This is a genomic window from Nocardia sp. GTS18, assembly GCF_013839555.1.
GTDB classification, from domain to species: Bacteria; Actinomycetota; Actinomycetes; order Mycobacteriales; family Mycobacteriaceae; genus Nocardia; species Nocardia rosealba.
The window spans coordinates 1-55,741 of record NZ_JACBIU010000007.1 but is presented as its reverse complement, the minus strand read 5'-3'; the positions used below and the strand labels follow the sequence as shown (position 1 = coordinate 55,741).

The 55,741-nt window shown below is 67.9% G+C and carries 59 protein-coding genes and 1 tRNA gene (1 of these 60 cut by a window edge); 24 read left to right on the top strand and 36 right to left on the bottom strand.

Going from position 1 to position 55,741, the window contains the following annotated elements:
- The 4 genes from HYG95_RS09795 to HYG95_RS09780 form a co-directional block, all read right to left on the bottom strand.
- On the bottom strand, positions 1–562 hold the 5' portion of the coding sequence (locus HYG95_RS09795; protein WP_067498077.1) for a branched-chain amino acid ABC transporter permease. Its footprint begins 476 nt before the window's first position; 562 of the gene's 1,038 nt are visible here — the first part of the coding sequence; its start codon is at positions 560–562; its stop codon lies beyond the left edge, outside the window.
- Between the two features lie 73 nt (positions 563–635).
- Positions 636–1,793, bottom strand: coding sequence for a branched-chain amino acid ABC transporter substrate-binding protein (locus HYG95_RS09790; protein WP_225282507.1), 1,158 nt, complete (start codon positions 1,791–1,793; stop codon positions 636–638).
- Positions 1,794–2,068: 275 nt separating this feature from the next.
- Positions 2,069–2,686 carry an ANTAR domain-containing response regulator gene (locus HYG95_RS09785; protein ID WP_067498083.1) on the bottom strand — a complete coding sequence of 206 codons (618 nt, stop codon included), beginning with the start codon at positions 2,684–2,686 and terminating at the stop codon, positions 2,069–2,071.
- A gap of 167 nt (positions 2,687–2,853) precedes the next feature.
- Positions 2,854–2,940: transfer RNA gene (locus HYG95_RS09780), tRNA-Leu, on the bottom strand.
- Between the two features lie 334 nt (positions 2,941–3,274).
- On the opposite strand from HYG95_RS09780, the gene HYG95_RS09775 reads away from it, so the two are divergent.
- Together HYG95_RS09775 and HYG95_RS09770 are read left to right on the top strand one after the other, a co-directional pair.
- A complete protein-coding gene (locus tag HYG95_RS09775) occupies positions 3,275–3,892 on the top strand; it encodes a protein tyrosine phosphatase (RefSeq protein ID WP_067498086.1) in 618 nt (205 codons plus the stop codon).
- 89 nt (positions 3,893–3,981) lie between these two features.
- Positions 3,982–4,386: a hypothetical protein gene (locus tag HYG95_RS09770; RefSeq protein WP_181697669.1), complete on the top strand. Its 405-nt coding sequence runs from the start codon at positions 3,982–3,984 to the stop codon at positions 4,384–4,386.
- A 9-nt stretch (positions 4,387–4,395) separates the two neighbouring features.
- Here HYG95_RS09770 and HYG95_RS09765 read toward each other — a convergent pair whose 3' ends face one another.
- The 10 genes from HYG95_RS09765 to HYG95_RS09720 form a co-directional block, all read right to left on the bottom strand.
- Complete coding sequence (locus tag HYG95_RS09765; RefSeq protein ID WP_181697782.1) at positions 4,396–5,277, bottom strand: acyl-CoA thioesterase II; 882 nt, start codon at positions 5,275–5,277, stop codon at positions 4,396–4,398.
- A 23-nt stretch (positions 5,278–5,300) separates the two neighbouring features.
- Positions 5,301–6,719, bottom strand: a complete 1,419-nt coding sequence (pyk, locus tag HYG95_RS09760) for a pyruvate kinase (RefSeq protein WP_181697668.1) — start codon at positions 6,717–6,719, stop codon at positions 5,301–5,303.
- An 89-nt stretch (positions 6,720–6,808) separates the two neighbouring features.
- Positions 6,809–7,480: an amino acid ABC transporter permease gene (locus tag HYG95_RS09755; protein ID WP_181697667.1), complete on the bottom strand. Its 672-nt coding sequence runs from the start codon at positions 7,478–7,480 to the stop codon at positions 6,809–6,811.
- A 3-nt stretch (positions 7,481–7,483) separates the two neighbouring features.
- Complete coding sequence (locus tag HYG95_RS09750) at positions 7,484–8,242, bottom strand: amino acid ABC transporter substrate-binding protein (protein WP_220139262.1); 759 nt, start codon at positions 8,240–8,242, stop codon at positions 7,484–7,486.
- Positions 8,243–8,402: 160 nt separating this feature from the next.
- The gene (locus HYG95_RS25045) at positions 8,403–8,924 is read right to left on the bottom strand and encodes a TM2 domain-containing protein (protein ID WP_181697666.1); all 522 of its coding nucleotides are present in this window, start codon (positions 8,922–8,924) and stop codon (positions 8,403–8,405) included.
- A gap of 226 nt (positions 8,925–9,150) precedes the next feature.
- Positions 9,151–10,242 (bottom strand): prolipoprotein diacylglyceryl transferase, encoded by a 1,092-nt coding sequence (gene lgt / locus HYG95_RS09740; protein WP_181697665.1) that lies wholly within the window; start codon positions 10,240–10,242, stop codon positions 9,151–9,153.
- 79 nt (positions 10,243–10,321) lie between these two features.
- Complete coding sequence (locus tag HYG95_RS09735; protein WP_181697664.1) at positions 10,322–10,672, bottom strand: hypothetical protein; 351 nt, start codon at positions 10,670–10,672, stop codon at positions 10,322–10,324.
- A gap of 10 nt (positions 10,673–10,682) precedes the next feature.
- Positions 10,683–12,101, bottom strand: coding sequence for a hypothetical protein (locus HYG95_RS24505; RefSeq protein ID WP_220139261.1), 1,419 nt, complete (start codon positions 12,099–12,101; stop codon positions 10,683–10,685).
- 4 nt (positions 12,102–12,105) lie between these two features.
- Positions 12,106–12,408 carry a WXG100 family type VII secretion target gene (locus HYG95_RS09725; protein ID WP_181697663.1) on the bottom strand — a complete coding sequence of 101 codons (303 nt, stop codon included), beginning with the start codon at positions 12,406–12,408 and terminating at the stop codon, positions 12,106–12,108.
- Positions 12,408–12,746 carry a WXG100 family type VII secretion target gene (locus HYG95_RS09720; protein ID WP_181697662.1) on the bottom strand — a complete coding sequence of 113 codons (339 nt, stop codon included), beginning with the start codon at positions 12,744–12,746 and terminating at the stop codon, positions 12,408–12,410. The genes HYG95_RS09725 and HYG95_RS09720 overlap by 1 nt, the downstream gene beginning before the upstream one ends.
- A 64-nt stretch (positions 12,747–12,810) precedes the next feature.
- On the opposite strand from HYG95_RS09720, the gene HYG95_RS25140 reads away from it, so the two are divergent.
- On the top strand, positions 12,811–12,999 hold the full coding sequence (locus tag HYG95_RS25140; protein ID WP_181697661.1) for a transposase: 189 nt from the start codon (positions 12,811–12,813) through the stop codon (positions 12,997–12,999).
- Positions 13,000–13,158: 159 nt separating this feature from the next.
- On the opposite strand, the gene trpA is transcribed toward HYG95_RS25140, so the two are convergent.
- The 5 genes from trpA to HYG95_RS09690 all read right to left on the bottom strand — a co-directional run bounded on the left by trpA (position 13,159) and on the right by HYG95_RS09690 (position 18,607).
- Complete coding sequence (trpA, locus tag HYG95_RS09710; RefSeq protein WP_181697660.1) at positions 13,159–13,959, bottom strand: tryptophan synthase subunit alpha; 801 nt, start codon at positions 13,957–13,959, stop codon at positions 13,159–13,161.
- Positions 13,956–15,215: a tryptophan synthase subunit beta gene (gene trpB, locus HYG95_RS09705; RefSeq protein WP_181697659.1), complete on the bottom strand. Its 1,260-nt coding sequence runs from the start codon at positions 15,213–15,215 to the stop codon at positions 13,956–13,958. The genes trpA and trpB overlap by 4 nt, the downstream gene beginning before the upstream one ends.
- Positions 15,212–16,033, bottom strand: coding sequence for an indole-3-glycerol phosphate synthase TrpC (trpC, locus tag HYG95_RS09700; protein ID WP_067988162.1), 822 nt, complete (start codon positions 16,031–16,033; stop codon positions 15,212–15,214). The genes trpB and trpC overlap by 4 nt, the downstream gene beginning before the upstream one ends.
- Positions 16,034–16,169: 136 nt before the next feature.
- On the bottom strand, positions 16,170–17,072 hold the full coding sequence (locus HYG95_RS09695) for a TIGR02234 family membrane protein (RefSeq protein WP_370465739.1): 903 nt from the start codon (positions 17,070–17,072) through the stop codon (positions 16,170–16,172).
- Positions 17,069–18,607, bottom strand: coding sequence for an anthranilate synthase component I (locus tag HYG95_RS09690; RefSeq protein WP_181697658.1), 1,539 nt, complete (start codon positions 18,605–18,607; stop codon positions 17,069–17,071). Before HYG95_RS09690 ends, HYG95_RS09695 begins: the two co-directional genes overlap by 4 nt.
- Positions 18,608–18,764: 157 nt before the next feature.
- On the opposite strand from HYG95_RS09690, the gene HYG95_RS09685 reads away from it, so the two are divergent.
- From HYG95_RS09685 to HYG95_RS09670, 4 genes are all read left to right on the top strand, one after another.
- Positions 18,765–19,043: a hypothetical protein gene (locus HYG95_RS09685; protein ID WP_181697657.1), complete on the top strand. Its 279-nt coding sequence runs from the start codon at positions 18,765–18,767 to the stop codon at positions 19,041–19,043.
- 91 nt (positions 19,044–19,134) lie between these two features.
- Entirely contained in the window at positions 19,135–19,605 is a 471-nt protein-coding gene (locus tag HYG95_RS09680; protein ID WP_181697656.1) for a peroxiredoxin, read from the top strand.
- Between the two features lie 64 nt (positions 19,606–19,669).
- Positions 19,670–20,236 carry a permease gene (locus HYG95_RS09675; RefSeq protein ID WP_181697655.1) on the top strand — a complete coding sequence of 189 codons (567 nt, stop codon included), beginning with the start codon at positions 19,670–19,672 and terminating at the stop codon, positions 20,234–20,236.
- Positions 20,237–20,379: 143 nt separating this feature from the next.
- The gene (locus HYG95_RS09670) at positions 20,380–20,847 is read left to right on the top strand and encodes a MarR family winged helix-turn-helix transcriptional regulator (RefSeq protein ID WP_181697654.1); all 468 of its coding nucleotides are present in this window, start codon (positions 20,380–20,382) and stop codon (positions 20,845–20,847) included.
- Positions 20,848–20,861: 14 nt separating this feature from the next.
- Here the strand turns inward: HYG95_RS09670 and HYG95_RS09665 are convergent, their stop codons facing one another.
- The gene (locus HYG95_RS09665) at positions 20,862–21,800 is read right to left on the bottom strand and encodes a GlxA family transcriptional regulator (protein ID WP_181697653.1); all 939 of its coding nucleotides are present in this window, start codon (positions 21,798–21,800) and stop codon (positions 20,862–20,864) included.
- A 124-nt stretch (positions 21,801–21,924) separates the two neighbouring features.
- Between HYG95_RS09665 and HYG95_RS09660 the strand changes: the two genes are divergently transcribed.
- Together HYG95_RS09660 and HYG95_RS09655 are read left to right on the top strand one after the other, a co-directional pair.
- Entirely contained in the window at positions 21,925–22,614 is a 690-nt protein-coding gene (locus HYG95_RS09660) for a DJ-1/PfpI family protein (protein WP_181697652.1), read from the top strand.
- A 41-nt stretch (positions 22,615–22,655) separates the two neighbouring features.
- Entirely contained in the window at positions 22,656–22,955 is a 300-nt protein-coding gene (locus HYG95_RS09655) for a hypothetical protein (RefSeq protein WP_181697651.1), read from the top strand.
- Positions 22,956–22,958: 3 nt separating this feature from the next.
- On the opposite strand, the gene HYG95_RS09650 is transcribed toward HYG95_RS09655, so the two are convergent.
- The 3 genes from HYG95_RS09650 to HYG95_RS09640 are packed head-to-tail and all read right to left on the bottom strand — an operon-like array spanning position 22,959 to position 25,240.
- Positions 22,959–23,618 carry a DNA alkylation repair protein gene (locus tag HYG95_RS09650; RefSeq protein ID WP_255495133.1) on the bottom strand — a complete coding sequence of 220 codons (660 nt, stop codon included), beginning with the start codon at positions 23,616–23,618 and terminating at the stop codon, positions 22,959–22,961.
- A 1-nt stretch (position 23,619) separates the two neighbouring features.
- Positions 23,620–23,970, bottom strand: a complete 351-nt coding sequence (gene hisI, locus HYG95_RS09645; RefSeq protein WP_181697649.1) for a phosphoribosyl-AMP cyclohydrolase — start codon at positions 23,968–23,970, stop codon at positions 23,620–23,622.
- A gap of 7 nt (positions 23,971–23,977) precedes the next feature.
- Positions 23,978–25,240, bottom strand: a complete 1,263-nt coding sequence (locus HYG95_RS09640; protein WP_181697648.1) for a CdaR family transcriptional regulator — start codon at positions 25,238–25,240, stop codon at positions 23,978–23,980.
- A gap of 132 nt (positions 25,241–25,372) precedes the next feature.
- Between HYG95_RS09640 and HYG95_RS09635 the strand changes: the two genes are divergently transcribed.
- The 7 genes from HYG95_RS09635 (at position 25,373) to HYG95_RS09605 (ending at position 32,044) form a co-directional block, all read left to right on the top strand.
- Positions 25,373–26,131: an ABC transporter ATP-binding protein gene (locus tag HYG95_RS09635; RefSeq protein ID WP_181697647.1), complete on the top strand. Its 759-nt coding sequence runs from the start codon at positions 25,373–25,375 to the stop codon at positions 26,129–26,131.
- On the top strand, positions 26,128–26,853 hold the full coding sequence (locus tag HYG95_RS09630; protein WP_181697646.1) for an ABC transporter ATP-binding protein: 726 nt from the start codon (positions 26,128–26,130) through the stop codon (positions 26,851–26,853). Before HYG95_RS09635 ends, HYG95_RS09630 begins: the two co-directional genes overlap by 4 nt.
- Positions 26,850–27,728, top strand: a complete 879-nt coding sequence (locus tag HYG95_RS09625; protein ID WP_181697645.1) for a branched-chain amino acid ABC transporter permease — start codon at positions 26,850–26,852, stop codon at positions 27,726–27,728. The genes HYG95_RS09630 and HYG95_RS09625 overlap by 4 nt, the downstream gene beginning before the upstream one ends.
- The gene (locus HYG95_RS09620; protein ID WP_181697644.1) at positions 27,725–28,765 is read left to right on the top strand and encodes a branched-chain amino acid ABC transporter permease; all 1,041 of its coding nucleotides are present in this window, start codon (positions 27,725–27,727) and stop codon (positions 28,763–28,765) included. The genes HYG95_RS09625 and HYG95_RS09620 overlap by 4 nt, the downstream gene beginning before the upstream one ends.
- Positions 28,755–30,005 carry an ABC transporter substrate-binding protein gene (locus tag HYG95_RS09615; protein WP_181697643.1) on the top strand — a complete coding sequence of 417 codons (1,251 nt, stop codon included), beginning with the start codon at positions 28,755–28,757 and terminating at the stop codon, positions 30,003–30,005. The genes HYG95_RS09620 and HYG95_RS09615 overlap by 11 nt, the downstream gene beginning before the upstream one ends.
- A 54-nt stretch (positions 30,006–30,059) precedes the next feature.
- On the top strand, positions 30,060–30,800 hold the full coding sequence (locus HYG95_RS09610) for a hypothetical protein (protein ID WP_181697642.1): 741 nt from the start codon (positions 30,060–30,062) through the stop codon (positions 30,798–30,800).
- 86 nt (positions 30,801–30,886) lie between these two features.
- On the top strand, positions 30,887–32,044 hold the full coding sequence (locus HYG95_RS09605; protein ID WP_181697641.1) for an acyl-CoA dehydrogenase family protein: 1,158 nt from the start codon (positions 30,887–30,889) through the stop codon (positions 32,042–32,044).
- 46 nt (positions 32,045–32,090) lie between these two features.
- Here HYG95_RS09605 and hisF read toward each other — a convergent pair whose 3' ends face one another.
- The 3 genes from hisF to priA are packed head-to-tail and all read right to left on the bottom strand — an operon-like array spanning position 32,091 to position 34,451.
- Positions 32,091–32,885, bottom strand: a complete 795-nt coding sequence (gene hisF, locus HYG95_RS09600) for an imidazole glycerol phosphate synthase subunit HisF (protein WP_181697640.1) — start codon at positions 32,883–32,885, stop codon at positions 32,091–32,093.
- 5 nt (positions 32,886–32,890) lie between these two features.
- Complete coding sequence (locus tag HYG95_RS09595) at positions 32,891–33,712, bottom strand: inositol monophosphatase family protein (protein ID WP_181697639.1); 822 nt, start codon at positions 33,710–33,712, stop codon at positions 32,891–32,893.
- Between the two features lie 7 nt (positions 33,713–33,719).
- Positions 33,720–34,451: a bifunctional 1-(5-phosphoribosyl)-5-((5-phosphoribosylamino)methylideneamino)imidazole-4-carboxamide isomerase/phosphoribosylanthranilate isomerase PriA gene (gene priA, locus HYG95_RS09590; protein WP_181697638.1), complete on the bottom strand. Its 732-nt coding sequence runs from the start codon at positions 34,449–34,451 to the stop codon at positions 33,720–33,722.
- A gap of 382 nt (positions 34,452–34,833) precedes the next feature.
- Between priA and HYG95_RS09585 the strand changes: the two genes are divergently transcribed.
- The 7 genes from HYG95_RS09585 to HYG95_RS09555 all read left to right on the top strand — a co-directional run bounded on the left by HYG95_RS09585 (position 34,834) and on the right by HYG95_RS09555 (position 40,926).
- Positions 34,834–35,256, top strand: a complete 423-nt coding sequence (locus tag HYG95_RS09585) for a hypothetical protein (protein WP_067644751.1) — start codon at positions 34,834–34,836, stop codon at positions 35,254–35,256.
- Positions 35,257–35,582: 326 nt separating this feature from the next.
- On the top strand, positions 35,583–36,473 hold the full coding sequence (locus tag HYG95_RS09580) for a LysR family transcriptional regulator (RefSeq protein WP_181697637.1): 891 nt from the start codon (positions 35,583–35,585) through the stop codon (positions 36,471–36,473).
- Positions 36,470–37,399 (top strand): LysR family transcriptional regulator, encoded by a 930-nt coding sequence (locus tag HYG95_RS09575; protein WP_181697636.1) that lies wholly within the window; start codon positions 36,470–36,472, stop codon positions 37,397–37,399. Before HYG95_RS09580 ends, HYG95_RS09575 begins: the two co-directional genes overlap by 4 nt.
- An 83-nt stretch (positions 37,400–37,482) precedes the next feature.
- Positions 37,483–38,634 carry a DUF2786 domain-containing protein gene (locus HYG95_RS09570; RefSeq protein WP_181697635.1) on the top strand — a complete coding sequence of 384 codons (1,152 nt, stop codon included), beginning with the start codon at positions 37,483–37,485 and terminating at the stop codon, positions 38,632–38,634.
- A 76-nt stretch (positions 38,635–38,710) separates the two neighbouring features.
- A complete protein-coding gene (locus HYG95_RS09565) occupies positions 38,711–39,499 on the top strand; it encodes an AraC family transcriptional regulator (protein ID WP_181697634.1) in 789 nt (262 codons plus the stop codon).
- 83 nt (positions 39,500–39,582) lie between these two features.
- On the top strand, positions 39,583–40,545 hold the full coding sequence (locus HYG95_RS09560) for an alpha/beta fold hydrolase (protein ID WP_181697633.1): 963 nt from the start codon (positions 39,583–39,585) through the stop codon (positions 40,543–40,545).
- 27 nt (positions 40,546–40,572) lie between these two features.
- Positions 40,573–40,926, top strand: coding sequence for a cupin domain-containing protein (locus HYG95_RS09555; RefSeq protein WP_181697632.1), 354 nt, complete (start codon positions 40,573–40,575; stop codon positions 40,924–40,926).
- Position 40,927: 1 nt separating this feature from the next.
- On the opposite strand, the gene hisH is transcribed toward HYG95_RS09555, so the two are convergent.
- The 10 genes from hisH to HYG95_RS09505 form a co-directional block, all read right to left on the bottom strand.
- The gene (hisH, locus tag HYG95_RS09550) at positions 40,928–41,557 is read right to left on the bottom strand and encodes an imidazole glycerol phosphate synthase subunit HisH (RefSeq protein ID WP_067644773.1); all 630 of its coding nucleotides are present in this window, start codon (positions 41,555–41,557) and stop codon (positions 40,928–40,930) included.
- Positions 41,554–42,168 (bottom strand): imidazoleglycerol-phosphate dehydratase HisB, encoded by a 615-nt coding sequence (gene hisB, locus HYG95_RS09545; protein WP_157105161.1) that lies wholly within the window; start codon positions 42,166–42,168, stop codon positions 41,554–41,556. The genes hisH and hisB overlap by 4 nt, the downstream gene beginning before the upstream one ends.
- A 19-nt stretch (positions 42,169–42,187) precedes the next feature.
- Positions 42,188–43,315: a histidinol-phosphate transaminase gene (locus HYG95_RS09540; RefSeq protein WP_181697631.1), complete on the bottom strand. Its 1,128-nt coding sequence runs from the start codon at positions 43,313–43,315 to the stop codon at positions 42,188–42,190.
- Entirely contained in the window at positions 43,312–44,649 is a 1,338-nt protein-coding gene (gene hisD / locus HYG95_RS09535; protein WP_181697630.1) for a histidinol dehydrogenase, read from the bottom strand. The genes HYG95_RS09540 and hisD overlap by 4 nt, the downstream gene beginning before the upstream one ends.
- Positions 44,650–44,792: 143 nt before the next feature.
- Entirely contained in the window at positions 44,793–46,394 is a 1,602-nt protein-coding gene (locus HYG95_RS09530) for a serine/threonine-protein kinase (RefSeq protein ID WP_181697629.1), read from the bottom strand.
- 88 nt (positions 46,395–46,482) lie between these two features.
- Entirely contained in the window at positions 46,483–48,222 is a 1,740-nt protein-coding gene (locus HYG95_RS09525; protein WP_181697628.1) for a penicillin-binding transpeptidase domain-containing protein, read from the bottom strand.
- A gap of 46 nt (positions 48,223–48,268) precedes the next feature.
- Positions 48,269–50,344, bottom strand: coding sequence for an acyltransferase family protein (locus HYG95_RS09520; RefSeq protein ID WP_370465738.1), 2,076 nt, complete (start codon positions 50,342–50,344; stop codon positions 48,269–48,271).
- Between the two features lie 128 nt (positions 50,345–50,472).
- Entirely contained in the window at positions 50,473–51,330 is an 858-nt protein-coding gene (locus HYG95_RS09515) for an arylamine N-acetyltransferase (protein ID WP_181697627.1), read from the bottom strand.
- Positions 51,331–51,482: 152 nt separating this feature from the next.
- Entirely contained in the window at positions 51,483–52,472 is a 990-nt protein-coding gene (locus HYG95_RS09510) for a TAXI family TRAP transporter solute-binding subunit (protein ID WP_181697626.1), read from the bottom strand.
- A 41-nt stretch (positions 52,473–52,513) separates the two neighbouring features.
- Positions 52,514–54,727: a TRAP transporter fused permease subunit gene (locus tag HYG95_RS09505; protein ID WP_181697625.1), complete on the bottom strand. Its 2,214-nt coding sequence runs from the start codon at positions 54,725–54,727 to the stop codon at positions 52,514–52,516.
- 120 nt (positions 54,728–54,847) lie between these two features.
- Between HYG95_RS09505 and HYG95_RS09500 the strand changes: the two genes are divergently transcribed.
- Positions 54,848–55,723: a winged helix DNA-binding domain-containing protein gene (locus HYG95_RS09500; protein WP_181697624.1), complete on the top strand. Its 876-nt coding sequence runs from the start codon at positions 54,848–54,850 to the stop codon at positions 55,721–55,723.
- Positions 55,724–55,741: the final 18 nt, after the last annotated feature.

Sequence of the window (55,741 nt, the reverse complement as noted above, 5' to 3'; positions counted from 1 at the left end):
CCTGCGCGCCGAGGAAGGTGAACTGCACCTTCGGCTCGACCAGCCGGATGCCGGTCTGGGCGTTGGAACCGCCGAGACCCGGCTTGATCTTGGGCAGGATGTAGTGCACGAATTCCTGGATCACGAACGACATACCGATCGCGGTGATGAGGAAGGCGAGTGGTTTGGCGCCGCGCCTGCGCAGTGGCCGATAGGCGACGCGTTCCAGGCCGACGGCGGCGATGCCCGAGACCAGCATGCCGAACAGCATCGCCAGGCCGAGATAGGTGATCGTCAGGACGACACCCTGGGAATACACATTGCCGCTCGGGGCGAAGCCGAGCAGCTCCAACCCCACGTACGTACCGAACATACCGAGCATGAAGATCTCGGAGTGGGCGAAGTTGATCAGTCGCAGCACGCCGTAGACCAGCGTATAGCCGACGGCGACCAGCGCGTAGATCGAGCCGTAGGTGAGACCGTCGACCGTCAGTTTCCAGAACTGGTCGATCACCCCGGACACATTGAAATCGATGGACCCCTCGGCCAGCAGGGTCACACCGAGCGATGCGGCTGATGTCATGGTTACTCTCGCGTCAGGCGAGCGGTGCGCGTGGCAACAGCTGCCACGCGCACCGCAACACGCTCAGATGGGACTACTTGACCTCGTACATCCAGATCTGGATGTTGGCCAATTCGCCGGTCTCGCCCCACTTGTACTCACGGGCCACACCGGTGCCGGTGTAGGTCCGCACGTACTCGACCAGGTCGGCGCGGGTCACCTTGCCGGAGTCGATGCCCTTGAGCAGGATCGTGGCCAGGTCGTAGCCTTCGACGGAGTAGACGCCGGGTGCCTGTCCGTTGAACGCGGTGTACTCGGCGGCGAACTTCTCCGGCGCCGGGCTGCACGGGCACGACAGCAACGCGTCCTTGGACGACGAACCGGCCTGGCGCACGAACTCGGGATCGTTGCTGCCGTCGGCCGAGACGAAGGTCGCGGTCACGCCACCGGAACGCAGCTGCTGCACGAACGGCGCGGCCTCGGCGTAGTACCCGGCGTAGAAGATGGCGTCGGGCTTGGCCGCCGACAGCTTGGAGACCGTCGCCGAGAAGTCCTTGTCGCCTTCCTTGACGCTGGCCGCGCAGGAGGGATCGGCGGCGCCGCCGGCCGCGGTGAGGAAGGCCTGCGCGAGACCGGCACCGTAGTCGGTGTTGTCCTGCACGACGCAGATCTTCTTGAAGCCCTTCTCCTTGGTGAGGTAGTTCGCCACGGCCGGGCCCTGCGAGTTGTCGTTGCCCAGGCCGCGGAAGAAGGTCTTCCAACCGTTCTGGGTCAGCGTCGGGTTGGTGGCCGAGGCCGTCAGCGTCGGCATGCCCGCCTCGCTGAGGATCTGGCCGGTCGCCTTGGTCTCACCGGAGAAGGTCGGGCCGATCAGGCCGACGATGCTGGGATCGGCGACGATGGTCGGGATCTTCTGGCTGGCGTTCTGCGGCTTGCCCTCGGTGTCGAATTCCTTGACCGAGACCTGGCAATCCGGGTTCGCCTTGTTGTGCTTGTCCAGGGCGAGTTTGACGCCCATGGTGATGTTGATGCCGAGCGCGGCGTTGCCACCGGTCAGCGGTCCGGCCATCGCGATGCTCGTCGGCGCGCACTTGGCCTTGCCGTCACCGGCCGGATCGGCGGCCGCGCCGGCGTCGGTCTGGGCGACGGCCTTGCCCTCGGTATCGAGCTGCACGACGGGCTGGATGGAGAGGTCGGTGTTGCCGCCACCGCCGCCGTCGGACGACTTGTCACTACATCCGGACAACACCAACGACGCGGCAGCTCCGATTACCAGAACTCCTCGCGTCGAACGACTGCGCCATGTCGAACTGAGCACGTCTCACCTCTATGTCCTGTGCACCCCGGGGTCACCGAGGGGGCCGACCCACGTTCGACCCGGTGAGAACATATCGCCGCTTTGTTAGATCCGCATCACATTCGCATCATGTCGGATGCTTCGTGTGCGGTCATAGTTCACGTTATTGTTTCGCTTACGTAAAGTTTTTCCGGTTTCCTGGGCGCGCACCGGAGCTTTACGGTTCGGCGTCACTGCGGGGTGAGGTTCTCCAGCACGACTTCGGCCACCGCCTTCATGGTGGTGCGCCGATCCATCGCCGTGCGCTGAATCCATTTGAACGCCTGGGGTTCGGTCAAACCCTGGGTCTGCATGAGCACGCCCTTGGCACGCTCGACCAGTTTGCGGGTCTCGAGCCGATCGGACAGATTCGCGACTTCTGTTTCCAGCGCGGAGATTTCGTGAAAACGGCTCGCCGCGAGTTCGATCGCGGGCACCAGATCCGACTTGGTGAACGGCTTCACCAGATACGCCATCGCGCCGGCGTCACGGGCCCGCTCGACCAGGTCACGCTGACTGAACGCGGTCAGGATCACCACGGGCGCAACACGTTTCGTCGCGATCTCGGCGGCGGCATCGATGCCGTCGCGGCGCGGCATCTTCACGTCCATGATCACCAGATCGGGGCGCAGCTGCTCGGCCAGTTCGACGGCCTGCTGACCGTCGCCGGCCTCGCCGACGACGTCGTAGCCCTCTTCTTTGAGCATTTCCACGAGGTCCATGCGGATGAGGGCCTCGTCCTCGGCCACGACAACGCGCTTGGCCACCACGTCACCCGCGGCGCCAGCGCCTGCTGCATTCGTGCTCATAGGTTCGACCCCTCTGGATTCCGACTGCCGATGTCGAGAGTACCTATCGCGTCCACTTCCGAATGCGTGGAGCTGCCGGAACCGCGGGTGACACGTGTGCGAGGTCATCGCGTGCCCCGCGACAGATACTCCCCCGCGGAGCGCGGCCGATGCCGCGCTACCGCCGTTGGTGCCGAGTGTGGGACTCGAACCCACACGTCCTTTCGGACAACGGTTTTTGAGACCGTCGCGTCTGCCAGTTCCGCCAACCCGGCGCACCGCGGTCACTATAGCGTCCCGGCACGCCCGGAAGCGAACCGGGCCTTGCCCGCCGTCGGACCCCGGCGCGCCGAGCGGGTCGGCGACATCGACCGGCCGATCGGAATTTATTTCCGAACCGAATTATCGTGGTCCGGAACCAGTGATGATCGACACATCCGGAACGAAGGTTTACCACTCCGATCACACGGGTATCTCGGTCACACACAACGGATTTCGCGTCGCGATGAATGTACGGAATTCAACCGAAAGGTGAATAAATAGCAGCACGCCTGTGATGGTTACAATTCTGGCCTACTGCACGACAATGACCGGGATTACGGTATCGGTATGCACGTGCTGTTCGTCTGCAACTCCAATGTCTGCCGGTCGGTGATCGCCGAACGGCTCACCCGGGCATTCGCGGCGCACAACGGACTGCCAGGCCTCACCGCCGAAAGCGCGGGAACCCGTGCCCTCGTCGGCTTTCCGGCCGAACCGCTCGCGGCGGAGACGATCGCCGGGCTCGGTGGCGACACCACCGGATTCAAGGCCCGCAAACTCAAGCCCGAAATGGTCGATCGCGCCGATCTGGTGCTCACCATGACCGAGGCATTACGCGACCAGGTGGCCGAACTGGCCTTCGGCGCCGCACCGCGCACGTTCACCCTCATCGAGGCGCACCGCATCGCCAAGGTCACCGGCGCGAAATCCATTGCCGCACTGCATCGCGCCCGCAACGACCTCGCCTATGTGGGCCGGGAGAACATCGCCGACCCGATCGGACTGTCCGCCGAGGCATTCGTCGAGGTCGGTGACCGCATCGCCGAGGTGCTCTTCCCGTTGCTGAGCGCGCTCGCACCGCACGAGCAGACCAAACTCAGCGAGGACGAACGGCCGGGACTGGTGATCGAGCCCGGCGGTGCACGCCCGCTCGCGGCCTTCCTCGCCGCGCAACGCAGGAGATGAAGGTCTGTTCGCGAGAGCGGACACCGATTACACTTCGGCGCGGACGTGGAAGTTCCCCATGCTGGTTCGACACACGACAGGACTCGGACATGCCGAAACGCATTTCGGATGTTTCTCTCCATGTGTACGTGACACCGGACGTCCTCGACCGCATCGTCGGCGACATCCGAGGCGTCCTCGCCGACCACATCCAGGACCGCGACGTATTCGCCTGGCGCTTCACCCTCCCGGTCGACGCCACCGACACCGTCCACCAGGACCTCGAAAACCAGTGGCGCGCAACCCATCCCGGCCACCAGCCGGAGACCGAGGCGACCTTCGAGATCGCGCTGAGCCTGGTCGGTGAACCCACCGACCTCAGCGACGACGACATCGCCGACCTGGAATCCGGGCTGGCGCTCGCCGTGTACGGCGCGGATCAGACGGTGCCGTTCACGCTGCGCGCTCATCAGCGCAGCGACGTCGAGTTCGAACCCGACGTCGGGCGCCTCTGAATAACTGCCTCAGCGCGCCGGGAAGTGGCGGATGACGCCCTCTTGCACCGTGGTGGCGAGCAATTCGCCACTGCGCGAATAGAACCGGCCCGTCGCCAGCCCACGCGAACCCGCCGCCACCGGCGACTCGGTGGCGTACAGCGACCAGTCGTCGAACCGGAACGGGCGATGGAACCAGATCGAATGATTCACCGTCGCCGCGAGAATCCGGTCCAGCCCCCACGACAAACCGTGCGTGGTGATTATCGAATCGAGCACCGTGGTGTCCGACGAATAGCCGAGTGCCGCCACATGCAGCAGCGGATCGTCGGGCAGCGTGCCGTCGGTGCGCATCCACACCCGGTTGTGGTTGAGCTTGGCGCCGGTGCCCTTGAGGATCCATGCCGGATCGTTGGTGTAGCGCATATCGATCGGGTGCGGGGCGTTGATGAACATCTCGAGCTTGTCCTCGAACCCCGCGAAATGCTCCTCGATCCGGGGTAACGACTCCGGATCGGGCACCACGGGCGCGTCGTGGGCGTGCTCGAGGCCCTTGCCCCAGTCCTGGAACGCGGCGAGCATGACGAACAGCTCCTGGCCGTCCTGGCTCGCGGTCACCGTCCGGTTGGCCAGCGCGCGCCCGTCGCGATGCCGCTGCACGTGGTACTCGATCGGCTTCTTCACGTCGCCGCCGCGCACGAAATGCGCGTTGATCGCGTGCAGCGGGCGATCACCCGCGGTACGGCCCGCGGCGACGATCGCCTGGGAGACGAGCTGACCACCGAAGGTGCGGCTCCACACCTTCTCCGGGTGGTTGCCCAGGTAGACGTCCTCGCTGATCTGCTCCAGGTCGAGTAGATCGAGCAGCACCCGCAGGTCGGATGTCGGCTCGCCGGGCCCGATGTCGATCATCTCGTCTACCGAACTACTCACTGCTAATGGTCCTCTTCGCCGATGCGGTGCACGTGGATCAGGTTGGTGGAACCGACGGTACCCGGCGGGGAGCCGGCCACGATGACGACCAGGTCGCCCTTGCGGTACCGATCCAGCGACAACAACGCCTGATCCACCTGGTGGATCATCGCATCCGTGCTGTCGACCATGGGCACGATGAAAGTTTCGGTGCCCCAGGTGAGCGTCAGCTGACTGCGCACCTCCGGCAGCGGGGTGAACGCGAGCAGCGGCAGCGGGGTATGCAGGCGGGCCAGGCGGCGCACGGTGTCACCGGACTGGGTGAACGCGACGAGGGCGCGGGCGTTGAGCCGCTCGCCGATGTCGCGCGCCGCGTAGGAGATCACGCCGCGCTTGGTGCGCGGCACGTGGGTCAGCGGTGGCACCCGCGACGTCTCGGACTCCACGGCGGTGACGATGCGGGCCATGGTGCGCACCGCGTCGATCGGCCAGGCGCCGACCGAGGTCTCCCCCGACAGCATCACCGCGTCGGCACCGTCGAGCACCGCGTTCGCGACGTCGGAGGCCTCCGCGCGGGTGGGGCGGGAGTTCTCGATCATCGATTCGAGCATCTGGGTGGCGACGATGACCGGCTTGGCGTTCTCGCGCGCCATCTGGATCGCGCGCTTCTGCACCAGCGGCACCTGCTCGAGCGGCAACTCGACACCGAGATCGCCACGCGCGACCATCACCGCGTCGAAGGCGAGCACGATGGCCTCGAGGTTCTCGATCGCCTCCGGCTTCTCCAGCTTGGCGATCACCGGCACCCGGCGCCCGACCCGGTCCATGATCTCGTGCACGAGTTCGATATCGGACGGCGAGCGCACGAACGACAGGGCGATGAAGTCCACGCCGAGCTTCAGCGCGAACTCGAGGTCCTCCACGTCCTTGCCCGACAGCGCGGGCACCGACACGTTCATGCCGGGCAGCGACAGGCCCTTGTTGTTGCTCACCGGGCCGCCCTCGGTGACCCGGCAGACGACATCGTTGCCCTCGATGGCCTCGACCGTCAGACCGACCTTGCCGTCGTCCACCAGCAGGCGGTCACCTGCCTTGGCGTCCTGGGCGAGTTCCTTGTAGGTGGTGGAGACGCGGTCGTGGGAGCCGTCGACATCGTCGACGGTCACGCGCACCTGCTCGCCGGTGGCCCAGTGGGTCTTGCCCTCGGTGAAGCGGCCGAGGCGGATCTTGGGGCCCTGCAGGTCGGCGAGGATGCCGACCGCGCGACCGGTCTCGTCGGAGGCCGCGCGGACCATCTTGTAGTTGTCGGCGTGGTCGGCGTGCTCGCCGTGGCTGAAGTTCAGCCGGGCTACATCCATGCCGCTTTCGACGAGCTCACGAATTCGGTCCTGGGAGGCAGTCGCCGGTCCTAGGGTGCACACAATCTTCGTCCGTCGCATCACAGTGCCCAGCCTAGTACTCGGGGAGCGCCGAGTCTTTTCGCCTGCCGTGTCACACCCCGAGTTCCCTTCGTGTTCACCGAAAGAGCTCGCTACCGAACGGCAACGTGGCGCGAGAGCCGGGTCTCGAGGCGGGTTTGGCCGAAGCCGAGGACCAGGCAGATGGCCCAGTAGTAGAGCGCCGCGACGCCGTAGAGGGCGAAGAAGTCGAAGGTGGGGGCGGCGGCGAGCTGGGCGGTGCGCAGCAGTTCGGTGACCAGGATGGTCGAGGCCAGTGAGGTGTCCTTCACCAAAGAGATCAGGGTGTTGGACAGCGGGGGAACCGCGATCCGGGCAGCCTGCGGAAACACGACGTACCACAGGGTTTGCACGTACGTCATGCCGAGCGATTCGGACGCCTCCCACTGACCGTGGGCCACGCTCATGATCGAGGAGCGAACCACCTCGGCGGCATAACCGCCCACATTGAGACTGAACGCGATCACCGCCGCCGGGAACGGATCGATCACGACCCCGAACTGCGGCAGCGCGTAGAACACGATGAACAGCTGAACCAGCAGCGGGGTGCCGCGAATGATCGAGATGTAGAAGCGGGCGGGCCACGACAGCACCCGCCGCGCCGACATCCTGGCCAGCGCGACACCCACCGCGATGGCCAGGCCGATGACGAAGCTGATCGCGGTGAGTGGCAACGTCATCGTGACCGTCGCCTCGAGCATCGGCCACAGGTTGCGCCGGATCAGCTCCCAGGTCGCCTGGTCCATCCGCTACTTGCTGACGTCGGTGCCGAAGTACTTCTCCGACAGGCGGGCCAGGGTGCCGTCGGCGGCGAGCTCGGCGAGCGCCCGGTCGACATCGGCGACCAGCGCGGCGTCGTCCTTGCGGCCGGCGAAGGCCTGCTTGCTGACCTCGCCGGTCTTGGCGGCGATCTTGATACCGGTGTCAGCGGTCTTCTTGGTGTACTCGCCCACCGCGAGAGTGTCGTTCACGGTGGCGTCGACGCGACCCGCCTTCAGCAGCTGCACCGCCTGCACGAAGCCCTCGACCGCCTCGACCTTCGCACCCGCGTCCTTGGCGACCTGGCTCCAGTTGCTGGTGGCCGACTGCGCGGTGGTCTTGCCCGCGAGCGAGGCCAGGCCGGTGATGTCGGTGTTGTCGGCGCGGGTGACGATCACGCCCTCGGAAGTGGTGTAGGGCTGCGACAGCGAGTACTTCGCGGTGCGCTCGGGGTTGATCGTCACCTGGTTGGCGACCAGGTCGAAGCGCTTGGATTCCAGTCCGGCGAAGATCGAGTCCCACGGTGTCTGCACGAATTCGACCCGCTTGCCGAGCTTCTCGCCGACCGCGCGGGCGACCTCGACGTCGTATCCGGTGAGCTCGCCGTTCTCCTGGTAGCTGAACGGCGCGTAGGTGCCCTCGGTGCCCACCTTCAGCACATTCGGGTCGGACGCGGACGAGCAGGCCGACAGACCCGTCGCCGCGACGACGGCGAGTACGACGGCGGCAAGAACTTTGCGCACGGACATCCCTTTCTCCGCTGCGCGCATAGGGCACGCGCAGGCCAAGCGACGCTACGGCGCCGCGCACGACCGACACAGAGTATCGCTCATCGTGATCGGAATGGGGGCGGGGAAACACGACGGGTGCCCTGCCGAGGCAGGACACCCGTCGGCGACGCGTGTCGGTTCAGTCGCGCAGCGGGCGGCCCTGCGCGTCGGGCACCTTGCCGGTGAGCATCATGATGCCGTCGATCAGCGGCCAGATGGCGCCGAGACCGCAGGTCAGCCAGACCACGGCGATCTGGGCGATGCCGAGACCGGTGTAGCCGAGGTAGAAGCGGCCGACACCGAAGCTGCCGAGGAAGATCTCGAGCAGACCGGCCATCAGCTTCTGCTTGTCCGAGAACGGAACCCCGTACATGTCCCGGCCGTAGGGGGCCTCCGGGTCGGCCGGGTTGTACCCCTGCGGCATGCCGTACGGCTGCGGCTGACCGTAGCCCGGCTGCGGCTGGGCGTACGGGTCGGCGGGCTGACCGTACTGCGGCTGCGGCGCGCCGTACTGCGGCTGACCGTAACCGGGCTGCTGGGCGTACGGGTCCGACGGCTGCTGGCCGTAGGCCGGCTGACCGTACTGCTGGTGCGCGCCCGAATCGGGCTGCTTGCTCAGATCAGGGCCGTATTGCGGATTGGGGTTGTAGGGGTCGGTCACTCATGTCCTCCATCATTCGTGCGGGTACCCGTCGTGGCCCCCGGCCATGTGGTGATCGGCCGAACGGCGGTGCGCCCGCGACGATCACGGTCATTGTGGCCGGTACCACCGGCCGTTGTCTTCTCGGGTGCCTCGTCGTCACGAGCACGCAGCACTCACGGGAATATCGCGACGGGTGTTCGTCGTGTTGACGAACACCCGTCGATCAGTTCGGTTTCTCGAGGAATCAGGCCTTCTTCGCGTCCGATTTCGTCGGCTCGCCTGCCTTGTCGGCCTCTTCCTCGGTAGCAGCCGTGTCCTCGGCCGGTTCGTTAGTGGTTACGGCCGAATCATTGTTTCCCACTGCGGAATCCGCCTTCTTCGCGAGGTCGACCTGTCCGCCGTCGGCGTTCTCGGCGGCGCCGAGCGCGCGCAGTTTCGACAGCTGCCACGGCCACGGACGCGGCGCCGCTCCCGGCTGCAGCAAGGCCGGGTCCTCGCGGCCCTTGGTCGCCAGCGCGAAGTAGGCCATGGCGCCGAGGAATACGAGCGCAGAGGTGAACGAGTTGATCCGGATGCCGAGGATGTGTGTCGCTTCGTCGCTACGCATCAGCTCGACGAAGAACCGGCCGAAGCTGTATCCGGCGACGTAGAGCGCGAACAGGCGGCCGTGCCCGATTCGGTACCGCTTGTCGATCTGCACGAGCAGCACGACGACGAGCACGTTCCAGATCATCTCGTAGAGGAACGTCGGGTGGACCACCTCGAGCACCTGCCCGGTGGACACCCCGTTCATCATGTCGCGCGCACCGGTCTCGGTGTCGTAGCGCGCGAAGATCTCGAGACCCCACGGCACCTCGGTCGTGCGTCCGTAGAGTTCCTGGTTGAAGTAGTTGCCGAGCCGGCCGATGGCCTGGGCGAGCAGCACCGCGGGGGCGATGGCGTCGCCGAGCGCGGGCAGCGGGATCTTGTAGATGCGGCAGGCGATCCAGGCCCCGATGCCGCCGAAGAACACAGCACCCCAGATACCGAGCCCGCCCTGCCAGATGTAGAGCGCCTCGACAGGGTTCTTGTCCGGCCCGAAGTATTTGTGCCAGTCCGTGACCACGTGATAGATCCGGCCACCGACCAGACCGAACGGCACCGCGAACATGGCCACGTCGAGCACCGCCCCGGCCTGCCCACCACGCTGCTGCCACCGCCGCTCACCCCACCAGATGGCGACGATGATGCCGAGGATGATGCACAGCGCGTACGCCCGCAACGGAAAGGGTCCGAGCTGCCAGACACCCTGCGGCGGACTCGGGATATAGGCCAGGACTGAGTTCACGGTGACCACGTTAGTGGAGGGACCGGCAAGTCGGGACTGTGACCCGAGAGGTCGTGGTCGCCGCTGTACCCAACCAGTTGCTCCGAATTCAGCTTTGCATAAGATTCCGTTGCAGGTTGAATACCAGCATCAGATGATAGCCGGGAAGGGCGGCAAGCTTGCCGAAAATATCGCGGGACAGCGCTTCTTCTCTTTTCTGGTTATTGTCGATATCCCGCACCTCCAAGATGGTTGAATACTGCTCAAACGGCAGCCCCGGCTCATTTTCATAGTCATGAGTTGGCTCAATATCTATGAATGCCGAGTCCAACTTGGCGGCATAAGGGAATTCCGAATTGCCAGTACCTGTAAGGGAGATTCCCGTAGCCCAGTTTATGTCGCTGATGATGTTTGACAGTGACCGGTTCGCTCGTATGAATATTTGATGAGATGCGCTCACAAGCATCCTCCTACGGCCACAGGATCTCCCAGCCATCGCCAACTATTCGAACGTTGTTCATCTTATCAGGGTACGCGCCCAAGAAACGCGCAAGTCCTCGTTGTGCCTCATCCTGCGTCAAGCCTGAACCGCGGCCGTCGATAATTGCATCGTCCGCCTGCCCACGTGCCGACTTCAGCGCGTTCTTGACAGTCACGTTCGACGCCCCAGGTTCCAAGCTCTTGAACTCCGTGGGCACACCGTCGACCAGGGCGTCGGGCGTTCTCTCCGCACCCCTCGGAATGGCGGTAACGTTCTTACCCTCGTCCGCAAGAAGCTCGGCTATTCTTCGCTCGGCCGCATTAAAGGAGCTGGCACTTTCGTCGATTGTTCCCCGAACTACGGCAGTATCGCGACCCTTATCGGAGTCGAAGTCATCGAGCAGGATCGGAAGCTCGACAATTTTGGAGATACCCGCAGTATTCAATTCCGCAGCGGTAAAGGCTATCCCCCCCAAGACTGTGAGGAAGATATTGATGGGAGGAGCTATATACAATGTCGCGAGGTTGAGGAACTCGTCTTCGTCGGCATTGTTCGAGTTGGGAGACTTACCGTCCGATTTCTCGGGCTTTTCGAATGGTTCACTCTTCTTCTCGAGTTTTACGCGATTTACTGCGATCCAGATCGCGTACCCAACCATCGCTCCCGCGAAGTTGGTTTCAATGTCCTTCCGCATCTTCGTCAAGGCAACGCTGTGGGCATCCACAGCGGCAGCGATATCGCGCGCAGCAGTCTCGATTTCTCGGGCGCAGGCAGTGAGCGAGCCCAAATGCTCGACAAGATTCGGGATGTCTTTTGCAGTTGAGCCATAGGCGCGCTGAAGGCCTGCGGCAGTCACCTTGAGCCGAAGGCTCGCATCGGTCACCGGGGTCGACGCGGCGAAGGTCTTCCATTTAGACGCGGCGGTTGCCAATTTATCTGTATCACCGTCGGGGATTTGTCCACCAGTGACATTCGCGGTAACCCTTTCATACAGCCCAGGTATGTCGCATTCGAGACCGCTACTGTTAGCCTTCGACGCGGCGATACCGAGGACGGCGAAGCTGCCGTAAGCACGTTCCGTAGGCAACGTTGGACGCGCGGGCGGGTCGCCCTTTTTCGGGTCGCGATTGGCTTTGTATTCACTGACCGCCCAATTGTATCCAGAAGCGGTCAATATGTCGCCCATATGCTGAAGGGATCGCACGAAATAGGGGGCCACTACAGTCATGGCCCCACCGCGTCCGTCATACGACTTCGACCAGGCGTTCACCGCATCGTATGCACCGGCCATTCCGCCGGTCTCTATCAGTATCGATTGTAGAACGTTGTAGACGGTCTTGAATTCGTTGGCAAGGGCGTAGCATTCCTTTGCGGCATCCGTGTAGCTTTTCGGAGCGATTGATGCCAACTGATCAGCCGCCGCTCATTCGTAGATTCATTTCTTCCGCAGCCTTGTAGGCGTCGCGGGCCGTGACGGCAGCGGTATGCATTTCTCTGATTCCCTCGACTACCCTGGTCGCTCCGGCCAGCCATTCGCGGAAGGCTTCTTCCTGGGCGTCTGCCGCTGCGCCATGCCAACTCTGTTGGATAGTGGCGATACGTTGAGTGAGCCCGTCGAGACTGTCGGTGAGGAAACCGATAAATCCGTTGGCGCGGCTGACGAGCTGGTCCAGCGTATCCAGGTCGAAGCTGAAGTCGGGAGATTCCTCGGCCATCAGAGATTCAATTTCGGTGGGTCGAGCGAACTCAGCTTGTCGGCATTCAAGGTGTCTTGGCCGGCTACGGCTTTGCTCGCCACGCCAAGCAGTTCGCCCATGGCGTTGAGGGCAGCCAACACGTTGGCGGCACCGTCCTTCGTTGTCGTCCAGCCGGCGCCGAAGGAGTCCGCTGCCGCTCCGGTCCACGTATCCAAGGTGCCTGAAATTTCGCGATCGAGCGACGCAAGTCCCGTGAGCAGAGACGCGGCGACTTGTTCGATGTATACGCCTGCATCGGTGACTTCGGCTGGCACCATTGCGAAATCTGTTTTCGCTGTAGAAGATTCACCTGACACAAGCCCCCCTGGACCTATCGAACCGAACTCAGTCTAGTTGTCGGCGCTAAGGGTCGCAACCAGCGTGGCTTGCGTCCCGGACGTCGATGAAGGCCTCGGGGTCGCCGACATCGCCCGTGATCGAGAGGTCACCGAGGCCACGCTGTATCGGTGGAGACATCAGGCCCTGATCGACCGAGGCGAGGTCAATTCGGTTCGACACCGGTTGTATGGCCACATCCGCACCACCTTTCCAGCATGGGGAGACCCATAGGAGGAGTTCAGGGTCAAGCCGACAGGTTTCGGTTTTTCGGATTGAACAAGAGCGACAGTCTCGATGCTCGAGTCACCGACATGCTGTTCATCGCGCCAGTACTTCTTGCGTCGTTTTCATGTGGACACCTCAACGCATCGAAAAGGCTGCTCCAAATCGCTACGAGCGCACTTTGGCTGCGCGGACGCCTTCGGCCAGCTCGGAAGTCAGTGCGCGCACCGCGTCGAGACCCTCGGCGGCGGCCGATACCAGTGCCGAGCCGACGATGACGCCGTCGGCGTAGGCGGCGATCTCGGCGGCTTGGGCGCCTGAGCGCACGCCGAGGCCGACGCCGATGGGGATGTCGGAGTGGGCGCGGATGCGGGAGCAGAGGGCGGGGGCGGAGGAGGAGACCGCGTCGCGGGCGCCGGTGACGCCCATGGTGGAGGCGGCGTAGATGAATCCGCGGGAGGCTTCCAGGGTTTTGACCAGTCGTTCCTCCGTGGAGGACGGTGCGACGAGGAAGATGCGGTCCAGGTTGTGGGTGGAGGAGGCGACGAACCAGTCGTCGGCCTCGTCGGGGATCAGGTTCGGGGTGATGATGCCCGCGCCACCAGCGGCCGCCAGGTCGCGGGCGAAGGTGTCGACGCCGTACTTGAGGACGGGGTTCCAGTAGCTCATCACCACGGCCTGTCCACCGGCGTCGGTGATCGCCTCGACGACGGAGAACACGTCACGCACGCGGACGCCGCTGCGCAGCGCCTGCTCGGCGGCGGCCTGGATGACCGGGCCGTCCATCACCGGATCGGAATAGGCGACGCCGACTTCCACGATGTCGCAACCGGATTCGACCATCGTCCGGCACACCTCGATGGAGCCGGCCAGATCGGGATAGCCCGCGGGCAGGTAGCCGATGAGCGCCGCCCGTCCCTCGCTGCGCGCGGCCGCGAACGTATTGGCCAGGCGCGACTGCTGACTCACTGAGCGTTCTCCTCGGCGTTGTCGTCGAACAGACCGAACCAGCGGCCTGCGGTGTCCATGTCCTTATCACCACGACCGGACAGGTTGACCAGAATGATGGCGCCCTCGCCGAGTTCCTTGCCGAGCTTCAGCGCACCGGCCACGGCATGGGCGGACTCGATCGCCGGGATGATGCCCTCCGAACGGGAGAGCAACAGCAGCGCGTCCATCGCCTCGGTGTCGGTGATCGGCGCGTACTCGGCGCGGCCGATGTCCTTGAGGTGGGCGTGCTCGGGGCCGACACCCGGGTAGTCCAGACCGGCGGAGATCGAATGGGATTCGATGGTCTGGCCGTCCTCGTCCTGCAGCAGGTACGAGTAGGCGCCCTGGAACGCACCGGGTGTACCGCCGGTGAAAGTGGCTGCGTGCCTTCCGGTTTCGACACCGTCGCCGGCCGCTTCGTAACCGACGAGCCGCACGCCCGCGTCGGGAATGAAGGCGTGGAAGATGCCGATGGCGTTGGAGCCGCCACCCACACACGCCACCACGGCGTCGGGCAGGCGACCGGCGCGGTCGAGCATCTGCTCGCGCGCCTCCATGCCGACCACACGCTGGAAATCACGCACCATCAGCGGGAACGGGTGCGGGCCCGCGGCGGTGCCGAAGCAGTAGTAGGTGTCGTCGGCGTGAGTGACCCAGTCGCGCAGCGCCTCGTTGATGGCGTCCTTGAGGGTCTGCGAACCGCTGGTCACCGAGATCACCTCGGCGCCGAGCAGGCGCATGCGGGCCACGTTGAGCGCCTGGCGGGCCGTGTCGACCGCGCCCATGTAGATCACGCAGTCCAGGCCGAGCAGCGCGCAGGCGGTGGCGGTGGCGACACCGTGCTGACCGGCACCGGTCTCGGCGATGACGCGGGTCTTGCCCATCCGCTTGGCGAGCAGGGCCTGACCGAGCACATTGTTGATCTTGTGCGAACCGGTGTGGTTCAGGTCCTCACGCTTGAGGAAAATCCTTGCGCCACCGGCATGTTCGGCCAGCCGGGTGCATTCGAACACCGGCGAGGGGCGACCGGTGTAGTCGCGCTGCAACCGGTCGAGTTCGTCGAGGAAGGTGTGGTCGGAGCGCACCTTGTCGTATTCGGCGGTGACCTCCTCGATCACGGCCATCAACGCCTCGGGCACGTGCCGTCCGCCGTAGACACCGAAGTGCCCACCCGCGTCGGGTTCGTAGTCGCTGTGCTGGGCCACCCCCGCGCTGGCCTGGGGCAGCGCGCTCATCGGATGCTCCGCCGTGCGGGCTTCGGGCAGGAGGGGTGGGCGCCCGCGGTCACCAGGTCGGAGACGGCAGCGCGCGGATTTCCACTGGTCACCAGGCCTTCACCGACGAGCACCGCGTCGGCGCCCGCGCCGGCGTAGGCCAGCAGGTCGGCGGTGCCACGGATGCCGGATTCGGCCACCCGGATGACCTCCGAGGGCAGACCGGGTGCGATCCGGGCGAACACGTCGCGGTCGACCTCGAGGGTCTTGAGGTTGCGCGCGTTCACACCGATCACCGAGGCGCCCGCTTCCAGGGCACGATCGGCTTCCTCTTCGGTGTGTACTTCCACGAGAGCGGTCATACCGAGTGATTCGGTGCGGTCGATCAGCGAGGACAGCACGTCTTGTTCGAGCGCGGCCACGATCAGCAGGATCACGTCGGCGCCGTGGGCGCGGGCCTCGTGGATCTGGTACGGGCCGACGACGAAGTCCTTGCGCAGCACCGGGATGTTCACCGCGGCGCGCACGGCGTCGAGATCGTCGAGCGAACCGCCGAAGCGGCGCTGCTCGGTGAGCACGCTGATGATGCGGGCACCACCGTCTTCGTAGGCCTTGGCCAGGACGGCCGGATCGGGAATGTCGGCCAGCGCGCCCTTGGAGGGGCTGGCCCGCTTCACCTCGGCGATGACACCGATCCCGTCCTCGTGCAGCGCGGCGCGCGCGTCCAGCGGTGCCTTCGCGGCAGCCGCGGCAGCTTTGATCGCCTGAAAATCGAGGAGGGCTTCGCGAGCGGCAACATCCGCCCGAACCCCGTCGAGAATCGAGTCGAGTACCGTCATCTGGCTCGAATCCTTTCTGGGGAGACGAACTTCTCACCCGAGAGTCCCCCCGGGCGCTGTCTCACCGATGCCTGACAAGAATAAATGGCCGCCGCGCGTGTCACTGCGGCGGGGGTGCCGGGGGTCACGTGCCCGGTCACGGGTCGCGCCGGCCCGGGCGGTCGTCGTCGTCCCGGGTATCGGCGGTGTCGGTGGGATCGGTGCCCGCGTCGAGGGCATCCCACAGCACCCGGTCCGACAGCGGCGCGGCGCCGTCGGAGTTGTTCACCTGGGCGCTGGCGTCGGCCCGGCGGAAGACGGGGTTGTCGTACTTGCCGGACAGCTGGGCGGTGGTTTCGGCCCGCCGGGTCAGCAGCACACCCGCGGCCAGGGCGCACGCCGCCGCCAGGACCGAGAGCACGGCCGGGAAGATGTGGGTCTCGGCGCCGGTGACCGTCGCCCGGCCGGGCAGTTCGGCGAGCGTGCCTGCCCGTTCGTCGGTTCTGCCCGCCCCGATGGTCAGGGCGAAGCCGGGGACGGCCGCCACCGCGGCGACCACGGCGACCACCACGCCGAGCAGCTGACGCAGCACACCCTTCACCGCGAACACGGCGGCGATCGCGGCGACGAGCACCAGCGCGAGCGGAGTGAGCGCCCCGAACCAGGTGCCGCCGTCGAGGTTGTCGGTGCGCGGTTCGGTGAGGTTGTCGGCCGAGTGCACCGTCACCCAGGTCATCCGCGAGGACGCCCACAGTCCGGCCGCCGCCACGGCCAGCAAGATCACCGGAAGTACCGGTTTGGCGGCGGGTGCGGCCACTTGCGCGCCCGCTGTCAAGCCTTCACCCTTCACGCCGCTGTCGCCCCCGTCGACCATCGACCCGCCGTCGCCCACCGACCCGCTATCGCCCACCGGGCCGCTATCGCCCACCGGGCCGCTGTCACGCGCCGCACCGGTATCGCCGACCGAGCCGCTGTCACGCGCCGTGCCGCTATCGCCCACCGGACCGCTGTCACGCGCCGAAGCGCCCTCGTTCGGTGCGTCGGCGTCCCGCGCACTCACTCGGCGCCGCCCTCGTAGGTGCGAAGGGTCTTGGCGGCCGCGATCGCCTTGAGGACCGCCATGGCCTTGTTGCGCGCCTCGGTGTCCTCGGCGACGGGGTCGGAGTCGGCGACTACGCCAGCGCCCGCCTGGACGTAGGCGGTGCCGTCCTTGAGCAGGGCGGTGCGGATGGCGATGGCGGTGTCGGCGTCGCCGGCGAAATCGAGGTAGCCGACCACGCCGCCGTAAATTCCGCGCCTGGTCGGTTCGAGTTCCTCGATCAGCTCCATCGCCCGCACCTTCGGCGCACCGGACAGGGTGCCCGCCGGGAAACACGCGCGCACGGCGTCGAGCGCGATCCTGCCCTCGGCCAGCTGACCCGACACTGTCGACACCAGGTGCATCACGTGGCTGTAGCGCTCCACGTGCCGGTATTGGGTGACGCGCACCGTACCGGGACGGCACACCCGGCCCAGATCGTTGCGGCCGAGATCGACGAGCATGAGGTGCTCGGCGTTCTCCTTGTCGTCGGCGAGCAGGTCCTTCTCGAGCAGGATGTCGTCCTCGGCGCTCGCTCCGCGCCAGCGGGTGCCCGCGATCGGATGTGTCGTGGCGACACCGTCTTTCACGGTCACCAGCGATTCCGGGCTCGAGCCGACGATGGAGAACGCGGTGCCGCCGTCGCCGTCGGGGATGTGCATCAGGTACATGTACGGGCTCGGGTTCGAGGCCCGCAGCATCCGGTAGACCGCGAGCGGAGAGCCGGTGTAATCCATTTCGAAGCGCTGCGACAGCACCACCTGGAACGCCTCGCCCGCCTCGATCTCCTTGATGAGCCTGCGCACCCCCGAGCAGAATTCCTCGGTGGTCCGCCTGCGCAGGTAGTCGGGTTCGGGCTGGTCGAAGACCGACACCGTCGACGACGCCGGGGTGGCCAGCGCGGCGGTCATCCGGTCGAGCCGGGCCACGGCGTCGTCGTAGGCGGCGTCGACGTGTTCGTCGGTGCCGTTCCAGTTCACCGCGTTGGCGATCAGCGTGATCGCGCCCTCGTGGTGGTCGAAGGCGGCCAGGTCGGTGGCCAGCATCAGAACCAGCTCGGGCAGCTGCAGATCGTCCTCGGCCAGCTCGGGCAGGCGCTCGATGCGGCGGACCGCGTCGTAGCCGAGATAGCCGACCATGCCACCGGTGAGCGGGGGCAGGCCGGGCAGGCGTTCGGTGCGCAGCAGTTCGAGGGTTTCGTGCAGCACACGCAGCGGGTCACCGCCCGAGGGCGCGTCGGCGGGGACGGTGCCGAGCCAAGCGGCCGCACCGTCGACGACCGTCAGTGCCGACGGACTGCCCGCGCCGATGAACGACCAGCGCGACCAGGAGCGCCCGTTCTCGGCGGACTCGAACAGGAAGGTGCCCGGCCGGTCGTCGGCCAGTTTGCGGTAGGCCGAGAGCGGAGTCTCGGAGTCGGCCAGCACCTTTCGGGTCACCGGGACCACCCGGTGCTCGGCGGCGAGCAACCGGAACTGCTCGCGGGTGGTCGTGGTCGGTGTCGGCGCGCCCTGCATTCGGCCATCATCCCAGGCGCCGCGACGTGGCCGCATCCTGCCCCGATCACCCCGCCGGAGGCCGTCACGACCGGGCGCCGAATGCGGCCGTGACCGGCATCACTACACTCGCGCGCGTTCCATGTCGCATGCGGTATCCCTTCTTCCGAGAGGAGCCATGTTGAATCCCTCGCATCAGGGCGCACAGCTGGGCAGGCAGGCCCCTGTGTCGCAGCACTACAACGGTCCTGGACAGCAGTCCGCGGCGAGCGCGCTCACGTCGTTCGTCACCTACGCCAAGGCCATGCAGGATCTGGACGAGAAGTCGTTCCCGGTCGAATACGAAGCGCACCGCGATCGTCTCCTGAAGCTGGAGCCGATGCTGCGGGTGCACGGCATCCTCGACGTGATGGAGATCCGCAACCCGGAGATCAAAGCGCTGTTGCGGATTCCTTAGAGCCGCAGGGCGGGTCGAAAAGGCGGGTCCCCGTTCGCGTCCGTGAACGGGGACCTTTTGCGCTCGGGTACCGGCCGTTAGGGTCGTGCGCATGCAGCCAGGTCAAACCGCGCCCCAGTTCGAACTTCCCGATCAGTCCGGCGAACTCCGCTCCCTCGACGCCCTGCTGGCAGGCGGGCCGCTCGTGCTGTTCTTCTACCCGGCCGCCAACACTCCGGTCTGCACCGCCGAGGCCTGCCATTTCCGTGATCTGAGCGCCGAGTTCGCCACCCTCGGTGCGTCCTGCGCCGGGATCAGCACCGACAGTGTCGAGGTGCAGGCCGGTTTCGCAGGCAAACAGCGGCTCGACTATCCGGTCCTCTCCGACGCCGTCGGCGAGGTCGCGGCCGGTTTCGGCGTCAAGCGTGGGCTACTCGGCAAGCTGGCCCCGGTCAAACGACACACCTTCGTCATCGATACCGATCGCACGATCCTGAAGGTCGTCACCGGTGAACTGCGCGCGGCCGTGCACGCCGACGAGGCGTTGCGCTTCCTGCGCGAACGGGCGAAATCCGCCGGATAGCGATCTGGCGAAACGCCGGGCACGGATCGGCGCCCGGCACCGTCGGCGCGCCTACGCTGGGGCAATGACATCCGGCGAAGTGCGGTCGAGCGGTCAGAAGTCCACGGCTACCGTGTGGCGCAACCGGGCGATCATGATCCTGGCGACAGCGGTCGTGCTGGTGATCGCCTATTTCATCCTGGCCTCGTTCATCCCACGATGGTGGGCGCAGCGCCTGGCGAGCCTCGTGCACGGCAGCTTCACCCAGGGCATCTGGTGGGGCCTGGTCTACGGCCTGGTGTTCACCCTGGTGCCGCTGCTGCTGTTGCTGCTCGCGGTGCGGATGTGGAAGCGCAAGGGCGGCAAGTTCATCGCCGGGGTGGCAGTCGTCATCGCGCTGCTCGGCTCCCTTCCGAACCTGATGACGCTCACCATCGTGCTGGGTGGCAACAATGCGGCGCACGCCGGTGAACGCATCCTCGATGTCGACGCGCCCGCGTTCCGCGGTGCCTGCCTGGTCGGTGCGATCGTGGCCGCGATCGTGTTCGCCCTCGTGCTCGGTCTGATGGGTAAGCGGGGCATCAACCGCCGCCGGGCCGCCAAGGCCACCCCCGAACCGACGGTCCCGCCGCAGGAGTCTCGCGAGTACTGAGGCTTCGATGACGCGTCCCGGGTTGTGAGTGACCTCACGACCCGGGCGATCCGGCGGACGCCACAGCGACGTCGTGGCAAACTCGGTCCGGTGCGCGTCCCTCCCTTCGATCCGTGCCGCCCGACCGCGAGGCGGCCTCAGCCATGACCAGATGGCTGGATCCGGTAGAACAGCGCGCCTGGCAGGCGGTAGTCGCCCTGATGACAAGGGTTCCGGCCGCCCTCGACACTCGGCTGCAGCGCGAGTCCGGGCTCACCCATTTCGAATTCCGGGTGCTGAGCCTGCTGTCGGAGGAAGCCGGGCACCGAATGCAGCTCAGTGATCTCGCCCACAAGGCAAATGCTTCGCTATCGCGACTGTCGCATGTGGTGTCGAAACTGGAGCGACTCGGCTGGGCGCGCCGCGATTCGGCGGCGGGCAGACGCGGGGTGTACGCGGTGCTCACCGACGACGGTTTCGAGAAGGTCATCGAGGCCACGCCCGGATATCTCGAGGCCGTCCGCAAGCTGGTGCTCGACGGTCTCGACTGCACCCAGACAGCCCAGCTCGCCGCCCTCGGCGAAAGCCTGTCCAATCAATTGGACCACGTCCTCGCCGAGGGGTGCGACTAGGCCTCGAATCCGGTTCAGCTGAACGTGCGCCGGTAGCTCTGCGGGCTGACGCCGGTGGTGCGCTTGAAGCGCTCCCGGAAGGCGGTGGCCGACCCGAAACCGACCTGGCCGCTGATCCGCTCGACCGAATGCTGGGTGGTTTCGAGCAGATGCTGCGCCTGCCGGATCCGGACGCGGTGCAGCCAGCGCAGCGGGGTGGTTCCGGTGTGTTCGCGGAAGCGCCGGATCAGCGTGCGAGTGCTGGTTCCGGCCCGCTCGGCGATATCGGCGAGGGTGAGGTCCTCGGCCAGGTTCTCCTGCAGCCAGATGAGCAGCGTTTCGAGCTCACAGCCCTGCGGTGTCGGGACGTGGTCGTGGACGATGAACTGCGCTTGTCCGCCTTCGCGTTCGAGCGGCATCACCGACAGCCGGGCGGCGTGCGCGGCCGTGGCCGAGCCGTAGTCACGGCGAATCATGTGCAGGCACAAGTCCATTCCCGCCGCGGCGCCCGCCGAGGTGAGGAACTGACCGTTGTCGACGTAGAGGACGTCCGGGTCGACATCGATGTCGGGATGGGTGGCGGCCAGTGCGTCGGCCGCATGCCAGTGGGTCGTGGCGCGCAGCCCGGCGAGCAGACCCGTGGCGGCCAACGGGAAGGTGCCGACGCAGATGGAGGCGATACGGGTGCCATCGGCGGCGGCCGCACGTAGCGCCTCGCGGACGGCGGGTGAGAGCGGGGCGGTCGGATCGGCGATGCCCGGCACGATGATCGTGTCCGCGTTCCGGAGGCCGTCCAGGCCCCACGGGGCACGCAGGGTGAAGGCGCCCGCGTCGACCTCGGCGTGCTCGGCGCAGACCCGCACCTGGTAGCCGGGTCGTCCGTCGGGCAGCCGGGTCCGCGAGAAGACCTCGATCGGGGTGGACAGGTCGAACGGGATCACCTTGTTCAGTGCCAGGACGGCCACGGTATGCATGGCACGAGGGTAGCGAGGTTGGCATTTTTCCGTCGAAACCTGTCGCCAGTGCCACTGGGCTCTCGCGGCGAGCACCGGTTGACTGTGGGATGTCCAGCGGATAACGGCGCGAGGGAAATCATCCATGCATGTTCAGATCGTCCTTTTCGACGGCTTCGACCCACTCGATGCCATCGCTCCCTATGAAGTGCTGTACGCGGGCGGCGTGGCGTCCGACGGTGCGGTCACCGTCGAGCTGGTCTCCGCACAGGGTCCTCGTGAGGTGGTCAGCGGCACCGGCGGATTGACGTTGCACGCCACCGGCACCCTCGACCCGGAACGTGCGGACATCGTTGTGGTGCCCGGAGCTTCGGGCCGGGTGGGCGACCTCGGCGAGGTGCCGGAAGCACAGGTGGGTGCGGGCGAATGGGAACCGGACCAGCCCATCCCGGTGCTGCTCGGTCGCACGCTGAGCACCGAGCTGCCCGCGCTCCTCACGCAGGCGATGAAGGCCCCAGACGTCACTGTCGCCACCGTCTGTGGAGGCTCGCTGGTCCTGGCCATGGCCGGCCTGCTCGAAGGCCGTCACGCCACCACCCACCATCTCGGCCTGGATCTGCTCGACGCCACCGGTGCGCACGCGGTCTCGGCCCGGATCGTGGACGACGGCGACCTGGTCACCGGCGCGGGTGTCACCTCCGGCCTGGATCTCGGCCTGTATCTGCTCGAGCGCGAACTGGGGCCCCGCGTCGCGCACGCCGTTGAAGAGCTCTTCGCACACGAGCGACGTGGCACCGTCTGGCGCGCCGACGGTCTGACACCGACCGCCTTCTGAGCGGCGAACCCCACCATTCGAACAGTCAGGAACGCATCAGCATGTCTTTCGCAGGCACCTGGAACATGTCCATCGCCACCCCGATCGGCAAGATCGACGCCGTGGTCGAAATCCGTGAGCAGGACGGGGTTCTCACCGGCGTCGCGCGCGGAGCAGGCGAGGACGTGCCACTCACCGAGCTCCGCGCCCAGGGCGATCGGCTCACCTGGAAACAGGCCGTCACCAAACCCCTTCGGCTGAACTTGGCATTCGACGTGACCGTCGACGGTGACACCCTGCGGGGAACATCCAAAGCCGGGCGCCTGCCGTCGTCGAAGGTCGTGGGCGAACGGCGCCGCTGAGGCTCAATCGCCCTGCCTGCGCACCATTTCCGCGATCCAGGTGGGTGCGAACGGCGAGGTGCAGCCGGGCGAGGTCGGATAGTCGGCGAGCACCCGCAGCCGTTCCCCGATATCGACGGCACGAGCCCGGTGTTCGGGTTGGGTGATCCCGATCTGGGCCAGGCAGGTGTTCATCGCCCATTGCAGGCGGTCGGGGGCGGTTTTCATGTGTGCTTCGATGTCGTCGAGGAGCCCGGGAAGGTCCAGTCCCGCAGGCTTTTTCACCACTCGATCGGCGGTGAGCGCCCAACCAGCGGCGGCGACCGCCGGATCCGGGTCGGCGAGCCAGCCCACGCGCAGCTCCTCGGCGTGCGGGTTCTTCTTCACCACATAGTTCACGAGCCAGTCGTGCACCTTCGGAGTGCGGGCGGCGCGGATCATCGCGTCGAGCTCGGTCCGGTCGAAAGCCTTCGGGCGGCAGACGAGCAGGGCGAGCAGTTTCGCGGCGGTGTCGTCGGTGGCCCACAGCTCGAGGGCGAGGTCGTGGTTGGTCTTCAGCCGTTTGGCGACCGCGCGCAGCTCGGTGAGGTTCACGCCGTGGTCGTCGCCGTGCTTCTCGTTGACCTCGCGAACGCGCGGATTGTCGAGGGCGGCGAGCTCGGCGAGGACCTCCGGCACGGTCATCTCACTCGGCCTCGCGTGCGAGCAGCACATCGGTGTCGAAGCAGGTGTGGGTGCCGGTGTGACAGGCCGCCCCTTCCTGATCGACGATCAGGAGCACGGTGTCACCGTCACAGTCGAGCCGCACCTCGTGCACGTACTGCGTGTGCCCCGAGGTCTCCCCCTTCACCCAGTACTGCTGGCGCGAACGCGAATAGTAGGTGCCCTTGCGGGTTTCGAGGGTGCGGGCCAGGGCCTCGTCGTCCATCCAGGCCATCATCAGCACGTCTCCGGTCGCCTTCTCCTGCGCGATCGCGGCGACGAGCCCGGCCTCGTTGCGTTTGAGGCGGGCGGCAATAGCAGGATCCAGACTCATCCGTCGTTTATAACAGCTCGATCGCCACCAGCAGTTCGACGAGGTCGTTGACGCTGCGCACATTGCGTCCGGTGAGTTCCTGGATGCGGCCCAGCCGGTACTTGGCGGTGTTGAGGTGGATGTGCAGTGCGTCGGCGGCTTCGCGCAGGTTCATGTCGGCGGCGGCGAACGCGCGCACGGTGTCGGCGAGGGTGCCGCCCCGGGCGCGGTCGTCGGCGAGGGCGGCGCCCACGCGAGGATCGACGAGCTGACGGGTGGTGTCGTCGGCGCGCAGCAGCAGGTACCGGAACGGTGTCATCTGCGGCAGCGCGAGCACGCCACCGTCCTCGGGGAGCAGGGCGAGGGCGGCCCTGGCCTGCCGGTGCGCCCGGGGGATCTGGCCGACCTCGGTGACCGAGGTACTCACCCCGACGGCCAGCGCCACACCGTCGGCGGCGAGTTGTTCACGCAGCGCCCGCAGTCGTTCGCACAGCTGCTCGGCCGACCCGTCGGGTCGCAGCGCCGGGATCGCCACGATCTCGGTATCGCGCACCACCGACAGGGTGCGCAACCCGTTGACACCGGTGCGCGCCAGCGCGGCCGACACCACTTGCCTCGTCTCGCACAGGGAGTCGGCCGACGGCGCGGGATCGAGAACCATCGCGGTGACGACGACCAGCGGCGCGGTCCGTTCGGCGCCGATCCCGTGCGCGGTGGCCACGGACAGGTGCGGTCCGCTCGCGGGCAGGGCACCGTCGAGCAGGGAGTCCATCAGCGCCTGGCCGTCGCGGCTCGATTCCGCGGTGACGTACTGCTGGAACTCCAGGTACGCGTCGGTGGCCTGGGTGCTGATCAGGTCGGTGTAGCGGGCCAGCGGTCCGGCCAGCGACAACACTGCCTCACGTCCCGCTTCGGTGTCGCCCGCGTGAGCGAGCAGCGATTTCCAGATCGCGCGCTGACCCAGCCGGAACGCGGCGATGTAGTCGACCAGCGGCAGCCCGCAGCGGGCGCGGCGGGCGGCGGCCTGCCTGGCGTAGGAGACGTCGGCCGGGGTGACCCGTTTGTGCTCGAGCAGGGCACCGAGCCCGGTGCGGCTGAGCCGGGCCAGCTGGTCGTGCACGTCGGCGAGGAACCCCGGGTCGGCGGTGTCGTAGCCGGGCAGTTCGACGCGCAGCTTGGCCATCACATCGTCGGCGATCTCGTCGGCGTGGTCGTAGGCGCACCCGACGATCCGGGCTCGCTCGGCGTGTACCGGATCGGAGTAGCCGAGCAGTTGTGATCCAGCTGACATGTCCGGGGAGTTTGCAGCGCCGCGTTCGAGGTGTCAACCAGATCACACTGTCCGCAGCGGACGATGCACGGCCGAAAACTTGGTCCACAACGTCCGATGTGGGTGCTGACCAGCGCTCTTAGTGTTCCTCGCATGCTCGACATAACCCACCTGACGGTGCGCTTCGGCGGGATCACCGCCCTGCAGGATGTGGGGTTCACGGTCGCCGCGGGCGAGATGGTCGGTCTGATCGGGCCCAACGGCGCGGGCAAGACCACCCTGTTCAACTGCCTCACCCGGCGCAACCGTCCCACCTCCGGCACCTTGCGCTACCTCGACACCGACCTGACCACGGTTCGCCCCGATGCGCTGGCCGGCCTCGGCATCGCCCGCACCTTCCAGAACCTCGGCCTGTTCACCCGGATGTCGGTACGCGACAACGTGCTCGTCGGCACCCATCACCGCACGCGCGGCGGCTTCGTCTCGGCGGGGCTGCGGATGCCGTGGGTCGGCCGGGAGGAACGGCGATTGCGCGCCGAGGCCGACGAACTGCTCGAGCGGCTCGACCTCACCACCGTCGCCGACCATCCCGCCGCCGGGCTGCCGTTCGGCACGCTCAAACGGATCGAATTGGCCCGCGCCCTCGCGGTGCGGCCCCGGCTGCTGCTGCTCGACGAGCCGGTGAACGGGCTGAGCCACGGCGAGGTCGACGAGTTCGCCGAGCGTCTTCGTGCCCTGCAGGCCGAGCTCGACCTCACCGTCGTCGTCGTCGAACACCACATGGGATTCGTGATGAACACCTGCGACCGGGTGGTCTGCCTCGAGTTCGGGCAGGTGATCGCCGAGGGCGAACCCGAAGCGGTGCAGAGCGATCCGGCTGTCGTCCGCGCCTATCTTGGGGCTGCCTCATGAGCGAATTCCTGACCGTCACCGACCTGCACGCAGGGTATGGCGCGGCGAAAGTGCTACACGGCGTGAGCTTTTCGGTCGCCGAGGGCGAAGTATGCGCCATCCTCGGACCCAACGGCGCGGGCAAGACCACCCTGTTGCGCGCGCTGTGCGGCATGGTGAAAGTGCGTGGCACCCTTCGCTTGAACGGTGACGAGGTCGCCGGACGGGCACCCGAGGCGATGGCCCGGCTCGGGGTCGCCCACGTGCCCGAGGGCCGCGGCACCTTCGCCCCGCTCACGGTGGAGGAGAACCTGCGCCTCGGCGCCTACTCCCGCCGCGACCGCGCGGGCGTCGAGGCCGACCTGCGCCGGGTCTACGACTACTTCCCGATCCTGCGCGACAAGCAGCGCGACGCGGCGGGCGGGCTGTCCGGCGGTCAGCAGCAGATGCTCGCCATCGGCCGGGCGCTGATGCTGCGCCCACGACTGCTGCTGCTGGACGAACCTTCGCTCGGGCTTTCCCCGCTGGTCACCCAGGAGCTGTTCGGGATCGTGCACACCATCAACGCAGAGGAACGCACCACCGTGATAGTCGTCGAACAGAACGCCCACCTCGCGTTGGGTGTCGCCCATCAGGCACATGTGCTCGAGACGGGCCGCATCGTCCTGTCCGGCAGCGCCGCCGAGATCAAAGCAGACGAGCAGGTCGTCCGCTCCTACCTCGGATACCGGGTGCGACCGTGACCGAATTCGCGCAGCAGCTCGTCGAGGGGCTCTCGGCGGGCGCGATCTACGCGGGGCTGGCGCTGGCGCTGGTCCTGATCTACCGGTTCACCGGGGTGGCCAACTTCGCCCAGGGCGAGCTGGCCATGTTCTCGGCTTTCCTGGCCTGGCAACTGAGTCAGGTGATGCCGTTCTGGGCGGCACTCGTCCTCACGCTGGTGATCTCGTTCCTCGCGGGCATGGTGATCGAGCGGGTGGTGATCCGGCCGGTCGAAGGCAAACCGGAGATCACCCTGGTGATCGTCACGGTCGGTTTGTTCTTCACGGTGCACGCGGCGGCGGGCTGGATCTGGTCCTACCAGGTGAAGTCCTTCCCGAATCCCTTCCCGGACGGCGCATTACGGGTCGCCGATGTCAGTGTGGGGTACGGCAGCCTCGGCATCTTCGCCGTCGTCGGACTGGTGATGGCACTGCTGTATCTGCTGTTCCGTTACACCGCGATCGGGTTGGCCATGCGGGCGGTGGCGTGTAATCCGCAGTCCGCCAGGCTCGTCGGCATCCGGGTCGGCACCGTGCTCTCGCTGGGATGGGGCCTGGCCGCGCTGGTCGGGTCGGTGTCGGGCGTGCTGTCGGCGCCGCTGCTGTTCCTCGATCCCAACATGATGAGCGGCGTCCTGATCTACGCCTTCGCGGCGGCCACACTCGGCGGGTTCGACTCCCCCGGCGGCGCGGTGGCGGGCGGACTGATCGTCGGCGTCGCCGAAACCCTCACCGGCGCGTACGTCGACGCGATCGGCACCGAACTCAAGATCGGTGTGCCGCTGGTGATCATCCTGGGCGTGCTGTTGCTTCGCCCCCAAGGTCTGTTCGGACACGCGGCGGTGGAACGGGTATGAGCGACGTGAAAATCTCGGCAGCGAATCCTGCGGCACTCCAGGCGGAACCGGAACGTTCGAGAATCCGCGTCCCCCGGCTTCCGCTGGTCTTCACGCTCGCGGTACTCCTGCTCGCCTGTGCCGCACCGTTCCAGCTGGTGCCCTTCCACACCTTCCAGCTGGCGATGGCCATGATCTACGCGGTCACCCTGCTCGGGCTCAACCTGCTCGTCGGGCACACCGGCCAGATCTCGCTCGGCCACGGCGCGTTCTTCGCGATCGGCGCCTACACGGCCGCGATCGCGATGCATCGCTGGGACACAGCGTATTTCGCGACCATACCGCTGGCGGCGGCGATCACCTTCGTGCTCGGGTTCGCGCTCGGGATCCCCGCGTTGCGCCTGCGCGGGCTGTATCTCGCACTGGTCACCCTGTCGATCGCGATCTTCCTGGTCCCGTTGCTGAAACGGTTCGACGGACTCACCGGCGGCTCGATGGGACTCGGCGTCGACAAGCCGGTGCCGCCTGCCTGGACCGGGCTCGCCGAAGATCAGTGGCTGTACTTCCTCGCGCTGGCCGTCACCGTGCTGAGCTTCGTGCTGGTCGCCGGGATGCTGCGCTCCAAAGTCGGTCGCGCCCTGCACGCGGTGCGTGACAACGAGACCGCCGCCGAGGTGCTCGGGGTGAACCTGGCGCACTACAAGACCCTGGCCTTCGCCTGGAGCGCGCTGCTGGCCGGCGTCGCGGGCTGCGTCTACACCTGGGTGATCGCCTTCGTCTCCCCCGACTCGTTCGCGCTCACCCTGTCGATCACCCTGCTGGCCGGGCTCGTCGTCGGCGGACTCGGCACGACGTGGGGGCCGGTGCTCGGCGGGCTGTTCGTGATGTTCGTGCCGAGCCTGGCGCAAGACGTCAACCAGGCCGCACCCGGCGTCATCTTCGGACTGCTGATCATCGCGGTCATGTACCTCGCCCCCCAGGGACTGGCCGGTCTGGCCACCCGATGGGCGCACTGGCTCGGACAACGCGTCCGGAAAGGGAGAACTCATGCGCACTAGGACAATCCAGTGTCTCGGGGTGGCCGCCGCACTGGTCGCCACGCTCACCGCGTGCGGTGGTCGCAACGCCGACACCGGAACCGTCGGCCAAGGCGATTGCCGAGGTCAGCAGACCACCGGCATCACCGACAGCACCATCAAGCTCGGCGGCGTGTACCCGCTGTCCGGTCCGGCCTCGGCCTATGGCGAGGTGCCCAAGGGCATCAAGGCCTACTTCGACTACGTCAACGCCGAGAAGGGCGGCATCGGTGGACGCCAGGTGGAATACCTCGTCCGCGACGACGGCTACCAGCCGCCCAAGACCGTCGAGGAGACCCGTCGCCTCGTCGAACAGGATCAGGTGTTCGCGGTCTTCCAGACCCTCGGCACCGCCACCTCCTCGGCGGTGAGCGACTACCTCGGCCAGCGCAAGGTGCCGCAGGTGTTCGTCGCCACCGGCGCCACGAAGTTCGGGTCCGAGGACAACCCGTGGACCATCGGCTGGCAACCCAGCTACCGCACCGAGGGCCTGGCCTACGCCGAGTACGTGAAGAAGCAGCGCCCCACCGCGACCGTCGCGGTGCTGTACCAGAACGACGACTTCGGCAAGGACCTGCTCGCCGCGTTCCGCGAAGGCGCCGAGGGCAGCGGGGTGAAGGTGGTCGCCGAGCAGAGCTTCGAGGTGACCGACCCCACCGTCGACGCGCAGGTCCGCAACCTGGCCAACTCCAAAGCCGACGTGATGCTGAACTTCTCGACGCCGAAGTTCGCCTCCCAGGCCCTGGCCGCCGACGTGCGCAACACCGACTGGAACCCGCTGCACGTGCTCACCCAGGTGTCCAACACCATGGCGACCCTGCGCCCGGTCGGCCTGCCGAATATCCAGGGCACGGTGAGCGCGGCGTTCCTCAAGGACCCCGCCGACCCGCGCTGGGCCACCGACGCAGGCATGCAGACGTTCAAGACCGAACTCACCCAGTACGCACCCGGCGCCGACACCGAGAACCAGCACGCCATGGCCGGCTGGGCGATGGCGCAGAGCTTCCACAAGACCCTCGAAGCGGCGAAGTGCCCGACCAGGGAGGGCCTGCGCGATGCGATGCGCTCGCTCGACAACGTCTCCGCCGACCTGATGCTGCCCGGTATCAGCATGAAAACCGGTGCGGGCGACGGCTTCCCGCTCGAGGCGGTCGGCATCCAGACCTTCGCCGGCGAGCACTGGTCGCTGACAGAGGGCCTGATCGATACCTCCGGCAAGTAGTCCCGTGCCGCGAGGCACAAGTTCACCCCACGATCGATGAGGATCACCATGAAGATGTCAACCACGCTCGCGACGGCCGCCATGACGGCGCTTGCCCTGTGCGTCGGCAGCGCGAACGCCCACGCCGAGCCTGCCCAGACCGAGGTCCACTACGAGATCAGCAGGCAGGGCGACGCGGCCGTGCTGTCGACGAACGACGGCAAACTGCAGGTCGTCGACGGTCAGCTCGTGCTCACCACCGAGGCCGACGTGCCGGTCGCGGCGCTGCCGCTGTCGTACCGGATGGACGACAAGGTTTTCCCGATCGCGGCGGCGATCGACGGTGACCGCGCCACCCTCACACCATCACGTGACGGCGGCACACCGGCCGAGGCGGCCACGAATGTCATCAGCCAGGATGCCGCGGTGCAGCAGATCGCCGAATCCTTCACCCCCCGTGACCAATCCGCGCTCGGCGTGCTCGCCCAGCGGCTCACCATCGGCAGTGCGGTGGCCGCCATCATCGGCGCCGTGGTCGGCGGCGGGGTGGGCTGCCTGGTCGGCGGCGCGGCCGGTGCGACGATCGCCAGCCCCGTGATCGTGCTGCTCGTACCGTGGGTGGGCGCCACTGTGGCGGGATGTGTGCTCGGCGCGGCCACGCTCGGCGCGGTGGGCGGGATGGTCGGGCTGGTCACCGTCGGTGGTCCGCTGGCCTTGTTCGCCGCCTACCAGTACTTCTCCACCATCCTCGCGCCGTGCCCGGCCGAGCTGGGCGCCTACTGCAAGGACCCCGCGGTACCCGCGCCCGCGAAGTAGATCTCGTCCGATGCCGGGCCGCGAACACGGGGGTGTTCGCGGCCCGGCCCGTGCGCACAGGCGCGCCGACAACAGGGGAATCGCTGATGCGCAGAACAGTTTTCGACGCCGAACTCGTCGCCTTCCGGGCCACGATCCGGGCCTTCATCGAAGCCGAGGTCGTGCCGAGCTTCGGCCGCTGGTACCAGGACGGTCTCGTGCCGCGCGAATTCTATTACCGGCTCGGGGATCTGGGGATTTTCGGTCTCGGGGTGCCGGTGGAGTTCGGTGGTGCCGGGCGTGACTCGCTGGCCTATCGTGGCGTGCTCGCCGAGGAGATCGCCAGGGCCGCTGTCTCCTTCGGCGGGGCGAGCGCGCACCTGGGCCGCTGCCTGCCGTTGATCACCGCACTCGCCACCCCGGCGCAGCAGGCCAGGTGGCTGCCTGGGATCGTCTCCGGCGACACGATGTTCGCCCTCGCGGTGGCCGAGCCGGGCACAGGCACCGAACCGGAGGGGATGCGCACCACCGCGCCACAGACCGCTGAGGGCACCTACGTGCTGAACGGTTCGAAGACCTATGTCATCGGTGGGGTGCATGCCGATCGGGTCATCGTGTGCGCCCGCACCGCACCGCCGCGGCCCGACGACCCGTCCTACGGTCTTTCGCTGCTGGTCGTCGACGCGAGCGCGGCCGGTTTCCTGGTGGGCAGGCGCCTGGACACGTTGGGCCGCAAGGTCGGTGGCACCGCCGAACTCACCTTCACCGATGTGCGAGTCCCCGCCACCGACCTGCTCGGCGACCCGCACCGAGCCGCCGCGCACCTGGACGCCCAGCTACCGCAGCAGCGACTGAATATCGCGCTCGGCGCCTACGCCCGGGCCAAGGCGGCCATCCGATTCGCCCGCGACCACACCCGCGACCGGCTTCCGGTCGCCCGCCCCGTCGCCGCCGTCCAGCACAGCAAGTTCGAACTGGCGGGCTGCCGAGCCGAGGTCGATGCCATCGAGGCGGTGATCGATCGCGCTCTCGCCGCCCACGACAGCGCCGCACTCGACCCTGCCCACGCCGCCTCCGCCGAGCTCTTCGCCACCGAAACCGCGACCCGGGTCATCGACCGCTGCCTCCAACTACACGGCGGCGCGGGTTATCTCACCGACTCACCCATCGCCCGCCTCTACGCCGACCACCGCGTGGACCGCCTCCAAGGCGGCGACAGCTCCGACACCCTGCGCACCGTCATCGCTACCGACATGGGCCTGTAGTACCGACGACCGACCGACCACAACGGGCCGTCTCGGACGACCGAGATCAGCGGACGGTGATGCCGTCTGCGCGCATGGCGTCTTTGACCTGGGCGATGGTGAGGTCGCCGAAGTGGAAGACGCTGGCGGCGAGCACCGCGTCGGCACCCGCGTGGACGGCGGGCGGGAAGTGTTCCACCGCGCCCGCACCGCCACTGGCGATCACGGGAACGTGCACGGCGGCGCGGACGGCGGTGATCATCGGGAGGTCGAAGCCCGCCTTGGTGCCGTCGGCGTCCATCGAGTTGAGCAGGATCTCGCCGACACCGAGTTCGGCGCCGCGCACAGCCCATTCGACGGCGTCGATACCGGTACCGCGTTTGCCACCGTGGGTGGTGACCTCCCAGCCGGACGGGGTGTCGGGCTGGCCGTCGGGCACGGTGCGGGCGTCGACCGAGAGCACGATGCATTGGGAACCGAAGCGCTGCGACATCTCCGAGAGCACCTCGGGGCGGGCGATGGCGGCGGTGTTCACCGAGACCTTGTCGGCCCCGGCGCGCAGGAGGCGGTCCACGTCCTCGACCGTGCGCACCCCGCCACCGACGGTGAGCGGGATGAAGATCTGTTCGGCGGTGCGGGTCACCACGTCGAGCATGGTCGCGCGATCGCCGGTGGAGGCGGTGACGTCGAGGAAGGTGAGTTCGTCGGCACCCTGAGCGTCGTAAGTGGCGGCCAGTTCCACCGGATCACCCGCGTCACGCAGGTTCTGGAAGTTCACGCCCTTGACCACCCGGCCCGCGTCCACATCGAGACAGGGGATCACGCGGACGGCCAGCGTGCTCTGCTGTGTGCTGGTACCCATCGTGTTCAACCTCGTTCTTCGTCGCTGACCGCGCAGATCATGTCAAGGAGTTCTTCGTGCACACCGGGTGCGGCGGCGAGCACCGAGCCGGAGGTGATGGTCCAGGGCTCGCCCGCCAGGTCGGTGACCACCCCGCCCGCGGCCCGCACCAGGGCGACCCCGGCGGCGTTGTCCCACGGATGGTGCCCGAACACCACCGCGCCGCCGAGCACACCGGAGGCGGTGAACGCCAGATCGATGCCGGTGGCGCCGTGCATGCGGACCCGGGAGGACAACCGGCTCAGCGCACCGAGCAGGTCGAACCGGAACTGGCCAGGGATGCGGCCGGTCGAATCCAGGTTGAACGCACCGAACCCGATCATGGCCTCGCCGAGTTTGCCGGGCGCCAGCGGCGGCAAGGCCACCCCGTCGAGATACACCGGACCGCCGCTGACAGCCGCGTACCGCCGGCCCAGCCCGGGCAGCCAGGTCGCCCCGATCACCGGTTCGCCCTCGTGCACCAGCGCGAGCAGGATGCCCGACATGGGATGTCCCACCGAGTAATTGAAGGTGCCGTCGATCGGATCGAGCACCCAGGCCGTGCCCGACGTCAGCTTCGGCCCACCGAATTCCTCACCGTGCACCGCGATTCCGGTGCGCTGACGCAACTCGGCGGAAATGGTGCGTTCCAGTTCGAGGTCGAGTTCGGTGGCGAAGTCGTTGCGGCCCTTGGCCACCGCGCTCGGCGCGCCGACACCCTCGAGATAGCGCGGCACCACCCCGTCCAGCACCTGAGTGGCGACGGCCAGCAGGTCGGTCAGTTCGGCGGTGCTCGGCGCAGTGGTCATGGCGAGGTCAGCGCACCGCGGCCAGGGCCTCGGGCAGGGTGAACCGGCCCGCGTACAGCGCCTTGCCGATGATGGCGCCTTCGACACCCTCGTCGGTGAGGCCGGCGATGGCGACGAGATCGTCGAGCACCGAGATACCGCCGGAGGCCACGACGGGCGCCTCGGCGGCATTGGCCACCTGGCCGAGCAGTTCGAGATTGGGGCCGGTGAGCGTGCCGTCCTTGGAGACGTCGGTGACCACATAGCGTGCGCACCCGTCACGTTCGAGGCGCTCGAGGACCTCCCAGAGGTCGCCGCCGTCGGTCACCCAGCCGCGTCCACGCAGCCGCCATTCGCCGTCGATCTGCTTGACGTCGAGCCCGACCGCGATCCGGTCGCCGTACTCACCGAGTACGCGGGCGCACCACTGCGGGTTCTCGATCGCCGCGGTGCCGATGTTCACGCGCGCGCAGCCGGTGGCCAGGGCGGCCTTCAGCGAGTCGTCGTCGCGGATACCGCCGGAGAGCTCGACTTTGACGTCGAGTTCGCCGATCACCTGGGCGATCAATTCCCGGTTGCTGCCCTTGCCGAAGGCCGCGTCGAGGTCGACCAGGTGCACCCATTCGGCACCGGCCTCCTGCCACGCGAGGGCGGCGTCGCGGGGCGACCCGTATCCGGTTTCGCTACCGGCCTCCCCCTGTACGAGGCGCACGGCCTCCCCATTGGCGACATCGACCGCGGGCAACAGCACAAGACTCACGCCGATCAGACTAGTAGGTCTCCCCCGGCGGGCCCGCAACGGTCCTGGCCGGTGCGCTCCGCGTCACTCCGCTTGCCCCGGCCGCATACCCGAAGCCGTCACCGAGTGGTGTGCCATAAGTTTGCCCGATTTCCGAAGATCGGTAGCCAGCCATGCGCCGAACGTTATGTGATCGATCGAACAGACCCGATTGACCTGCGGAAACATTCCGTTTACCAAGTATTAATGGTGACAATCACCACGTGGAATCAATTAGCAATTCGTTTCCCGCATCGATTAGCTTTCCGTTTTGTCGGCAGGAACACCAACCCCTACCGAGTTCATCGCCGCACCGCCCCTTTGCGTTACCAGCCTGTGATTGCAGGCACCGAAAGGAAATCTCATGACTCGCAAGACCCTCGCTGTTGCCGGTGCCCTCGCCATCGCCGTGCTTGGTCCCGCTGCCGCCGCCAACGCCTTCACCGGCTCGGCCGCCGCCGCCACCGGTTCCGCCGCCCTCGGCGCCACCGGCTCGGCCGCCCTCGGCGCGACCGGTTCCGCTGGTGCGGGCGCCGCGGGTGCCGGTGCCGCCGGTACCGGTTCCGCCGCCGCCCTGCCCGCTCTGGCCACCGGTTCGGCCGGTCTCGGTGCCGCGGGCACCGGCTCGGCGGGCCTCGGTGCCGCCGGTACCGGTTCGGCCGCCGCTCTCGCGGGCCTCGAGGTGCTCGAGACCGGCAGCTCGGCATTCGACAGCCTCACCAGTGGTGGCGCCAACATCGTCGACATCCTGCTCGGCGCGCGTGAACTCAACACCCCCGCCGAGTAATTCGGCGTAGCCGGACTTGCCGACCACTCCCCTCAGGTCGGTGCCGAATGCGGTGACGTGCCGAGCGCACGTCACCGCATTCTTTTGTCTCCGAATAGTTTTCCGCCATAAAAAATTGCCACCATGTTTGCGGCACGATTACCGATTCCGTTGTCCGTGCCCGGCCGGCAGCCGATCAGCACCGCGCACTGCCCGATCAGGCTTTGTCGCCCAGCGCCTCCGAGTGTCGGGCGGGTGCCGACCAGGCGGTCGCAACGTGACACAGGCGAACACCAGGCAAAATACTCACCGGTCGGTAAAGAGCCTTTACCGATGAGAGGTGATGGATGAACTGGCAAGAGATCGAAACGTTCCTCGCGGTGGCCGAGGAACTGCACTTCGGGCGAGCGGCGGATCGGTTGCTGCTGTCGCGGGCCCGGGTGAGCCAGTTGATCCAGACACTCGAGGCCCGCGTCGGCGCACCTCTGCTGGAGCGGACGAGCCGTCGGGTTTCCCTGACGCCCTTGGGCATTCAGCTCCGCGACGACCTGCTCCCGCACCATTGCGGTGTACTGGACGCGGTAGCGGAGGTGACCGAAACCGCGCGCGGCATCGACGGCGTGCTGCGAGTCGGTTTTTCCAGCCCACTGGCGGGCAAGCTGCTGATCGGGGCGGGCGATGCCCTCCGCGCACGCCACCCCGGCTGCACTCTCGATATCCGCGAGGTGCAGCTCTCCGATCGCTACAGCGCGTTGCGCTCGGGCGAGCTGGATCTGCAGCTCATCGAATTCCCCGCCACCGAACCCGACCTGGTGTGCGGTCCGGTGCTGCTGCGCGATGCCCGGGTTTTGGCGGTGTCCACCCGCAATCCGCTCTCGCGGCGGCGCTCGGTCACCGTCGAGGATCTGACCGGACAGACCGTGCTGTTCATCGGCGGGGTGCCGGGCTACTTCCTCGATCACGTGGTTCCGCCGGTGACTCCCGCCGGGTCGCCGATCCGCCGTTCGACGACCACACGGTACTGGCAGGAGTTGCTCGCCCACGTCGCCGCCGATATCGGCGTCACCGTGACGGCCGCCCAGGGCATCGAGTACTACCCGCGACCCGACCTGGTCTACGTGCCGTTCGAGGAGCAGGCGCCGATCGAATACGGCCTGCAGTGGCGCGCGCCGGGTCTGTCGGCGCGGGCGGCGGCCTTCGTTCGTACCGCCGTGAAATGCGCCGGGAGCACACGATGAACTGGCAGGAGCAGGAAACCTTCCTGGTGCTGGCCGAGGAACTGCACTTCGGGCGTGCGGCGCAGCGGCTCACGGTATCGCGGGCCCGGGTGAGTCAGATGATCCACACCGTGGAACGGCGCATCGGCGCACCACTGTTCGAGCGGACGAGTCGACGGGTGTCGTTGACCCCCTTGGGGGCTCAGCTGCGCGACGCCCTCGCTCCGCATCATCACGGCATTCTGGCCGCACTGGCCAGGGCGGCCGGCAGCGCGGGTGCCGCGGAGGTGTTGCGGGTCGGCTTCACACACCCACTGGGCAGCGAGATGCTGATGGCGGCCGCCACCGCGTTCCGCGCCGAGCGGCCCGCGTGCACGGTGGAGCTGCGTGAGGTCCAGCTGTCGGACCGGTTCGGTCAGCTGCGGCGCCGCGAACTGGACCTGGTCTTCCTCGAGTACCCCGCCGTCGAGCCGGATCTGGTGAGCGGCCCGGTCCTGTTGCGCGACGCGAAGGTCCTCGTCGTCCCGACCTCTCATCCCCTGGCCACCCGCACCTCGGTCTCCGTGGTGGACTTGGCCGACGAAACCCTGCTCACCGCCCGGGGACTGGCGGGCTACTTCCTCGACCACCACTTCCCCACCCACACCCCCTCGGGCCGCCCGATCCATCGTTCGATGACGATGCCGTACTGGCAGGAAGTCATGGTCCAGGTGGCAGCGGGCAACGGCATCGCCCTCGCCGCCGCCCAAGCCGGCCACTTCTACCCCCGCCCCAGCCTGGTCTACCTCCCCTTCGACGACCTCCCACCCATCGAATACGGCCTGGTCTGGCGCGCCTCCGGTTTGTCGAATGCCGGCATAGCCTTCGTTCGCGCGGTGACCGAAACCGCTCACGCCTCGGCTGAAGCGGTGACAGCTTCCGATGAGCCAGACGCCCCGAACCGGTGATGACGCACGGGTACGAGGCCTGCCGCGCGGGGAGGTCGGCCCATTTGTCCACCGGACCGCGCGCGAGGGACGATCGGTAGACCATGGCCAAACAGAACCGCCGACGTCGCACCGGGCGCAAGCCTGCCCCACCGACCGCGTTCGACGCCCTCTCGGGTGATCCGGCGACCATCGCCGAGGCGATCGTCGCCGCTGCCGCGCAGGGTGCGGCCGAGTCGATCGGGACGGTGGCCGTCACCGACGAGCTCGCCGCGGGCGTCGAGCTGGCGGGTCGGCGGCTCATCACCCACGCCTACGATCTCGGCTGGCTCCCCGAGGACATCCATCAGGCCGCGCGTCGACGCCTCGACGAGTTCGGGGTGGGATACCTGCTGGATCTGATGGCGGCGAACCGTCCCGACGCGAGGTGGGAAGCGCAGCTCGACGACCTCGGTGCCGCCGTCTGGTGGACGACTCCCCATCTACGGGCATGGGCCGATCGCGCCTTGCTCACCGGTGGCGAGGCACTGACCACCGTGATCGATGCCCTCGCGCTGTTGCTGCGACTGCCGAAGCTCGAAGCGTCCGGCCCGGCTCGCCCCCGGCACGGTGCGGACGAGAAGGTGCTCGGCCGGGTACGCGGACTGCTCGCCAAAGCCGAATCCACGTCGTTTCCCGACGAGGCCGAAACCCTCTCGGCCAAGGCGCAGGAACTGATGACCAAGTACGCCATCGATCACCTGCTGCTCGAACCGTCGAGCGATCTCCCCGCCACCCGCCGCATCTGGCTCGACACCCCCTACACCGACGCCAAAGCCCTACTCATCGACCGGGTGGCGCACGCCAATCGGTGCCGCGCCATCTTCGCCGCGGAGTGGGGCTTCGTCACCGTGGTCGGCGACGACACCGACCTCGAGCTGGTCGAACTCCTGTCCACCTCCCTGCTGGTCCAGGCCACCCGCACCATGATCGACAGCGCCGACACCGAAGAATCCCGTTCCCGCCACTACCGCAAAGCCTTCCTCACCGCCTACGCGACCCGTATCGGCGAGCGCCTCACCGAGGCCACCGACACCACGATCGCCCACGCTCCGAACCACCTCCTCCCCGTCCTCGCGGCCCGGCAACACCAGATCGACAAGGCCTTCGACACCTACTTCCCCACCGCCCGTGCCAAAGGCATCACCATCCGCAGCGCCGAAGGCTGGGCCGCAGGCACCGAAGCCGCCGCCGAAGCCCACGTCGCCCCTTCCTGATCCGATATGTGGCCGGTCGAGCCGTCGCCTGCGACTGATCGACGACGCTGACGTCACCACCACCTACGCTGGTGAGATGCGCCCGATCGTGTCCGAAGCGGAACTGGGTGGGGGCTGGGAGGTTGCTGCTGCCGGTGCCAACCCGGTTCCGGGCGCGGTGATGGGCGGGTTCCTGGAGCGCGTCGGGGCAGGCGCGCCGATGCGGGTGTGCGCGCGACCCGAAGTGACCGTGGTGATCCAGTTCGGCGATGCTCCGCTGCGGGTCACAGCCGGTGGTGAACAGCGGCGGCTCGGCGGTGTGGTCGCCGGATTGGCGCCGATGCCACAGCAGGTGACGGCCGACCGCATCGAATGCCTCGAGCTACGCCTGTCGCCCCTGTCCACGCGCACTCTGCTGGGCGCCGCTCCATCCGAATTGCGTGGGGAGATGGTCGATCTCGATGCCGTGTGGGGACGCGCCGCAAACCTACTGCGCGAGCAACTGTCCGAAACGCCCACGTGGGCAGAACGATTCACCATCCTGACGACATTCCTCGCCCACCGCGAACCAGTCGGCGCCGCCGACCCCGAGGTAACGGCTTGCTGGGACCGCATCGTCGCCACCGGTGGCCGAGTACGGGTGCAGGAGCTGGCCGAGTGGACCGGGTGGAGCCGGCAACGACTGTGGTCCCGATTCACCGCACAAGTAGGTGTCACCCCCAAACAGGCCACAAAGATAGTGCGATTCCGTCGCGCACTGGATCGCCTCGCCGCCGGGCAGCCCGTGGCAGACGTAGCCGCGATCTGTGGCTACGCCGATCAGCCCCACCTCCATCGCGAGGTCGTCGCTTTCGCCGGCACGACGCCGCGCACTCTCACCCACTGATCGACCGACGCACCGACGCACAGTGCCCCCAGAGCGGACATTCGTTCAAGACCTACCCGAGTTCCCCGCGCGACAGTTGATCCATGACGCCCTCTCTCGACAATCGAATTCGCGCGATCGAACAGCGGGTTGCCAGCGCACACGGTCTGACCATCACCGAGCACCCACTGCCGCAACGTGATTCGCGTGTCAGAGTGCTCAGCGTCGGCGCGGGAAGTCCGTTGATCTACCTCAACGGCATCACCGCGCCGGCGCTAGGCTTCGCACCGTTGCTGGCCGAACTCCCCGGTTACCGGCACATCCTGATGGAATTCCCCGGTCAGGGACTGGCTCCTGCACCGCAGTGGACCGGCCCTTCACTGCGCGAATTCGCCGTCGCCACGCTGACCGGTACTCTCGACGCACTCGGCCTGCCGAAAGCGACCGTCATCGCCAACTCCCTGGGCGGGCTGTGCACGCTCTGGACAGCATTGGACGCGCCCGGCCGAATCTCGCGCGCCGTGCTCATCGGCGCACCGGCTACCGCCCTCCCCGGCGCCCGGCCCGTTCCCGCGATGGTCTCCCTCACCACCCCGCTCCGTGGCCGGATGGAACAGTCGCTCATGGGACTGCCCTCACCGCGGTTCCTCGCCGACGCCGCCCTCAGCGAGGCCCTCGGCGAGCAGGCGGTAGCCGCCATGTCGGACGACCTCGTCGACCTGCACCGGCTCCCCCTCCGCCGACCAGGCCAAGCCGCCGCCTATCGCTTTCTGCTGACGCGACTACTCGACGGCCGTACACCACGCCCCGAAAACATCCTCACCCCAATAGATTTGAGCCGACTCGACCTCCCATTGCTCTTCGTCTGGGGCCGCGACGACGTCATCCTCTCCCCCACCGACGCCCTCCCCAGCATCGAACACATCCCCTCAGCGCACCTCGAAGAAGTCCCCGGCGGCCACAATCCCTGGTTCGACGCCCCGGCCGCCTGCGCCACCCCGATCCACTCCTTCGTCACCGCCGGGTGCCGCGCCGAATCCGACCCGGCACCCCATCCACTCCCCTGACGATCACCGACCGAGAAGAGCCGAACCATGCGCAAACACGACCCCATCACCACCGCGAAAACCCTCGCCCAGTTCGATTTTCGCGAACTGGCCCCGTTCAACACCGGAGCGTTCTGCATGTATCACGGCGCCGAACTCCCCGGCTCCGACTGGGAACTGCACCCCGACACCGACGAATTCCTGATGGTCCTGCACGGCAGCGTCACCGTGGAAATCCTCACCGACGACAGCAGTCACCGAAACCGGCTCACCGCAGGGCAATTCGTCGTCGTGCCGAAGGGCCACTGGCATCGCCACCTCGACATCGACAATGTCGTGGAGCTGTACTACACGCCGGGCGAGACCATCGAATCCACCGCCGACGACCCGAGACTCGGCTGACCTACAGTGACCCGATCCAGTTGCGCAGCAACTGAGCACCCGCGTCGCCGGACTTCTCCGGGTGGAACTGGGTGGCCGAGAGCGGGCCGTTCTCGACGGCGGCGAGGAACGGCACGCCGTGCTCGGCCCAGGTGAGTTTCGGCGGCGGAATATGGTCGGCTTCGGGCAGTTCCCACTGCTGGGCGGCGTAGGAGTGGACGAAGTAGAAGCGGGTGTCGGCGTCCATGCCCGCGAACAGGGTGCTGTCGGCGGGTGCTTTCACCGTGTTCCAGCCCATGTGCGGGAGGACGGGGGCCTCGAGCCCGGCGACCGTGCCGGGCCATTCACCACAGCCCTCGGTTTCCACGCCGAACTCGACACCCCGGTCGAACATGATCTGCATGCCGACGCAGATGCCGAGCACCGGGCGTCCACCGGCCAGGCGCTGCCCGATGATGCGCTCACCACGCACCGCGCGCAGCCCGGCCATGCAGGCCGCGAACGCGCCGACACCGGGGACCACGAGCCCGTCGGCCGCCAACGCGGCGGTCGGGTCAGCGGTGACCTCCACCTGGGCGCCTGCCCGCACCAGGGCGCGTTCGGCGGAGTGCAGGTTGCCGGAGCCGTAGTCCAGCAGCACGACGGATTTCACAGCACACCTTTCGTGGACGGCACACCGCTCACGCGAGGGTCGATCTCGACGGCCGCCCGCAAAGCCCGTGCGACAGCCTTGAATTCGGCCTCGGTGATGTGGTGCTGGTCGCGCCCGTAGAGCACCCGGACATGCAGGGCGATCCGTGCGTTCTGCGCGATCGATTCGAACACGTGCTTGTTGAGCACCGTCGAGTACGACGCACCGGGGCCCGCGCTCGGAATGATGGTGTGCACCAGGTGTTCCGGCTCGCCGGTGAACACGCAGTACGGCCGGCCCGACACGTCGACGGCGGCGTGGGCGAGGGTCTCGTCCATGGGGATGAAGGCGTCACCGAACCGGCGGATGCCCTTCTTGTCGCCCAGCGCCTGCCCGAGGGCCTGCCCGAACACGATGGCGGTGTCCTCGACCGTGTGATGTGCCTCGATCTCGATATCGCCTTCGGCCCGCACCACCAGGTCGAACCCGGCGTGGGCGCCGAGGGCGGTGAGCATGTGGTCGTAGAACGGCACACCGGTGGAGATCTCGGTCTTGCCGCTGCCGTCGAGGTTCAGCTCCACCAGGATCGAGGATTCCTTGGTGACCCGTTCCACCCGCGCTGTTCTGCTCATGGTCTGTTTCTCCACGCTTTTAGTGAGTGAGGTCGGTGGCGGCGATATCGCGGCTCACGCGCAGGAACTCGTCGTTCTCGGCGGCGAGCCCGATGGTGGCGCGCAGGTAGCCGGGAATGCCGACATCGCGGATGAGTACCCCGGCGTCGAGGTAGTGCTGCCAGGCGCGGGCCGCGTCGGTGAACCGGCCGAACAGCACGAAATTGGCGTCGCTGGGGATCACCTGGAACCCGAACGAGGCGAGCGCCGCGGCGACCCGATCGCGCTGGGAGGCCAATTCGGCCACACTGGCGAGGGTTTCGTCGGCGTGGCGCAGGGCGGCGCGGGCGGCGGCCTGGGTGACCACCGACAGGTGATACGGCAACCGGACGAGCAGGATCGCGTCGATCACCGCGGGCGAGGCCGCCAGGTAACCGAGGCGGCCACCGGCGAAGGCGAACGCCTTGCTCATCGTGCGGGTGACGACCAGCTTGGTCGGGTACCGGTCGATCAGGGTGATCGCGCTCGGCGCGGCCGAGAACTCCCCGTACGCCTCGTCCACCACCACGATGCCCGGTGCCGCGTCGAGCACACGCTCGAGGTCGTCGATGGGGACCCTGTGCCCGGTCGGGTTGTTCGGGCTGGTCACGAACACCACATCGGGACGGCGTTCGGCGATCTGCGCGACGGCGTAGTCGATGTCGAGGGAGAAATCGCTGCCGCGCGCGGCCTCTAGCCATTCGGTGTCGATGCCCTCGGAGATGATCGGGTGCATCGAGTACGACGGCACGAAACCCAGTGCGCTGCGGCCCGGCCCGCCGAAGGCCTGCAACAGCTGCTGCAGGATCTCGTTGGACCCGTTGGCCGCCCACACATTGCTGGTATCGACGGCGACACCGGTCTGGCGGGTCAGGTACTCGGCCAGGTCGTGGCGCAGCGCGACCGCGTCCCGATCCGGGTAGCGGTGCAGGTCGGCGGCGGCGGCCCGCACCGATTCGGCGACATCGTCGACGAGCGCACGACTCGGCGGGTGCGGGTTCTCGTTGGTGTTGAGCTGCACCGGCACCGTCAATTGCGGTGCGCCGTAGGGAGATTTGCCACGCAGGTTGTCGCGCAGCGGCAGCTGGTCGAGGGTTGCCGAGGCGCCGGGCACGGTGGGAGTGCTCATGACAACGCCTCGAACCGCGCCTGCACGGCCTGACCGTGCGCGGGCAGGTCCTCGGCATTGGCCAGCGCCACCACGTGTCCCGCGACATCCTTCAACGCCGCCTCGGTGTACTCCACGATGTGGATGCCACGCAGGAAGGTCTGCACACTCAACCCCGACGAGTGCCGCGCGCAGCCCGCGGTCGGCAACACGTGGTTGGACCCGGCGCAGTAGTCGCCGAGGCTCACCGGCGCCCACGGACCGACGAAGATCGCGCCCGCGCTACGCACCCGCGCGGCCACGGCCGACGCGTCGGCGGTCTGGATCTCGAGGTGCTCGGCGGCGTAGGCGTCGACCACGCGGAGACCCTGGGCGATGTCGTCGACGAGGACGATCCCGGACTGCTTGCCGCGCAACGCTTCCCGCACCCGGTCGTGGTGCTTCACCACGGCCAGCTGGGCATTGACGGCGGCATCGACCGCGTCGGCGAGGGCGACGGAATCGGTGACGAGCACGCTGGCGGCGAGCACATCGTGCTCGGCCTGGCTGATCAAGTCGGCGGCCACGTGCACCGGGTCGGCGGTGGCGTCGGCCAGCACGGCGATCTCGGTGGGGCCCGCCTCGGCGTCGATACCGACGAGGCCACGGCACAGCCGCTTGGCGGCGGTGACATAGATATTGCCGGGGCCGGTGATGAGGTCGACCGGTTCCAGCGCCGCACCGTCGGTGTCGGTGCCGCCGTAGGACAGCAGCGCCACGGCCTGCGCGCCACCGACGGCCCACACCTCGTCGACACCGAGCAGCGCGGCGGCCGCCAGGATCGTCGGGTGCGGCAGGCCACCGAACTGCGCCTGCGGCGGTGAGGACACCACCAGCGATTCCACGCCTGCGGCCTGCGCCGGGACGACGTTCATCACGACCGACGACGGGTACACGGCATTACCACCGGGCACGTACAGGCCCACCCGTTCGACCGGCACCCACTTCTCGGTGACGGTGCCGCCGGGCACCACCTCGGTGACCGAGTCGGTGCGGCGCTGATCGGCGTGCACCTTCCTGGTCCGCTCGATCGCTACCTCGAGCGCGGCGCGCACGGCGGGGTCGAGGGCGTCGAGGGCCTTGCCCAGCTCGGCGACCGGCACCCGGACCGCGCTCGGGCGGACACCGTCGAACTTCTCGCTGTAGTCCAGCGCGGCTTCGGCGCCCCGGTCGCGGATGTCTTCGACGACCGGCCGCACATGATGCAGCACCGAGTCGACGTCGACCCCTCCGCGCGGCAGCGCGGTGCGCAGCTCGGCGGCGGAGGGAGTACGACCGCGCAGATCGACGCGGGCGAGCTCGATGCGGGGAGTCATATCGGAGTGCGGTCCTGTTCTGTGCGTGGCATCAGGTCAGGTACCAGCCTAATGGGCGGCAACCACCGGTTTTCCGCCACATCCTCCTCGCGCGCCGATCCGCCCGTGTGTATCGGGCGGACCAGCGGTTTTCGGCGGGTGAGCTAGCGGGTGTCGCCGTCGATGCGCAGGTTGCCGTTGTAGTTCACCACGCGCATGACCATCGACTTGGTCTGGCCGTCGATGGTGATGCTGGCCAGGCGCATATCGGTCGATCCGTCGGCGTTGTTGCCGCTGACGGCGGTGATGCTGGTGAAGCTGGTGATGACGCGCGAGTTCCAGTACTGCCGGAACTCGGCCTCGCTGCCGTACACCTGCTGCGCGGCGGGCGTGAGCATCGACCACGACCCGGCAGGATCGCTGAAGAAGTTCTCCACCAGCAGACCGGCCGACCCGATGTTCACGGTGCCGGTATTGGGTGCCTGACCCAGCGCGGGGATCGCCGAGGTCGTCGTCGGGGCGACAGCGGCCTGTGCCGTCGTCGTCGAATTCGCCTGCACCTGAGGCGAATCGGAGTCCGACCCACTCATGGCACTGATCGCGACGGCGATCGCGGCGATCACCGCACCCACACCCGAGCCGATCAGCACCGCACGGCCCTTGCCCGGCTGCTTGCGCGGGGCGGGGGCGGGCTGGGCCTGGGTGGGCGGATGCGCGGCGGTGTCGTAGCGCGGCTGCGGGCGCGGCTGTGAACGGATCTGGCGGGTCGCCGCGTTGGACGCACCCGCGTGCGAGGCACGCCTGCCGCCGGACTGCCGGATCACCTGCGTGGTGGCGGCCGAGTTGCGGCGGCCGTAGGCCTCGCTGGCGGGAACGAATCCGGCGGGCACCGCGTCGGCGTCGTCGGCGAAGGCGGCGAGCGCGTCGCGGGCCTCGGTCATCGTCGGACGATCGAGCGGTTCGGGGTTGAGCAGGTCGAGCAGGAAATCGGTGGCCGGACCGGCGTTGTGCGGTTCGCGCACCTGGCCGTTGGCGGCCGCGTAGAGCACGGCGAGCGGGTTGGCGTTGGCGCCGTAGGGCGGTTCGCCTTCCAGCGCGTGGAACAGGGTGGCGCCGAGGGCGAACACGTCGGCGGCCGGTGTCGGGTCGGCGCCGCGCGCCACTTCGGGCGCCAAGTACGCGGCGGTGCCGCAGATGAGGCCGGTCTCGGTGAGGGTCACATCGCCCGCGGCCCGCGAGATGCCGAAGTCGGTGATCTTCACCTCACCGTGCTCACCGAGCAGGATGTTGCCCGGCTTCACGTCGCGGTGCACGAGCCCGGCCTGGTGGGCGGCGATCAACGAGGACGCCACCTGCTCACCGATGCGGGCCACCTCGAGCAGCGGCAACGGGCCCTTCTGGCCCAGTTCCGCGGCGAGGCTCACCGACTTGAGGTATTCCATCACCAGGCACGGATCACCGTTGTGCTCGGTGATGTCGAAAACGACGATGGCATTGGGATGCTGGAAGCGTGCCGCATTGCGGGCTTCGCGAATCGCACGCTGGCGCAGCACATCTCGCTCGGCCTCGGGCAGGCTCGGCTTGATGTGGATCTGCTTCACCGCAACCGAGCGTTGGAGGCGTTCGTCGACAGCGCGCCATACAACGCCTGTGCCGCCGCTACCAATACGCTCGACCAGGCGGTAATGCTCCGCGATCTTCTGACCGGTATCGATGGCGCCTACTCCGAACCTTCTCGAAATTGTGACATCCCGCGTATTGACCATGGGTATGGCCCGCCGACGAGTGTAGCTCGACTGGTGGTGACCGCGTGCGGCAGCGGGGGGATTGCACGCCTGCGGAGAGTGAGATGGCTCATCGTGTCACACGAAGCATCCTGCCCGCCGACTCGACCGCCGGTCCGGAGCTGCCCGCGTCGGCGACGAAGACCGCGAAGGCGAGGTCGCCGCGGATTCCGACGAACCATCCGTGTGCGTGTTCGTCGTCGAGGTACTCGGCCGTGCCGGTCTTGCCGAGCAGGCCGGGGATGTCGCGCAGGGCGGTAGCGGTTCCGGCGCTGACCGTCTCGGCCATCATGGCTTCCACCTGCGATGTCACCGCGGCGGGCACCGGTTCGGTCCGGCGGTCGGCGGTGCCAGGACGACCCACGACCACCGACGGCGCGGGCGCGGTTCCGTTGGCGAGCGAGGCGGCGACGAGCGCCATTCCGAACGGCGACGCGGTGACCGTGCCCTGTCCGATGCTCGCTTCCACCTGCTGCGCCGGATTCTGCGCGGCGGGAACTTTCCCGGTGACTGTCGTCAAGCCGGGTGTCACATAGTCCACTCCGAGGCCGAGTTGCGCGGCGGCCTGGGTGAGCCCGTCGGCGGGCAGGCGCACACCGAGCTGCGCCATCGTCGTATTGCAGGACCGGGCGAAGGCGGTGTGCAGCGGCACGTCACCGAGGTCGAAGCCGTCGTCGTTGGGGATGGTCCGGCCTTCGATGGTGGCGCGGCCGGGGCACGGCAGCACGGTGTCGGCGGTGACACCGCCCGCCTGCAACGCGGCCGACACGGTGACGGTCTTGAACGTCGAACCCGGCGGGTAGAGCCCGGTGAGCGCGATGGGACCCTGCGCGTCGGCGGGTGCGTTCTGCGCGACGGCGAGCACCTCGCCCGTCGAGGGCCGCAGCGCCACGATGGCGGCGGGCGTCGGCACGGGCGCCAGCGCGCCTTCGGCGGCGTTCTGCAGGTCGATGTCGAGGGTGGTGGCGATGTCGGTGGTCGCGGTGGCGTCGGGTCCGGCGATGCGCTGGGTGCCCGAGGGCGTGTGGGCGCGTACCGCCCAGCCCGCCGCGTCGTCGGCCTGGTGCTGCCAGAGTTCGGTCAGTCCGGCCAGCGTCGGTGCCGCGAGGGTCTTGTCGACGGTCAGCAGTCTCGGTTGGGGTGCCAGGGTCACACCGCGCAGCCCGGTCAGCGTGTCACGGACCGGGGCGATGTCGGCCTCGCGCAGGGCGACCGCGGTGATCGGTTTGCCTTGGGCCGCATCGAGATCCGTTCTCAGGCTGGCCTCGGTGACGCCGTGCGGCGCGAGCGCGGCGGCCACGGCGGGCAGGTCGGCGTCCGGGGCGACGGTCACCAGGGTCACCACCTGCTCGGTCATCAGCTCACCACCGCTCGCGTCGAGTACGCGTGCGGGTTTCGGTGGTATGGGGCTGTAGCTGAGCGGGCCGAGATCGAGGCCGGGCGCCACCGTGGCGGGGTTCCAATCGATCGTCCAGTCGTTCTCGTCGGCCGTTCCGGTGCTGGTGTAGGTCCATTCGTCCCGACCGCCCGTGCCGAGCTTCCAGGTGGATTCGAGGGTGAAACTCGCCTCGTCGGTGGCGCTCACCCGCACGGTGTCGTTCTTGCCCAGGTTCTCGAACAGGGCGGTGAGGGTCTGGCGGGCCTGGTCGGGGGCGTCGGTGAGGGCCGCGGCGGCCGCGACGTCACCGCTGCTCAGGGCCTTCGCGAAGGCCTCGGCGACGGTCTGTGGCTGGTCCGGTCCGGACGAGCACGCGACGGGCACGACAGCGAGCGCGACGAGCAGGACCGATGCCTTGCGGGGTATGCGCACCGGTCCGAGGGTAGCCGGACCTGTGGCGCGCGTGGTGATCTCGCGCTCACCACCAGCCGGTGACGGCGGCGATCTGGCGGCCCAGTTCGGGGGCGAGTGATCGGGCGTAACTGGCGGTGAGGTGGTGTTCGTCGCGATAGATCAGCACATTGCCCTCGACGACCCGGCAGCGCTGCGGGCGGCACACGGCGTCGGAGAGATCGAGCAGGTAGATGTTCGGGTACCCGGCGGCCGGTGCGGCGGCCGGGTCGACCGCGTCGAGCGCCTCGCTGCGGTCCATCCCGCAACTGTCGGGGTCGCCGCGGTGGGCCAGACAGTCCGGGGCCCGGTAGAACACGCCGTCGCGTCGCAGCCGCGGCGTGTCGCGCAGGGCGAGCACATTGAGCCCACGATCCTGCAGCGCCGACCACACCTCGAGGTACTCGCCGGGCACCTCGTCGCCCGGTGCGTCCTGGCGGTAGCGGGTCGACAGGGTGACCACCCAGTCCGGTTGTTCTGCGGCCAGCCGGTCGAGCACTTCCACCGACCACTCGTGACATTCGGGGAAGGGCCATTCGGCGTAGGACGGCTCGTCGACCAGCACCAGCGGGCACCCCTCCTTGAGGTAGGACACCACCCGGAAACCGTGTTCGGCACCGAGCACCTCGAGTGCGGGCAACCAGTGTTCGGAATGCGAACCGCCGACGAGCGCGATCGAGCGGGTGGCGTCGGGGTCACCGTAGACGCAGGTACGGACCTCGCGGTTGGGTGTGATGCACCCGTCGGTGGTCGGCGAGGGTGTGTCGACGTGACCTTCGAACACGGTGGGCCGCATGGGCGCCTTGGGGAATTCGGCGCCGGAGAGCAGCGCGGTTGCTCCCGGGTAGCGCAGGCTGTCGAGGTTTTCCGGTGGCACGGCCGGGTTGGCGAGCAGCACCAGCTGCCAGCCGAGGGCCGAGGCGAGCACGGCGACGGTGAGCGCGCCGACGAGCGTCCCGGTGGCCCGGTGCGGCGGTGTCTCCTGACCGCGCGGCCCCATCCGCAGCGGAGCCTCGATCCAGCGCGCGGTGGCGTAGGCGGGGATCAGCGAGACACCGATCACCACCAGCCCGTCGACGACACCGGCGTCGGTCCGCCCGGTCTCGCCCAGGTAGAAGATGAGAATCGGCCAGTGCCACAGGTACAGCGGATACGCCATCGCGCCCAGTTCGGTGCACACCCGCCCCGACAGCAGCCGGGTCGCGGTGCCCGGTGTCGTGCCGGTTCCGAAGCCTGCGGCGATCACCAGGCAGGCGGCGGTCACCGGCCACAGGGCGGCGACGCCGGGAAACTGGGTGGCGCCGTCGAAGAGCGGACCGCACGCGAACACCATGAGGAGCCCGAGCCCCGCGGCCAGACCGCGCAGCCGGGTCGGCAGGCGCAGCCAAGGCGCGGCGATGGCGAGCACCGCGCCGGCCAGCAGCTCCCATCCGCGCGCGAGACTGTCGTAATACGTCCAGGCCTGGTGGTGTCCGGTTCCGGTCGTGGCGTACCAGAACGAGAGCAGCCCGACCGCGGTCAGCACCGCGATGAGTGTCCCCCGGTCGGCCCTGCCCCGGCGGCGCAACCACGCCCACCCGGCCAGCAGCGCGAAGATCACCAGATAGAACTGTCCCTGCACCGACATCGACCACAGGTGTTGTAGCGGGCTCACGGTCGGGTCGGGCGCGGTGTAGTCGAGTTCGGCGACGGCCAGATACCAGTTCTGGACGTAGAACATCGAGGCGAGAGTCTGCGCGGCGGTTTCGCCGAGCAGGGTGTAGGGCCGCAGGGTGATCGTCGCGACCGCGACCGCCGCGAGCACGACGACCAGTGCGGGGGTGAGTCTGCGCAAGGTTCGGCGCGCGGTCTCGGTGGCGGCCACCCGGCCGCTGCGCTCCACCCCGCGCACGATCGCGCCGGTGAAGAAGAAGCCCGACAGCACGAGAAACACGTCGACGCCACCGGAGACCCGGCCCGCCCACACGTGGAACGCCACGACCAGCGCGATCGCCACGCCGCGTAGCCCGTCCAGGTCCGACCGCCAGCCGGGCCGGGCAGCGGCCCCGCTCGAACGGACCCCCTGCTCCGGCTGACCCGGCAACGCGAAATGAACCTTCGGCACAAACGACCCCACTGAATCGGACCCCACCGCAGCGATCGGGGTTTGTTTCCCGGCAAGTAACCATCAATTTGCCGTAGCGACACGATGGAAGCAAACCGCCGAGCCGTGTCGGTGGGACCGAAATGCGGTCAGGCGGCGCGCCAGGGTGTGGTGACGAGCACCTCCGCGTCGGCGGGGTCGAGTTCGATGTCGAACACCTCGGTCAGCACTTTCGGCAGGTCGGTCGCATCGATCTCGCGGCTTTCGCTGGTGCCGTCGGGGTATTCGGTCACCAGGGTGAGGTCGTCGAGCACGTGGTGGACGTCGGGCCGGAAGCGCTGCAGGAACGGCCGGGTGGTGAACGGTGAGTGTGGCGAGGTCGACACGAAGTGGTTCCCCACCGCGAAGTCGGTACGGTACTGCGGGTTCTCGGTGAAGGTGTAGCGATCGATCCAGCCGTCACGGCCGAACTGGTAGAGCACCCACAGGTCGTCGCGATGCTCGAGCCGGAAGCGCCAGTCCCCCAACGTGAATTCGCCCGCGCTGTCGGCCAATTCGTACGGTTCGAGCGGACCGGCACCGAAACCGACATCGCAGATCCAGACCCGGTCGTCGTCCGGGGTGGTGACGCGGAGCAGGGCGTGGGTGGCGGGCCGGATCGCCCCCGTGGCCAGCGAACCGAAGGTCACCCGGCCGCTCAGGCCACGCACATCGAATCCGAGGCGTTCCAGGGCGGCGGCGAAGAGACCGGCGTTCTCGTAGCAGTATCCGCCGCGCGCGTGCCGGACCAGTTTGTCCTGCAGGGATTTCAGATCGAGCGGAATGCCGCGGCCGAGGATGATCTCGAGGTTCTCGAAGGGGAACGTGGTGGTGTGGGCGCGTGTCAGGGCGCGCAGGGTGTCGAGCGAGGCGGTGCGCGGTCCGTCGTAGCCGATCCGGGCGAGATAGGCGTCCAGATCGAGCTCCTCGCCCAGCCAGCGTTCGTCGCGTGCCACGGCCTCGGTCATCGCATCCTCGTTTCGGTCGGCGTCTGTTTCGCACAACCGAGCCTCGCCACGGGTTGTTCCCCGGCACAGCACACGGTCCCCGTCACCCCTGGTAATCGAGGGCGGCGGGGACCGTGGCACCCGCGTGTCGGGCGCGGGTGGCGGGGGCGAGGTCAGCGCAGGGCTACCTCCGAGCCGCGGTGCAGCTGTACCGGCGCGGTCTTGCTCGCGGTGTCGGCATTGATCCCCTTGGCGGCCGGATTCGCCTGCTCGAGTTGGGGTTTGCGGTCGAGCAGGGTCTTGGTGAGGACGCAGGCGAGGTTCGCGTCGAGGTCGTCGCGGACCACGAGCAGGTTGGGCACGACCACGGTCGGCACGTCGGCGCTCAGGCCGTAGGTGGCGGCCGGGATCGAGCCCGCCTCGTAGACGGGGTTGATTTCCTTCAGCTTCGGCAGCGCCCCCGTGATGTCGAGGAACCTGACCTTGTCCTTCGCGGTGGTGAACAGGTCGGTGATGCCGGGCGTCGGTAGGCCACCGGACCAGAACATGGCGTCGATCGAGCCGTCCTTGAGACCGTCGACGGTCTTGGTGAGGTCGAGGCGCTGGGCGGAGATGTCGGTGTCGGGGTTGAGACCCGAGGCCTGCAGGACGCGCTGGGCGATCACCTCGGTGCCCGATTTGGGCGAGCCGGTGGAGACCCGTTTGCCGCGCAGGTCGGCCAGGGAGTTGATGCCCGCGTCGGCGCGCACGATCACCTGGGTGTAGTTGTCGTAGAGGCGGGCCAGCGCGCGCACCGGCTGGACGCTGGTGAAGCTGCCCTTGCCCTGCACGGCGTCGGCGGCGGAGTCGGCCAGCGAGAAGCCGACCTGATAGGTACCGCCGACCACCTGCTGGATGTTCTGCACCGAGGCGCCGGTCTCGGCGGCGGTGGCCTTGACCTTGCCGTCGGTGGCGGCCGAGATCTGTTCGGCGTAAGCGTTGCCGAGTGCGAAGTACACACCGGTCGCATTGCCGGTGGCGATGCCGATCCTGGTGTCCTGCTTCACTTCACAGCTCACCTCGCCACCGGTGTCCGCCGTCGGCGAGTCCTGTCGGCCGCCGCAGCCCGTGAGCAGGGCGGCGGCGGTGCTCGCCGCGACAACGATGCCAAGTGTTCTGATCATGACGACCTCTCTCCTCGACGGCGGCGCCGCCTGCTGACCGATCACGGTGTGCCCGTGGCTTTTCGACGACGCACGCGTTCGACGACTCCGGCCGCTGCGGCGACTACGAGCACACCGAGCCCGATCGCCGTAGCCGTCGGGTGCGGGTACAGCAGCGTGAGACCGGCGGCGCCCGCGAGCACGCGCGGCACCGCCCCCACCGCGCCGATGCCGAGGATCCAGCCGCCGGTCGCGGCCGCCAGCGCCGCGACGCCGACGCACGCGGCCGCGGTCACCCAGAGCACGTCGAGCAGCGCGCCACGGCCGAGCAGGTGCTGCCCGGAGTCGGTGAGCACGAACATCAGCGGCACGAGGAAGGCGGGCAGCGCGTAGCGCAGCGCCGACCACATGGTCGGCATGGCCTTCGCGCCGGTGACGGCGGCGGCGCCGACGGCGGCGAGCGCGGTCGGCGGGGTGACCTCCGAGAGCACCGAGAAGTAGAAGACGAACATGGCGGCGGCGGGCGCGGCGACGTGCAGGTCGAGCAGGGCCGGACCGATGATGACCCAACCGATCACGAACGACGCCGTCACCGGGACCGCGAGACCGAGCAGCGACAACGCGATCGCGGCGAGCAGCGCGGTGGTGGCGAGCACGACGGCGGGGTCGTCGGAGAGCACCGAGCCTGCCCGTACCAGCAGCGAGGCGAGCTGGGCGCCGAGACCGGTCTTGGTGGTCATCGCGGTGATCACACCCGCCGCGGCGCACACGGCGACGACCGGCAGTGCGGAGCGCATCCCCAGCGAGAGCGCACGCAGGGCTTCGAACATGAAACGCTGCAGTGTTTTTCGCGTCCATAGGCCTGTGGGGGTCGACTGCTTTGTCGCCGTTGCGTCTGACGATGCGTCGCCCGTTGACGGGTCGCCTACCGACGTGCCATCAGTCGACTTGCCGACTGCCGACGTGCCGACTGTCGATGATCCGCCAGTCGATGATGGGGTTCCGGCCGCGTCGCGAGCTCGCAGCATTCGATCCGGCACAGCCAGGATCAAGGCGAGCGCCGTGGCGTACACGACGGCACGGGTCGCGCTCACCCCGGCGAGCAGCAGCACGACGATGACGATCAGCGACGAGAAGTGATATCCGAAGCGTCCCAGCAGTTTCCACCACGGTGTCGGCAGCGGAGCGTCGGCGAGGTCGGCGGGCGCGCGGCCTTCCGCATGGATGCGACGGGCGTCGATCTCCACCGACAGCAGGATGCCGAGGTAGTACAGCAGGGTCGGGATGAGTGCCCAGCCGAGGACGGTCACATACGACACGTCGAGGTACTCGGCGACAATGAATGCCGCCACCCCGAGCGTCGGCGGTGACAGGATCGCACCCACACCCGCCGCCGCGAGCATGCCGCCCGCCTGTTCCGGCCGGTAACCTGCCCGCTTCAGGATCGGCCAGGTGACCGCTCCGGTACTCACCGCCGTCGCCGTGCCCGACCCGGACACGGTGCCGAGCAGGAATCCCGACGCCACCGCCGTGCGCCCGGCCGCACTGTGCGAGCGACGGAACAGCGACACCGAAAGATCGACGAAGAACCGAGCGGCACCGGAGAATTCGAGCACCGCGCCGTACAGGGTGAACAGCACGATGTAGCTGGCCGCCACGTCGAGCGGGGTGCCGTAGAACCCGCTACCCGAGTTGTACAGCGCGTCGACGATCTGGTCGACGTCCAGCCCGGCGTGGGCGATGGCCCAGTTCTGCGGCAACAGCCCGCCGTAGTAGCCGTAGGCGAGGAACACCAGGCACACGATCGGCAGGATGACCCCGGTCGTGCGCCTGCACGCCTCGAGCACGAGCACCAGCAGCAACCCACCCATCGCCACATCGAGTGGGGCGAGCATGCCCTGGCGGTCGAGGAAGGCGTTGTAGCCGCCGCCCGCGTCACCGAAGGTCAACGGCAGGATCGGATACAGGCACACCACCAGGGCGATCGCCGCGAGCACCCAGTCGAGAACCGAGGGCGCGTCGGCCCGGTCGAGCCTGCCCCACCAGGACCGATAGCTCAGATACACCAGCGGCAAGGCGATCCCGAGAAACACCACCAGGTAGTACTGGCTGCCCTGGGCCAGCGGCCGGAACACCTGCCAGATCGACAACAGCGCCACCGCGAGCGCGACGATCCCGACCAGCCTGGCCGGGAACCCCGACAGGGTCCGGGCGGGCCGTTCCTCGTCGTCCACACCCAGCTCAGCCGCGGTGACAACGGGTGGCGCAACGCTCATGTGCGGACGATAGCAACGGGATTCGGGCATCGGAGCGAAAACGGCGACCGGGCGTTCTGCACAAAATGGACACTAAGCAGGCGGGCGTTTCTGTCGGTACCCCCGCTTAGGATGCGGCCCATGATCTCGATCGATAGCGCGCAGCGGCGGGCCCGCCTGGCGATCCGGCATCGCCTCGCACCCTCCGCCCGGTCCACCGACCCGGTCGACATCGCCCGGTCGATGGTCGTCCTGCACGCCACCGATCCGGCGACGGTGTTCCTGTCGGTCGGCGCGCGCGGTATCGACCTCACCCCGGCGGATATGGAGAAGGCGCTCTACGCCGACCGCACCCTGCTGCGCCTGCTCGCCATGCGCCGCACCATGTTCATCGCCCCCACCGAGCTGCTCCCGGTCCTGCAAGCCTCCACCTGCGACGCGCTCGCCCACAAGCAGCGCCGCGCTTACGGCCGCTATCTCGAGCAGGCCGGGATCGACGACGTCGACACCTGGTTGCGTGAGGTGGAGGCCGAAACACATGCGGCGCTACTGGCGCGTGGCGCGGCCACGGGCGCCCAACTGGGCAAAGACGTCCCCCGGTTGCAGACCAAGATCGATACCGCGCCCGGCAAGTCGTATTCCAAGCCTACGAGCATCACCACCTGGGTCCTGGTCATCCTCGGCGCGGAGGGCCGCATCGTCCGCGGCCGTCCCAACGGCGGCTGGGCGAGCAGCCAGTACACCTGGTCACCGGCGGAAACTTGGCTCCCCCAAGGCTTTACACCGATGTCCGCCGACGAAGCCCGCACCGAACTCGTCCGCCGGTGGCTCTACGCCTTCGGCCCCGCCCCCGTCACCGACCTGAAGTGGTGGACCGGCTGGACCCTCGGTGACGTCCGAAAGGCCCTGGCCCCCTTGGACATCGCCGAAGTGGATCTCGACGGCACCCCCGGCATCATCCTGGCCGACGACCTCACCCCCTGTCCCTTATACCCATCTGACGCTGCCGACGAATAAACAGGTCTTCCACCTCGT

Bases quoted from the DNA above. Each gene is read 5' to 3' on its own strand.
- HYG95_RS09690 (WP_181697658.1), bottom strand. From the start codon at position 18,607: ATGCAGGGCGCGCCGACACCGACCACGACCACCCGCGAGCAGTTCCGG.
- HYG95_RS09640 (WP_181697648.1), bottom strand. From the start codon at position 25,240: ATGTCAGCTGGATCACAACTGCTCGGCTACTCCGATCCGGTACACGCC.
- HYG95_RS09595 (WP_181697639.1), bottom strand. From the start codon at position 33,712: ATGACCACTGCGCCGAGCACCGCCGAACTGACCGACCTGCTGGCCGTC.
- hisD (WP_181697630.1), bottom strand. From the start codon at position 44,649: ATGACTCCCCGCATCGAGCTCGCCCGCGTCGATCTGCGCGGTCGTACT.
- HYG95_RS09500 (WP_181697624.1), top strand. From the start codon at position 54,848: ATGATCTCGATCGATAGCGCGCAGCGGCGGGCCCGCCTGGCGATCCGG.
- HYG95_RS09580 (WP_181697637.1), top strand. From the start codon at position 35,583: ATGAACTGGCAAGAGATCGAAACGTTCCTCGCGGTGGCCGAGGAACTG.
- HYG95_RS09540 (WP_181697631.1), bottom strand. From the start codon at position 43,315: ATGAGCACTCCCACCGTGCCCGGCGCCTCGGCAACCCTCGACCAGCTG.
- HYG95_RS09680 (WP_181697656.1), top strand. From the start codon at position 19,135: ATGCAGCCAGGTCAAACCGCGCCCCAGTTCGAACTTCCCGATCAGTCC.
- HYG95_RS09605 (WP_181697641.1), top strand. From the start codon at position 30,887: ATGCGCAGAACAGTTTTCGACGCCGAACTCGTCGCCTTCCGGGCCACG.
- HYG95_RS09560 (WP_181697633.1), top strand. From the start codon at position 39,583: ATGACGCCCTCTCTCGACAATCGAATTCGCGCGATCGAACAGCGGGTT.
- HYG95_RS09765 (WP_181697782.1), bottom strand. From the start codon at position 5,277: ATGATCGACATCGGGCCCGGCGAGCCGACATCCGACCTGCGGGTGCTG.
- HYG95_RS09660 (WP_181697652.1), top strand. From the start codon at position 21,925: ATGCATGTTCAGATCGTCCTTTTCGACGGCTTCGACCCACTCGATGCC.
- HYG95_RS09775 (WP_067498086.1), top strand. From the start codon at position 3,275: ATGCACGTGCTGTTCGTCTGCAACTCCAATGTCTGCCGGTCGGTGATC.
- HYG95_RS09770 (WP_181697669.1), top strand. From the start codon at position 3,982: ATGCCGAAACGCATTTCGGATGTTTCTCTCCATGTGTACGTGACACCG.
- HYG95_RS09555 (WP_181697632.1), top strand. From the start codon at position 40,573: ATGCGCAAACACGACCCCATCACCACCGCGAAAACCCTCGCCCAGTTC.
- HYG95_RS09585 (WP_067644751.1), top strand. From the start codon at position 34,834: ATGACTCGCAAGACCCTCGCTGTTGCCGGTGCCCTCGCCATCGCCGTG.
- HYG95_RS09530 (WP_181697629.1), bottom strand. From the start codon at position 46,394: ATGGTCAATACGCGGGATGTCACAATTTCGAGAAGGTTCGGAGTAGGC.
- trpC (WP_067988162.1), bottom strand. From the start codon at position 16,033: ATGACGGTACTCGACTCGATTCTCGACGGGGTTCGGGCGGATGTTGCC.
- HYG95_RS09670 (WP_181697654.1), top strand. From the start codon at position 20,380: ATGACCAGATGGCTGGATCCGGTAGAACAGCGCGCCTGGCAGGCGGTA.
- HYG95_RS09635 (WP_181697647.1), top strand. From the start codon at position 25,373: ATGCTCGACATAACCCACCTGACGGTGCGCTTCGGCGGGATCACCGCC.
- HYG95_RS09505 (WP_181697625.1), bottom strand. From the start codon at position 54,727: ATGAGCGTTGCGCCACCCGTTGTCACCGCGGCTGAGCTGGGTGTGGAC.
- HYG95_RS09650 (WP_255495133.1), bottom strand. From the start codon at position 23,618: ATGACCGTGCCGGAGGTCCTCGCCGAGCTCGCCGCCCTCGACAATCCG.
- HYG95_RS09665 (WP_181697653.1), bottom strand. From the start codon at position 21,800: ATGCATACCGTGGCCGTCCTGGCACTGAACAAGGTGATCCCGTTCGAC.
- HYG95_RS09570 (WP_181697635.1), top strand. From the start codon at position 37,483: ATGGCCAAACAGAACCGCCGACGTCGCACCGGGCGCAAGCCTGCCCCA.
- HYG95_RS09575 (WP_181697636.1), top strand. From the start codon at position 36,470: ATGAACTGGCAGGAGCAGGAAACCTTCCTGGTGCTGGCCGAGGAACTG.
- trpB (WP_181697659.1), bottom strand. From the start codon at position 15,215: ATGAGCGCGCTGCCCCAGGCCAGCGCGGGGGTGGCCCAGCACAGCGAC.
- hisI (WP_181697649.1), bottom strand. From the start codon at position 23,970: ATGAGTCTGGATCCTGCTATTGCCGCCCGCCTCAAACGCAACGAGGCC.
- HYG95_RS09630 (WP_181697646.1), top strand. From the start codon at position 26,128: ATGAGCGAATTCCTGACCGTCACCGACCTGCACGCAGGGTATGGCGCG.
- HYG95_RS09750 (WP_220139262.1), bottom strand. From the start codon at position 8,242: ATGTCCGTGCGCAAAGTTCTTGCCGCCGTCGTACTCGCCGTCGTCGCG.
- hisB (WP_157105161.1), bottom strand. From the start codon at position 42,168: ATGAGCAGAACAGCGCGGGTGGAACGGGTCACCAAGGAATCCTCGATC.
- HYG95_RS09610 (WP_181697642.1), top strand. From the start codon at position 30,060: ATGTCAACCACGCTCGCGACGGCCGCCATGACGGCGCTTGCCCTGTGC.
- HYG95_RS09675 (WP_181697655.1), top strand. From the start codon at position 19,670: ATGACATCCGGCGAAGTGCGGTCGAGCGGTCAGAAGTCCACGGCTACC.
- HYG95_RS09615 (WP_181697643.1), top strand. From the start codon at position 28,755: ATGCGCACTAGGACAATCCAGTGTCTCGGGGTGGCCGCCGCACTGGTC.
- HYG95_RS09725 (WP_181697663.1), bottom strand. From the start codon at position 12,408: ATGGCCGAGGAATCTCCCGACTTCAGCTTCGACCTGGATACGCTGGAC.
- hisF (WP_181697640.1), bottom strand. From the start codon at position 32,885: ATGGGTACCAGCACACAGCAGAGCACGCTGGCCGTCCGCGTGATCCCC.
- HYG95_RS09515 (WP_181697627.1), bottom strand. From the start codon at position 51,330: ATGACCGAGGCCGTGGCACGCGACGAACGCTGGCTGGGCGAGGAGCTC.
- HYG95_RS09655 (WP_181697651.1), top strand. From the start codon at position 22,656: ATGTCTTTCGCAGGCACCTGGAACATGTCCATCGCCACCCCGATCGGC.
- HYG95_RS09685 (WP_181697657.1), top strand. From the start codon at position 18,765: ATGTTGAATCCCTCGCATCAGGGCGCACAGCTGGGCAGGCAGGCCCCT.
- HYG95_RS09565 (WP_181697634.1), top strand. From the start codon at position 38,711: ATGCGCCCGATCGTGTCCGAAGCGGAACTGGGTGGGGGCTGGGAGGTT.
- HYG95_RS09510 (WP_181697626.1), bottom strand. From the start codon at position 52,472: ATGATCAGAACACTTGGCATCGTTGTCGCGGCGAGCACCGCCGCCGCC.
- HYG95_RS09785 (WP_067498083.1), bottom strand. From the start codon at position 2,686: ATGAGCACGAATGCAGCAGGCGCTGGCGCCGCGGGTGACGTGGTGGCC.
- HYG95_RS09620 (WP_181697644.1), top strand. From the start codon at position 27,725: ATGAGCGACGTGAAAATCTCGGCAGCGAATCCTGCGGCACTCCAGGCG.
- HYG95_RS09755 (WP_181697667.1), bottom strand. From the start codon at position 7,480: ATGGACCAGGCGACCTGGGAGCTGATCCGGCGCAACCTGTGGCCGATG.